Genomic DNA, 42,375 nt, shown 5'->3' with positions numbered 1-42,375 from the left:
ACCGACAGGCAGCCCGCCATCAGCGCGTTCAACGAACGGCTGATCGCCGAGGGCCACTGGGTCTTCGCGGGTGGACTCGCGGACACCGACGCGGCTCCCCGCGTCGCCCTCGGGCACCCCCGCGGTCGTCGCGGCCATGAGCGTGGGGAACGTCAGGCCGATCCCGACCGCGACGAGCAGCGTGGGCCCGAGCACCCCGGTGACGTAGCCGCTGCCGGCTCCGGCCTGCGAGAGCCAGCCGAACCCGGCGAGGAGGAAGCCGCAGCCCGCCGGCACCAGGAGGCGGGCGCCCGCTCGCGGCAGCAGCCCGGCGGCGAAGCGCGCGACCACCATGAACACCACGGCCGCGGGCGTCTGCCCGAGCCCGGCCCGGAGCGCGCCGTACCCCAGGACGTTCTGCAGGAACAGCGACGTGAAGTACCACATCGCGACGGTGATCCCTCCGAAGAGCAGCAGCATGCCGCCGCCCGCGGCCACCCCCCGGATCCCGAACAGCCGCGGCGGCATCAGCGGCCGGGCGGCGAAGCGCCCCTCCACCACGAGGAAGGCGGCGAGCAGGAGCAGGCCCGCCGCGGCCGGGCCCGCGACCCGCGCGGACGTCCAGCCGTGGCCGGTGCTCTGCATCACCCCGTAGATCAGCGCGGCCAGCCCCGCCGTCCCGGTGACGGCGCCGGGCAGGTCGAGCGGCTCCCGCCGGACGGTCCGCGCGCCGGGCAGCGACGCCAGGGCCACCACGATCAGCACCGCGCCGATCGGCACGTTGACCAGGAAGACCCACCGCCAGGACAGGCCGGTCGTGAGGGCCCCGCCCGCGACCGCGCCCGCCATCCCGCCCACGCCGCCCGCGGCGGACCACGCGCCGAACGCCCGCGCCCGCTCGCGGTCCCCGGTGAAGCCGGTGTTGATCACGGCCAGCGTCGCCGGGGCCAGCACGGCGGCTCCCACGCCCTGGACGGCGCGGGCCGCCACCAGGATCTGCGGTGCGGTCGCCAGGCCGCCGACCAGGCTGGCGGCGGAGAACAGCAGCAGTCCGGCGGCCAGCGTCCGGCGGTGGCCGAACAGGTCGGCGGCGCGTCCGCCCAGCAGCATGAACCCGGCGAACGTGAGCAGGTAGCCGTTCACCACCCAGGCCAGTCCCGCGGCGGTGAAGCCGAGGTCCCGGTCGACGGAGGGCAGGGCGACGTTGACGATGGACGCGTCCAGGATCACCATGAACTGGCACGCGCACACCAGCGCCAGCACCACCCGGCCGGGCCCGCTCCCCGCCCTCCCGGACCCGCGGTCCGCAACCTTCGCCGACAACTCGGACGACACAAGCGCCTCCTCGATCGAGTGGAATGCGGCGGGGCCCGGTGGGCGAAGCCGCCCGATGCCCGCACCGTCCCGGCGGTGCCGGGGTGAGATCGCCTCTGACACGGCTCGGCGGCCGTTCACGTCAGGACGCGGGCGTCCTCTTCGGCGGCGCGGGCGCCCGCCCGCAGTTGGATCGCGGTCCGGGCGAGGCGGCGGCCCTGGTAGCGGGCCGCGTCGAGGGAGGCGGCGTCGGGCCCGTCGCCGGACGGGCCGGTCACCGCCGAGGTCCCGTAGGGGTTGCCTCCGGCCGCGTAGACGGCCGGGTCGGTGTAGCCGGGCGGGACGATCAGCGCGCCCCAGTGGTAGAAGACGTTGGCCAGCGAGATGATCGTGGCCTCGGCGCCGCCGTGGCGGTTGAAGGCCGCGGTGAACGCCGTCACCGGCTTGTCGGCCAGCGCGCCCTCCCGCCACAGTCCGACGCTCTGGTCGAGGAACTGCTTGAGCTGCGCGGCGGGCGCGCCGAAGCGGGTCGGCGTGCCGAACGCGTACGCGTCGGCCCACGCGAGGTCCTCGACGGCGGCCTCCGGGACCGCGGCGACCGCGTCCAGGTGCCGCCGCCACCGCGGGTTCTCGTCGATCGCGGCGTCGGTCGCCAGCTCGGCGACCCGCCGCAGCCTGACCTCGGCGCCGGCGGTGGCGGCGCCCTCGGCGACGGCCTCGGCGAGCGCGTGCACGGCGCCCGTCGAGCTGTAGTGGATGACGGCGACCTTCACGGACATGTCGGCTCCTCGGCCTCGCGGTAGGATTAGTTATGCGCATAATGTTATGCGCATAACTAATCCGTCAAGGAGGGGCCGTGGACTTCGACCGAGCCGACGCGATCAACCAGGCCATCCGCCTGCTGAGCCTGCGCCACCGGGCCCGGGCCGCGGCGCTGCTGACCCCGCTCGGCCTCCATCCCGGGCAGGAGGCGCTGCTGCTCGAACTCGCGCGGACCGGCCCGCGGATCCAGGCCCAGCTCAGCGAGGCGCTCGGCTGCGAGCCGCCCAGCGTCACGCTCATGACCCGCAAGCTGGAGGCGTCCGGGCACGTCCGGCGCAGGCCCGCGCCCTCCGACAAGCGCGCCAGCATCGTGGAGCTCACCGACTCGGGCGCGGCCCTGGCGGAACGGGTCAGGGAGCTGTGGTGCGCCCTGGCGGAGGAGACCGTGGCCGGCCTGCCCGAGCAGACCGTGGCGGACCTGCCCGGCGTGCTCGGAACCCTGACCGCCAACGTCGACCCCCGGCGCGCACGCCCGAGACCGGGCAGGTGACGCCGGGCGCGGGTGTTCGGATCGCGGGCCGAGGGGTGAGCCCTGCGGCCGTCAGACCAGACCGCGGCGGGCGGCGTGGACGCCCGCCTGGAACCTGGTGCGGGCGTTGAGGGTGCGCAGGAGACGGGCGACGTGCCGGCTGACCGTGCGCGCGCCCATTCCGGTGTGGCGGGCCACCGCCTCGTCCTTGAGCCCGGCGGCGAGGAGGGTGAGCAGATGCCGGTCCGCCTCGGACAACCGGGGCCGGACGCCGGCCGAGCCCGACTCGCCGTCGAAACGCAGCGGCGTCGCCTGTTCCCAGCAGGTGTCGAAAACGTCGATGAGAATGTCGAGCAGGGTCGACGGGCGGATGAGGGCGGTGATGCTGGGATCGTCGCCCCGCAGCGGCATCAGCGCCATTTCGTCGTCCACGATGACGAGTTTGGCGGGCGGATTCTCCAGGATGCGGGATCGCTCGCCGAAGCCGGAATCCCGGCGGGCCAGTTCCATCCGCGCGGGGATGGCGAGGGCCTCGGGCGTGTAAATGGCGCGGTACTCCACGCCTTCCGCGAGGCGCTCGCGCTCGATCTCGTTCGGGCTGACCGGGTCGACCGCGTAGGGCGGCTTGTCGATGGCCTTCACCTGCCTGACCGCGGCGCGCTGCACCTGCTCGTAGCGCTGGATCACCGCGTCCAGCCCGTCGACGACCTCCACCAGCCTCTCCGGGTTCGACCGCTGCTCGGCGGCCAGCAGGTCGCCGCTGATCCGCTTGGCCTCGATCCGCGCGCGGATGAACTCCGCCTCCCGCCTGCGGATGAGCGTCTCGACCACGGCGTCCGGAGGATGGGCGGAGTACGCCCGGTCCGCCGCGGCGTCCGCCCCCGCGGCGCCCTCCGCGCTGATCATGCCGAGCGCCTCCATTTCCAGGAGGAGCGCCGCCAGGCGAGCCGGCGGCGCCTCCGACATCCCCGCCAACTCGCTCAGCGTGCTGCCGGGGTTGTACAGCAGGACGACGTAAAGGGTCTGCTGAGAGGCGGTGACACCGAGAGCCGCGAATGGATTCTCATCTTTTGCGGTCACGGGGAACATGACCCGGATTATGGCCGATGGAGCGTGACTTCCAGGCCGTGCGCGGCGAACGGATCGGTGGCGCATTCCGACACCGGCGATAACTCGCCAGAACGTGGGGGCGGAGAGCCTTTCTCGTCGCGCGCGAGGACATCTACGTTTGCCGCACCCCCCACCCCCGAGGAGAGACCATGTCTCACAGACGCGGCATGCGCGTCGCCGTGCTCGCGGCCGGCGCGCTGGGTCTGGCCGGCTCGCAGGGCGTCGCGGTCGCCCAGCCGGACCCCGCCGGGCCCGCCCGTCCGGCCCCCTACTCCGCGGCGACGGCGGCGAACGTGCCGCAGGCCATGCTGAAGGCGATGCAGCGCGACCTCGGCCTCACCGCGGCGCAGGCGAAGCAGGCGCTGGTCAACCAGTTCGACTCCGGCGTCACCGCCGGGAAGCTACGGCTGAGGCTCGGCGGCGCCTTCGCCGGCAGCTGGGTCAGCGGCAGGACCGCCGAGACGCTGCACGTCGCGACCACCGACCCCGCCCGGACGGCCGAGATCACCGCCCAGGGCGCGCGGGCCACCGTCGTCGGCCGCAGCCTGGCCGACCTCACCGCCGCGAAGGCGAGGCTCGACCGTGCCGCCGCGCGCAGGGCCCCGTCCCACTCTCCCGTCTGGTACGTGGACGTCCAGGCCAACCGCGTCGTGGTGCTGAGCTCCGCGCCCGCCGAGGCCCGCGCCTTCGCGAAGGCCGCCGGGGTCGACCTCGCCGAGGTCGCCGTCAGGCGCTCGAAGATCAAGCCGCGCACCTACTACGACCTGCGCGGCGGCGACGCCTACTCCATGAACGGCTCGGGACGCTGCTCGATCGGCTTCTCGGTCACCCGCGGCGGGACGCCCGGCTTCATCACCGCGGGCCACTGCGGGCAGCCGGGCACGTCCACCAGCGGGTACAACCAGGTCCAGCAGGGCAGTTTCCAGGGCTCCTCGTTCCCCGGCAACGACTACGCCTGGGTCGCGGCCAACGGCAACTGGTCGCCGGTCGCGCGCGTGAACGGCTACGGCTCCGTCCAGGACCCGGCCGTCTCCGGTTCGACGGTGGCGCAGACGGGCTCCCCGGTGTGCCGCTCCGGCTCCACCACCGGCTGGCACTGTGGGACCGTCCAGCAGCTCAACACCAGCGTCACCTACCCGCAGGGCACCGTCTCCGGGGTCACCCAGACGAACGTGTGCGCCGAGCCCGGCGACTCGGGCGGCTCGTTCATCTCGGGCACCCAGGCGCAGGGGACGACCTCCGGCGGCTCCGGCGACTGCCGCAGCGGCGGGACGACATTCTTCCAACCGGTCAACGAGGGGCTCCAGGCCTACGGTCTGACGCTCTACACCGGCACGTCCAACCCACCCGACGACCCGCCGAGCGGCAGCTGGGCGGCGGGGACCGTCTACCAGGTCGGCGACGTCGTGACCTACAACGGCTCCAGCTACAGGTGCATCCAGTCGCACCAGGCGCAGCCCGGCTGGACGCCGGAGAACGTCCCGGCGCTCTGGCAGCGCGTCTGACGCGCCCGGCCTTCCCCCAGCGTGATGCTGGGGGAAGGCCGGATTCATGCCGTCACAGGTCGCGAAGGGTCGGCCGAGCACGCCCGCGCCTTCGCGGGGGCGCAGGCGACCGGGCGGGTCAGTCGGCGATGAAGACGTCCTTGACGGCGCTCTTGCGGAGGTCTTCGAGGAGATCGATCTGCGCCTGGGCGCGGTCGTGGAGTTTCTCCAGCTCGGCCGCGTCCAGCTCCGGCGTCCGGTCGGCGAGGATGACCAGCGTGCGCCATCCGGCGGCCTTGCCCTCGACGGCCAGCCGCAGGAACTCGTACTCCACCAGGTCGGTCAGCGGGGAACGCTCCCTGAGGCGGCCGTTGAACTTGAGCCGTCCCGCCATCTCGGCCACGGACACCGCGATGCTCTTGTAGTGGCGGACGGGGACGCCGAGCGACGCCATGATGGACAGCAGCGCTCCCCGGTCGGCGGCGATCTCGTCCGCCAGCCGCCGCAGCCGCTCCTCCTCGGGCCTGCCCCGGTGCGCCTGGGCGAGCGCGCGAGAGCGTCCCACTCCGGCCGCCGCGCCCGCGAGATGGTCGTTCAGATAGATCGCCAGGAATGGTCCGGCCGTCTTCTCCATACGGGTCCTTCCGGCCGCCGGAGGGGCGGCCCTGCACGTCAGGTGAGGGGAGGTCGGTCGTCGACGCACCTCGCGGTACCCAGCGGGCGGGCGGGTACTCCCCCCGCCTCCTACGGTTCGGCCACCGGTCCGCGGCGACGGATACCCCCGCGTCCGGAGTGGGCAAAAACCGGTCAATGCGCGCTTGTGCCGGTGAACGCCCGGGTACGGCCCGACCGACCAAGGGGGGAAAATGATCAAGACACTGCACAAGCGGGGCCTGAAGTCGCACCACATGTACACGGCCGGACTCGGCTCGATCGCCCTGGCGTTCGCGTCGTGGGCGCTCTCCAACCAGCTGGAGGAGAGGGGCATGGACCGCGCCGACCGCTGGGGCATCTTCGTCGGCGAATGGGCCCCGACCTTCTTCGCCATCGGCGTCGCCATGCGCCTGGAGGAGATGCGCGAGGAGAGCACGGAGATCCCGATGCAGCGCGGCGAGATGGACGAGAGAGTCGGAGGCCGCGCGTCCCACGCGATGCGCTAGCGCCCGCGCGGTGACCGGCGGCCGCAGGCCGCCGGCGCGGCCGGGCGCGGTCCAGGGCTGTCTCGAAGTGGCCTCGGCCGCGCGCGCGAACGCGTGACCTGGCCGGTGAAGTGGGCCGGGACTATGCGGCGCAGCCTGGATCCCGAGCCCCGCGGGGGCGGGCTCTGGGACGATGGACCGCATGATCGAACGCACCGGCCCGCGGTTGGCCGAGGAGGAGGTGCTTCCTCCGGCGGAATGGGGGCGCGGGCGGGGCGCGGCGCCCGGCGCCCGTGCGGCCTGGGCGTTCGGCGCGCTGGCGGCGGCGCTCGTGCTCGGCCGGGCGTGGGCGGCGCCGCACATCGGCGCGCGGGCCCTGGACGCATGGGCGACGATCTTCGTGGCGGTGTGCGTGCAGGCGCTGCCGTTCCTGGTGTTCGGCGTCGCGCTGTCGGCCGCGATCACCGCGTTCGTCCCGGCCTCGGTGTGGCGGCGGGTGCTGCCGCGCCGGCCGGGCGCGGCGGTGCCGGTCGCGGGCGCGATGGGGGCGGTCCTGCCGGGGTGCGAGTGCGCGTCGGTGCCGGTCGCGGGCGGGCTGATGGCGCGCGGGGTGGCACCCGCCGCCGCGCTCACGTTCCTGCTCGCCGCCCCGGCCATCAACCCGGTCGTGCTGGTCGCCACCGCGGTCGCCTTCCCGGGACGGCCGGAGATGGTGGCGGGACGGTTCGCCGCCTCCCTGCTGGTCGCCGTGCTGGCCGGATGGGCGTGGCTGCTGCTGGGCAGGCGCGAATGGCTCAAGGTGCCGTCCCGTCCCCACGCGCACGGGGCGGCCGGACGCCTCGACGCGTTCCGGCAGGCCATGCGGCACGACATCATGCACGCCGGAGGGTTCCTGGTCGTGGGCGCCGCGGCGGCCGCGACCATCAACGCCGCGGTGCCCTCGTCCTGGGTCTCGTCGGCGGCGGGCGATGCCGTGGTGTCGGTCCTGCTCCTGGCGGTGCTGGCCGTCCTGATGTCCATCTGCTCGGAGGCCGACGCGTTCGTGGCGGCCAGCCTGTCGCAGTTCTCCACCACCGCGCGGCTGACGTTCCTGGTGGTCGGCCCGATGGTGGACCTGAAGCTGATCGCCCTCCAGGCGGGGTTCTTCGGCCGGAGCTTCGCGGTCCGGTTCGTCCCGCTGACGTTCTGCCTGGCGGTGGGCGTCAGCGCGCTGGTGGGAGGGCTGGTGTCATGAGCAGGCCCGCCCAGAACCTGCTGCTGGTCCTGCTCGGCGGCGCGATGCTGTGGATCACGCTGGGCAGCGGCGAGTACGTCAACTACGTGCGGCCCGGATTCCGCTATCCGCTGGTGGCCGCGGCCATCGCGCTGGTCGTGCTGGGCGCCGCCGGCCTGCGCCGGGAATGGCGGGACACCGGCGACGACGGGCACGGCGGCGAACACGGCGGCGAACACCACGGCGAGCACGGCGGCGGTCATGCGCACGGTCCGGGCGTGGCGTGGCTGCTCTGCGCGCCGGTGCTGGCGATCTTCGTGATCGCGCCGCCCGCGCTCGGCTCGTTCACCGCCGCGCGCGGCGCCGGTGGCGCCGCACCGCCCCCGCCGTCCCCCGCCGAGGGCTTCGCCCCGCTGCCGAGGACGGGGGCGCCCGCCCCGATGAGCATGGGCGAGTTCATCGGACGCGCCTACCTGGCGCAGACCGGCGACCCCGCCTCGTTCGAGGGGGTCCCGGTGCGGCTGACGGGCTTCGTGACCCCGCCGGCGAAGGGCGAGCGCGGCTGGCGCCTCACCCGGCTGAAGGTCGCGTGCTGCGCGGGCGACGCCATCCCGTTCCCCGTCATCGTGCGGGGCCTGCCGCGACCGCCCGCCGACACGTGGGTGCGGGTCGACGGGGTGTGGGTGCCGCCCGCGACCGGGCGGCGGGCGACCGTCGTCCAGACGCTGCGCGGGCGGTCCCTCCAGCGGATCGGCAGGCCCGGCGACCCCTACGAGTGACCGGGCCCGCCACGGCCGTCAACAACTCTTTCACCGCACGGCCCACCAGCCTTCGCGGATCCGGGCACGGCGGACGGCCCGCACCCGGGGTTCCGGGTGCGGGCCTCCGTCAGGGCCCCGGCCGACGGCGGGCTGGGTCTCACCGGCGGGCCGTGTCCTTGCGTGCGGGGTCGTTTCAGCAGGTCAGGTTGCTCCCCGCGGGGACGCCGAGGATCTGGGTGAAGCGCTGGTAGGCGTTCACCCGGCTCTGCACCTGGGCCGGATTCCGGCCGTCGCATTCCAGGGCGCCGTTGATGCTGCGGATCGTCTCGCCGAACCCGCGGCCGTTGACCATGGCGCTGTGGCCGGTCATGGTGCCCGGGCCGTTCTGGGTCATCCAGTACCAGAGCCCGGTCCGCCACGAGACCGACGCGTCCCGCTCCACGAGCCACGGGTTGTTCAGCAGGTCGATGCCGAGGGCGTCGCCCGCCGCCTTGTAGTTGAAGTTCCAGCTCAGCTGGATGGGACCGCGCCCGTAGTAGGCCGCCTGCCCCGCCGGGCACCCGTAAGGCTGGCTCGCGTCGCAGTAGTGCGGGTAGTTCCCGGTGTTCTGCTCGACGATGTAGACCAGCCCGCCGGTCTCGTGGTTGACGTTGGCCAGGAAGGCGGCGGCCTCCTGCTTCTTCACCGTGTCGCTTCCGGTGGCGGCGAACGCGGGGAACGCGGCCATGGCCGCGGTCAGACCGCTGTAGCTGTAGAACGAGTTGCGGCTCGGGAACATCTGGTTGAACTGCGACTCGCTCACCACGAACCCGCCCTGGCCGGGCGGATCGCCGGGGTCGGACGACCCGCAGGCTCCCTTGTCGGCCCACACGTCGGCGCGGCCCGGGGTCTCGTTCTGCGTCCACCACTTCGCCGACCAGTTGTGCCCGTTGTAGGACACCGCGGCGCCGCCGGTGTAGACGGCGGAGGAGCTCCACGCCGCCGCGCAGGCCGCGGCGGAGGCGGGCGCCGCCGGCAGGACGGCCGACAGCGTCCCCGCCGCGAGCAGGAGCGCACCGGTCAGCCGGGCGCCCGCCGGCAGGGGGACGCGCCGCGCCTTGCGTGCCGGCGTCACTGGACGTTCACGTCGACGCAGGCGTAGAAGGCGTTCGCCGTGTCGGCGATGTTCCAGATCGCCAGCACCTTCTGCCGCCCGGTGACGCCGCCGAGGTTGACCGAGTGCGAGACGGTGGACGGGGGCTGCTGGTTGTTGCCGTCGACCACGGCGACGCGCCTGCCGCCGACGTAGTACTCGTAGTTCGACGTGCGGTGCCGGGCGGTGAACGTCCAGGTGAAGGTCACCGTCTGGCCGACCGTCGTGGCCCTCCAGCCCTTGCCGTCGTCGTCGAGCTCGGCGAACCGCGCGTTGCCTCCGCTGCAGCTGCGCAGGCCCTTCGGGCCCTCGACGCTCTGCGGCTCCCACTGGATGGAGCCGCACTGGACGATGCGCTGCGCGCACTGGGCCTGCCGGCTCATCGGCGCCGACACGTACCCGTGGGCCCAGGCCGAGGTCGCCGGGATCACCACGGCGACGAGGGGGGCGATTCCGACGCCCGCCGTGACGGCGGCGATTCTGCGCGAGCGCTTCGTGCGGGGGGTCTTCTTCGTGCGGGGGGTGGTTTCCATGCGGGGGTCCTCGCGTGATGGGGGTGGTCATGGGACGTCGTCGCGGCAGGGCCTGCCGCGGGGGGAGCAGTCGACGAACGCGGTGGCGGGGCGCGGGGGCGGGGCATGAACACTCCATCGGATAGGAAACTTTCCTATCGGATTGAGCGAACGCTAACCCCGTGCCCGATCGCGGGCAAGAGCCCGCCGGAAACAGCCGGAACGGCGCCGCGGCGGCCCGGCCGGACCAGTGCAGGCAGGGAAGCGAACCACCCGATTCCGGTCGGGAGATTCGGCACCATTCCCCGCAACCGGACGCCTGGGGTCGGCGACTTCTGCCAACGGACCGCCGGAGGCCCGGGACAGGGCGTCGGCGACGGTGAGGTTCCGGTCACCGGGACACCACTTGGAGGCCCGTCCCCGCCCTTCTACGATCGGGCCACCCATTTCTGTCGCCCGACCGGCGGGAACTCCCGCGTCCGGCCGGGACGGCGGCGCCGACAAGGGCCAGGCGCGGGCCCTCGTTAGTGGTCGCCTCGCTGCACGGCGTCCGCTGAGAGGAACACATGGACCGGAGCGCTGATTACGTCGTGGTGGGGGCCGGCAGCGCCGGCTGCGTGCTGGCCAAGCGGCTGGCCGAGTCCGGGGCGAGCGTCGTCCTGGTGGAGGCGGGCGGTCCGGACCGCACGCCGCTGGTCCGCAAGCCGGGGCTGATCGCCGTCTTCCACAACGTCCCGCAGCTGAAGAAGCGGCTGGACTGGGGCTTCTACAGCGCCCCGCAGAAGAACGCGCTCGACCGGAAGATCCCGCAGGTCAGGGGGCGCGTCCTCGGGGGTTCGGGGTCGATCAACGGCATGCTGTTCGTGCGCGGCCACCGCAGGAACTACGACGACTGGGCCGCCGAGGGCTGCACCGGGTGGGGCTTCGACGACGTCCTCGACAGCTACCGGCGGTTGGAGAACTGGGAGGACGGGGCTTCCGACCTGCGTGGTTCAGGTGGCCCCATCCAGGTGACACGGCAGCGTGACCTCACTCCCGCCTCCGAAGCGTTCATCGAGGCGGTCGTCCAGACGGCGGGCGTCAAGCGCAACGACGACTACAACGGCGCCGAGCAGGAGGGCGTGGGGGTCTTCCAGCAGAGCGTCGCGGACGGCCTGCGCTACAGCTCGTCCGTCGGCTACCTGGACGACCACGGCCTGGCGAACCTGACGGTCCTGACGAACGTGACCGTGCGGCGGGTCGTGATCGAGAAGGGGCGGGCCACGGGCGTCGAGGTCGCCGGCAAGAAGGGCACCGCGACGATCCGGGCGTCCCGGGAGGTCGTCCTCTCGGCGGGGGCGTTCGGCTCCCCGCACCTGCTGATGCTGTCCGGCGTCGGCCCGGCCGCCCACCTGAAGGACCACGGCATCGAGGTGCGCGCCGACCTTCCCGTGGGCGACAACCTGCACGACCACATGTTCGTGCCGATGACGTTCGTCATGGACACGGCCCGCCACAAGGGCACCGCGCCCTACTTCGCCAGGGGCGTCGCCAAGGAGTGGACGCGGGGCGGGACGTGGGTGGCCCGCAGCGTGTTCGAGGCGGTCGGCTTCGTCCGCAGCGGGCAGGCGGGCGCCATCCCCGACATCCAGTTGCACGCGTTGCCGTGGTCGTACCCGTTCCCGAACCAGGACGCGCCGGTGCGGCACGCCGTCGACAAGCGCTCCGCGCTCACGATCATGCCGACGCTGATCTACCCGAAGAGCCGCGGCACGCTCCGGCTGGGCTCGGCGGACCCGTCCGCCGCGCCGGTCATCGACCCCGGATACCTCACCGAGCCCGACGACGCCCGGCTGCTGCTGGACGGCATGGAGCTCGTCCGCGAGGTCATGGCGAACCAGGCCATCGCCGGGGACGTCAAGGAGGAGCTCTCCCCCGGGCCGCGGTACGCCGACCGGAAGGCGCTGGCCAGGGAGCTGCCGAACCGCGCCACGACCGTCTACCACCCGGTGGGGTCGTGCCGGATGGGCGCCGACGAGCGGGCCGTCGTCGACCCCGGGCTGCGCGTGCGGGGCGTCGAGGGCCTCCGCGTGGCGGACGCGTCGATCATGCCGAGCATCATCGGCGGCAACACCAACGCCCCCAGCATGATGATCGGCGAGCACGCCGCGAAGCTGATCCTCGACGCGGGCTGACCCCCCGGCGAGCCGGAGGCGTTCCCGTCCTGGACCGGCGGTTCAGGACGGGAAGGCCATGACCCAGCGGCGCTGCCAGGGGGTTTCGACGGCGCGGGGATGATGGTGCTGACGCGTCCAGGCGACGGCCTCGGACGGGGCCGTCCCGGACAGGACGGCCAGGCACGCGATGACCGTTCCGGTGCGGCCGACGCCGCCTCCGCAGGCGACCTCGACGGCGGCGCCGGAGCGGGCCCGTTCGTGCAGGGCGCGGATCTGCCGCACGGCCTCGTCCCGGTCACGGGGCAGCAGGAAGTCCGGCCAGTCGATCCATGCGGACGGCCAGTCCAGCTCCGGCGCGTGCCTGCGGCGGAGGCGGCCGGAGCCCAGGTAGAGCCCGAAGTCGGGCACGGGCCCGTCGGGGAGCGGTCGCCGCAGGCCGCGCCCGCGGATCAGGGTCCCGTCGGGAAGCGGGATCGCACCGTCGAGCGTCATCGGGTCACCGCCCGGCGGCGCGCGCGGTGGTTGGCGACGTTGACCCTGTTCCCGCACACCTCGGGCATGCAGTAGCGGCGGCGCCCGGCGCGGCTGGCGTCGGCGAACACTCCGCCGCAGCCGGGGGCGGCGCACGCGCGGAAACGGCCGTGGCCGAGCGCCCTGACGAGGCCGAGCAGCGAGACGCCGACGACGGCGGCCAGTTCGGCGACGAGGGACGCGTCCCGCGCCGTCGGGACGTGCCACTGCCACCGGCCGGAGGGGTCGCGGCGCAGCACCGGCGCGAGCCCGACGTGCCCGGCCAGCATCGCCGCGCGCTCCACCGCCTCGTCCTCCGTCCCGGACTCCAGCACGGCCCGCACCTCGCGGCGCAGGAAGCGGACCTTCTCCACGTCCTCCGCGCTCGGCGCCCCGGCCCCGCCGGCGGCGGGCTCAAGGGGCACCACGTCATAGGCGGCGAAGTCGTATCCGGAGAGCAGCGCGGCCAGGTCGCCGGGTCCGGAGAGCGCCTCGGCCCCCCGCACGTCCGGCGACGTGGCGACGAGGTCGTTCGCGACCTCGACGCCCGCCGCGTAGTCGGCCATCGGAATGAGCACACGTCCTCCCGCACCCGCGTCAGTAAGGGTTATAGGAGGACTGTAGACCTTACCGAGTCGCGACGTCGAACTGGAGGCCGCCGTTCACCACGGACACGTCGACGTGTCCGCCGGGGCCCAGGTCGCCGGACAGGAGCAGGTCGGAGAGCCGGTCGTCCACCTCCCGCTGGATCGTGCGGCGCAGCGGACGGGCGCCGAACTCGGGCTGGTAGCCGCGCTCGGCGAGCCAGTCCACGGCCTCGGTGCTGAAGGAGACGGAGACGTCCTGGGCGCGCAGGCGGCGGCGCGTCTCGTCCAGCAGCAGGTCGGTGATCTGGCGGAGCTGGCCCTGCTCCAGCCGCCGGAAGACGATGATCTCGTCGATCCGGTTGAGGAACTCGGGCCGGAACGACTCGCGCAGCCGCCGCATGATCCGGTCGCGCAGCGCGCCGCCGCCGTCGCCGGACGCGCCGAAGCCGATCTCGGTCGTGCCGGTGATCAGTTCCGAGCCAAGGTTGCTCGTCATGATCACGACGGTGTTGCGGAAGTCGACCGTGCGGCCCTGCGCGTCGGTGAGGCGGCCGTCGTCGAGGAGCTGGAGCAGGACGTTGAACACGTCCTGGTGCGCCTTCTCGATCTCGTCCAGCAGGATCACCGAGTACGGCTGGCGGCGGACGGCGTCGGTGAGCTGCCCCGCCTCCTCGTAGCCGACGTATCCGGGCGGAGCGCCCATCAGGCGGCTGACGGTGTGCCGCTCCTGGAACTCGCTCATGTCGAACCGGATCATCCGGTCCTGGCTGCCGAACAGGGCCTCCGCCAGCGCCTTCGCCAGTTCGGTCTTGCCGACGCCGGTCGGGCCGAGGAACAGGAACCCGCCGATCGGCCGGTTCGGATCGCCCATCCCGGCGCGGGACCGCCGCACGGCCCGCGCCACCGCCGCGACCGCCTCCTCCTGCCCGACCACGCGCTGGTGCAGGTGGCCCTCCAGGTCCGCCAGGCGCTCCCGCTCGGCCTGGGTGAGCTGGGTGACGGGGACGCCGGAGATCCGGGAGACCACCTCGGCGATGTCCTCCGTGGTCACCTCCGGGACCGTGGCCGGCGCGCCGTTCCCGCGCGTCTCGGTGAGGTCCTTCTCCAGCCGGGAGACCTCGTCGCGCAGCTCGCAGGCGCGCTCGTAGTCCTCGTCGGCGACGGCCTGGTCCTTCTCCCGGCGCCGCTGGTCGAGGCGCTGCTCCAGCTCGCGGCGCCCGCCGTTGCGCGTGCTGCGCAGGCGGACGCGGGCGCCCGCCTGGTCGATGAGGTCGATCGCCTTGTCCGGAAGGAACCGGTCGGTCAGGTAGCGGCTGGACAGGTCGACGGCCGCGACGAGCGCCTCGTCGGTGAAGCGCACCTGGTGGTGCGCCTCGTACCGGTCGCGGAGGCCCCGCAGGATCTCGATGCTGTCGTCCGCGCTCGGCTCCGGCACGAGGATCGGCTGGAAGCGCCGCTCCAGCGCCGCGTCCTTCTCGATGTTGCGGCGGTACTCGTCGATCGTCGTCGCGCCGACCACGTGCAGCTCGCCGCGGGCGAGCGGGGGCTTCAGCATGTTCCCCGCAGACATCGCGCCCTCCGCGCTGCCCGCGCCCACGATCGTGTGGATCTCGTCGATGAACACGACCAGGCCCTCGGCGTGCTCGCGGATCTCGTCCACGAGCTTCTTCAGCCGCTCCTCGAAGTCGCCCCGGTAGCGGGTGCCCGCGACGACGCCGCCCAGGTCGATCTGGACGATGCGCTTGCCGCGCAGCGTCTCGGGGACCTCGTCGTCCACGATCCGCTGGGCCAGCCCCTCGGCGATCGCGGTCTTGCCGACCCCCGGGTCTCCGATCAGCACCGGGTTGTTCTTGGTGCGCCGCGAGAGGACCTCGACCGTCTCCTCGATCTGGTCCTCGCGCCCGATCACCGGGTCGATGCGCCCCTCGCGGGCGAGGGCGGTGAGGTCGCGTCCGAACTCGTCCAGCGTGGGTGTCCCGCTCGGCTGCCCGCCGCCGGCCGGCGGCTGCCCGGAGCCTCCGCCGGACGCCGCCTGCTGCAGCGAGTCGGGCGTGACGTGCTCGTGGTCGAGGATCCGTCCCGCGCTCGACCCGCGGTCCAGCGCCAGCGCGAACAGAAGGTGCTCGGGCCCGATGTAGGACGATCCGAGCGCCCGCGACACCTGGTGCGAGTCGAGCAGCGCCCGCTTGGCGGACGGGGTCAGCTCGGGCGGGACCTCCCGGGGCTCTCCGCGCCGCGCGTGGTCCTCGATCTCGTCCCGGATCTTGTCCGGGTCGGCGCCGGCCCGCACCATCCACTGCCGGGTCCCCTGCTGGCGCGTCGCCGCCCACAGCAGGTGATCGGTGTCCAGATCGTCGCTGCCCCACTGCGCCGCCTGCGCGGCCGCGTCCCGCACGAGTTCCCGCGCGGGCTCGCTCATCAGCCGCGCGATGCTGATCCGCTCCATGGGCCGCCGTTGCGCGCGCGACCCGAAGAAGCGGGCGAGCATCTCCTCGAACGGATCCGATCCCCCCGGCCCGTACCATCCCGCGGTCATCTCCGAAAACCCCCCGGTAGTCGAAGGACACGTCATAACAACGGACATCCCCCTGCCCATGGCATGCCCCAGGAAACCCTCACGCCAACCGTCCCGCGGCAAGCGGTCAGGAATCGAGAAGCGCCCTTGACCGGGCCGCGCCTAGCGTGAAGTCAACGGATACCAGCACCGCCGACCGGAGGCAGGCGATGGCACAGAATCAGCAGGTGAAAGCCCGCAGGAGCGGGAAGCCCGGGGCCGTGTCACGGTGGTTGCAGCAGACGATGAACGCCCGCATCACGCGCAAGATCCGGCGCGGCCGCGGGAAGTTCATGGGCATGGACGTCCTGGTCCTGAACACGGTGGGCCGCCGGAGCGGGCGGGCGCGCGAGACGCCCGTGTCGTGGTTCCCCGACGGCGACGACGCCTGGCTGGTCGTCGCGTCCGGCGGCGGCGGCCAGGACCCGGACTGGTACGCCAACCTCATGGCGCATCCCGAGCGGGCGACGATCGAGCCCGCCGGCGGCGGCGCGGTGCCGGTGACGCCGCACCGCCTCGACGGCGCCGACCGCGACGAGGCGTGGGAGCGCATCACCGCCGCCCAGCCCCGCTACGCGAAGTACCAGAGCAAGTCGGACCGCCAGTACCCCATCGTCCGCCTCACCCGCCGCTGACCCGCCGGACGGGGCGGGTCAGCGGCCCGGCCACCGGCCTTCGGCGGGCGTCACCTCAGTTGTTCGGCCAGGGCGACGATGATGCCCGCCGGGCCGCGGAGATAGCAGAGCAGGAAGAGGTCCTCGAACCGGCCGATCTCGCCGATGAGTTCGCCGCCGTGGGCGCGCAGGCGGTCGACGGTGTCCCTGATGTCGTCCACGGCGAACATGACGCGGCGCAGGCCGAGCGTGTTCGGGGGCGCCGCCTCCTCCCGTCCGATCGGCTCCGGCGCGTGGAACTTCGTCAGCTCGACGGCGCCGTGGCCGTCCGGGGTCCGCATCATCACGATCTCGACCTCGACGCCGTCGAGCCCGACGACATGGTCCACCCACTGCCCCTGGACCGGCATTCTTCCTCCCGCCTCCATGCCGAGTTCGGTGAAGAACGCGACGGCGGCGTCGAGGTCGTCGACGACGATGCCGATGTGGTCCATCCGTTGAAGCGTCATGCGCCGTTCTCCTCGAAGGGTTCGCGGCCGGCGGCTCCGGCCGTTCCGGGTTTCCCCGGCATTGCTTCGTTGGCACCACCAACGAGATTCCGTATAAGGCGCGGCACGAGGACGCGGACACCGTCTTCACCGACGACGTCGCGCGCACGCCGGAGGGCTGGCGCTTCAGCGAGGTGGAGATCATGCTCGCCCGGCTGCGGAGGGACTGACCGCCGCGCCGCCCCGGCGACCCCGGACGCGGACGTCACGGCCCGTGGCCTGGGGTCGCGCCGACCCAGCGGCGATGGGCGTCCGGGTCGACGTTGCCGCCGCACACGATGGTGACGACGTGCCGGCCGGCGAAGCGGTCGCGGTCTTCGAGGATCGCCGCGACGCCGAGCGCGGCCGACGGCTCGACCACGAGACCGGCATGCTCGAAGAGCCCCCGCATTCCGGCGACGATCGACGCCTCCTCGACCAGGACGGCGTCGTCGGCGACCAGGAGGAGGTCGTCCAGGACGTCCGGGATGGGGCGTCGTCCGGCGACGCCGTCGGCGATGGTGTCGGTCGACTCGGTCGTGACGACGCGCCGCCGGTGCCAGGAACGCGTCATCGCCGGCGCGCCCGCCGGCTGGACGCAGATCACCTCGACCCCGGGCGCGAGCGTCCTGAGCACGTGTCCGACGCCGGTGGCCATCGCCCCGCCGCCGAGAGCGATCAGAACGGCGTCGAACGGCGGCGCGGCCTCCACCAGTTCCAGGCCGATGGTCGCCGCGCCCTCGCAGGTCTCGATGTCCAGGCTGTCCTCGACCAGCCGGACGCCGTCGTGCCGCGCGATGGCCGCCGCCCGCTCGCGCGCCGTGTCGAAGTCGCCGTCCACCAGCTCCAGCCGCGCGTCCAGCGCGCGGATGCGGTCGAGCTTGGCCGCGGGCGCGAAGCGGGAGGCCACGACGGTCACGTCGAGGCCTCGGGCGCGCCCGGACCAGGCGAGGGCCTGGCCGAGGTTGCCCGCGCTGGCGCACACCGCCGCGCGCGGACCGTTCTCGTCGAGCAGGGCGGCGACGAGCTCGGTGCCGCGGCCCTTGAAGCTGCGGACCGGGTTCGCCGTCTCCAGCTTGACGGTCACCGCGCACCCGAGGTCGGGCTCCAGCGCCTCGCAGCGGTACTGGGGGCTGTCGAGGAAGACCGGGTCGATCACCCGGCGGGCCGCCCGGATCCGGGCGGTGTCGAGCCGCGTCTCCGGCGGAGGGCTCACAGGCAGGACCCGCCCGTCGCGTCGATCACCCGTCCGGTCACCCAGCGCGCGTCGTCGGAGGCGAGGAAGGCCACGACGTCGGCCACGTCCTCGGGCCGTCCGACCCGGCCGAGCGCGGCCAGCGACGCCGCGCGGGCCTCGGCCTGCGGATCGCCGCGCAGCCAGCCCGCGTTGACGTCGGTGTCGATGATGCCGGGCGCGACCGAGTTCGCCGTGATGCCCCGGGGGCCCAGTTCCTTGGCGAGGTTGAGCGTGAAGTTGTCGAGCGCGCCCTTGGTGGCGCCGTAAGCCATGATCTCCGGCATGGCGATGCGGGACACGCCGCTGGAGATGTTGATGATCCGGCCGCCGTCGCGCAGCCGCGGCAGCCCCTGCTGGACGATGAAGAACGGTGCGCGGACGTTCACGGCGAAGACCTCGTCGAACTCGCGCTCGGTCAGCGAGGCCAGGTCGGAGCTGCGGCCGATGCCGGCGTTGTTGACGATGATGTCGACGCCCCCGCCCGGCGCGTGCTCGGCCGCCTGGGCGTCGAAGGCCTCCCACAGCCGGGCCGCGTCGCCGTGGTGCCCCAGTTCCTCCCGCAGGGCGAAGGCTCGGCCGCCGTCCTTGCGGATGCGCTCGACCACCTCGTTCGCGGCCGCCTCGTCGCGGGCATAGGCGACGGCGACGGCCGCTCCGTCCCGGCCGAGGCGTTGCGCGATGGCCCGTCCGATGCCGCGGCTCCCACCGGTGACCAGCGCGACCTTGCCCTCAAGAGCGCGTGCGTCCATGGTCGCGAACCCCTCTCCACATTCTTGAGCGATGACTCAAAAAAGAAGGTAGCACGACTTCTTGAGTGTTCGCTCTAGAATGTGGGGGTGAGCGACACACGGGTGAAGCGAGGGCGGCCGAGGGCGTTCGACCGCGACGCGGCGCTGACCGCGGCCACACGGCTGTTCTGGGAGCGCGGCTACGAGGCCACCTCCGTCGGCGAGCTGACCGAGGCGATGGGCATCAGGCCCGGCAGCCTCTACGCGGCCTTCGGCGACAAGAAGTCGCTGTTCGAGGAGGTGGTGCACAGCTACGGGCGATCCCCCGCGGGCGCCTTCATGGGCGCGGCCCTCGACGAGGAGCCCACCGCCTACGGCGCCTTCGCCCGGATCCTGCGCGAGGCGGCCGCCAACTACGCCGACCCGTCCCACCCGGCCGGCTGCCTGACGATCAGCGCGGCCACCAACGTCACCCCGCAGGACGCCGAGGTGGCGGCCTTCCTGCGCGATCTGCGGAACAGGAACCTGGAGGTCTTCCGGTCCCGCCTCCAGGCGGCCCGGCAGGCCGGCGAGCTGCCCGCCGCGACGGATCCCGGCGCCCTGGCCTCGTACTTCGCCGCCGTCATCCAGGGCATGTCGCAGCGCGCCTGCGACGGAGCCTCAGCGGCCGAGCTGACCGAGATCGCCGAACTGGCCCTCGCCGCCTGGCCCACGCCACAGGGCCGCTGACCCCCGCCCGGCCGAAGCGGCGGTCGCTCAGGCGGAGTCGGGCGGACGCCGCACGACGGCGGTTCCGGCGTCGAGATCGACGCGGCTTCGCGGGGGCGCGCCGTCGTTCTCCTCGTCCCGCAGCATCAGGGAGGAACGGCGCTGCTCCTGCTGGTGGCGGTGCGTGCCGTGGAAGAAGGCGTCGAGTTCCCCGACGGCGATCGCCGAGATCGGCCGCCCCACCTCGTCCCTTCTCCAGGGCAGGCGGAACCTGCGGTTCGCCCACAGGCCCGCGCGATCGAGGGCGGCGAAGGCGACCAGTCCGAGAACGAGTCCGGGGATCGTCATGAAGCCGATGAGTGCCACGTTCCTCCAACGATCCCGCCTCCACGGCGGTTGCGATCTCCGGCCCCCGCGATGGCGGTGCGGTGATGTAGGTGACATACGGACCTTGACTACCTACCTTGCCGATCCCCATAGTAGGCGGCATGAACCTGAACACCACCTACATTGACGGCGCCGCGAGCGCCGCGCGGTCGTTGACGCGTGCCGGGCTCTGGGATCTGGCGCTGGAATCACCGGCGGCCGAGACGGTGGCGCTCCGGGCGGAGGTTCTGACGGACAGGTTCTTCTGGCGGCTCGACAAGGCGGCCGAGGCCGAGGACGCCGTCGCCGCGCTGTCCCAGGACGATCCTGCGCTCGGGGGTTTCTACGACGCGCAGCTCGCCTACACCCGCCTGCTCTTCGAGCTCGACCCCCGCCCCGACGACGAGGCGCGGGCGCGTGCCGGGTTCTCCGCCTCGCTGGAGGACGAACGCGTCGCGAGCTGGGCGACGTTCTGGACGGGCATCGTCATCGAGAAGTTCGACGACGACTCGGATCGGGCGAAGGCGCGCTACACCGAGGCCCTCGATTCCGCGCTGAAGGACGCGGATCTCCTGCTGGAGTCCTACGCGATCCGGCACCTGGGGGCCCTGGCACTGGTGGAGGGCGACGGCACCGGGCTCGACCAGCTGCGCAGGTCGTACCACCTGCGCGCCGCGCTCGGCGCACGTCCCCAGACCGCGGCAGCGGCGGCCGCGTACGCCTCCGAGCTTCCCCCGGGCGCCGAGGCCGACCAGCTGAACGAGCTGGCAGCGCGGACGGCCCGCGAGCTCCGGCTCACGTGGCTGGCCCCGAGCCAGTGAAGGCGTCCGGCGGCGGGCTCACGGAGCCTTCGCCGCGGCTCTCAGAGGTCTTCGCCGCCCTCGGGGGATTCGTCCGTCTTGCGTTCGACGCCTCGTTGCATCGCCTCAAGGAAGACCTTGGCGACGATGCCCAGGAAGGCCAGGTCGCCGAGCATCTGGACGGCCGTCAGGGCGCGGGCCGTCTGCGAGACGGGGACGATGTCGCTGAAACCGACCGAAGTGAAGATCGTGATGGTGAAGAACAGGGCGTCGATGTGCGTCAGGGGCTCGGAGAATCCGGGCGGCGTGTCGTGGCTCATCAGGCGGTAGCTGGAGGCGAACACCAGAAGGAACAGCGCGACGGTCGTCCCGAGGGCCTCGACGGCGCGGAGCCTCGGGGAGCGCGAGCGCGCGATCGACCTCGCCTGCCACGCGACGAGCACTCCCAGGGAGAGCAGCGCCGTGGTCAGCACCACGCCCGTCACCACCGTGAACGACCTGTTCAACGGGGCCGTGAAGTAGACGGCGATCAGAGCCACCGTGATCAGCGTCATGCGCACCGCCACCCGGGCCAGGGGCCGGAAGCGGGCTCTTCGCGATCGCGCGGTCACTCTCCGTCCATGCCCAGGACCGGCGCCCCTGAGCCCTCCGGCGGGCCGGGAGACGACCGCCCCGGAGGCGGCGGGCGCCTCCGGGCGGCCGTGGCTCCCTAGATGAGGCCCTGGGCGAGCATCGCGTCGGCCACGCGCTCGAAGCCGGCGATGTTGGCGCCGACCACGTAGTCGCCGGGGGCGCCGTACCGGTCGGCGGTCTCGTAGCAGGTGTCGTGGATGCTCGTCATGATGGCCAGCAGCTCCTCCTCCACCTGGGAGAAGCGCCAGGAGGAGCGGCTCGCGTTCTGCCGCATCTCCAGTGCGCTCACCGCGACGCCGCCCGCGTTGGCGGCCTTGCCGGGACCGAAGGCGACGCCCGCCTCCTGGAGGACGCGCACGGCGTCGGGGGTGGTCGGCATGTTGGCGCCCTCCGACACGGCCTTCACGCCGTTGCGGACGAGGATCGCGGCGGCGTCGGCGTCGAGCTCGTTCTGCGTCGCCGACGGCAGCGCGATGTCGGCGGGGACGTCCCACACCCGGCCGCCCGGGACGAACCGGGCGGAGGAGCCGCGCAGGTCGGCGTAGTCGGAGACGCGGCCCCGGTCGACCTCCTTCACCTGCTTGATCAGGTCGAGGTCGATGCCCTTCTCGTCCACGACGTAGCCGCCGGAGTCGGAGACGGTGATGACGTTGGCGCCGAGCTGCTGCGCCTTCTCGATCGTGTAGATCGCGACGTTTCCGGAGCCGGAGACGACGATCTGCTGGCCGTCCAGGTCCTCGCCGCGGCGGCGCAGCATCTCGGCCGTGAACATCACGTTGCCGTAGCCGGTCGCCTCGGTCCGGACCGCGGAGCCGCCCCACAGCATGCCCTTGCCGGTCAGCATCCCGGCCTCCCACCGGTTCGTGACGCGGCGGTACTGGCCGAACAGGTAGCCGATCTCGCGGGCGCCGACGCCGATGTCACCGGCCGGGACGTCGGTGTGCTCGCCGACGTGGCGGTGCAGCTCGGTCATGAACGACTGGCAGAAGCGCATGACCTCCGCGTCGGAGCGTCCGTGCGGGTCGAAGTCGCTGCCGCCCTTGCCGCCGCCGATGCCGAGCCCGGTGAGCGCGTTCTTGAAGATCTGCTCGAAGCCGAGGAACTTGACGATGCCGAGGTTCACCGTGGGGTGGAAGCGGAGCCCGCCCTTGTACGGCCCGAGCGCGCCGTTGTACTCGACGCGGAAGCCGCGGTTGACGTGGATCTCGCCGTTGTCGTCCTGCCACGGGACGCGGAACATGATCTGGCGCTCCGGCTCGATCACCCGCTCGACCAGCTTGGCGGTGGCGAGGCCCGGCCGGGCGGCCAGCACCGGGCCGAGCGACTCCAGCACCTCGTGCACGGCCTGGTGGAACTCGGCCTCGCCGGGATCGCGGCGCAGCACCCCCGCGTAGGTCTCCTCCAGGACCGCCATGGTCTCGGGCGGGGCCGGCAGGCGTGAGGCGAGGGGCATGGTGAGGATCCTTCCTTGAGACCCCCTCACTCTAGAACCCGTCCCGGACTCCACCAGGACGCCCCGCCGCAGCACCCCCTCCCGGACGGCGGCCGGGCCGCGTCCCGCCTGGCAGGGGACGCGGCCCGGCGCGACGGGCGAGGCCCGATCAGCCCGGGCACTTCTTCCACGCGAAGTGGTACGTCGTCTTGACGCTCCCGTCGGTGGAGTCGAAGGCCATGAAGCTGGTCCTCGCGGCGTCCGAGCTGCCCTTGTACACGCGCAGCTCGGTGTTGATGTTGAAGTTGCGGTCCTCGCCGCACGGCTTGAAGACGAGCTCGGAGACGTCCGTGCGGTCCGAGAACTGCCAGTTGTCGGAGTATCCGCCGCGGATCGTGTGGCTGACGGGCGTCGTCTGCGCCATGCCCTGGTGGTAGTAGTTCGCCTTCTCCATCCCGGACGCCCCGTCCTCCAGGTGCGCGAAGCCGCGGTAGTCGGCGCCCGCGATCGCGTACGTGAAGCCCTGCGGGACGTGCACGTTCAGGTTGATCTGGCAGTTCTTGCGGAAGTCGGTCGGGTTGGAGCCGCCGCCGGCCTGGGCCAGGTAGTCGCTGTAGGTGACGGTGAACGCGGTGTTGTCGCTCGCCGCCGCCACCGCGGTCGTCCCCGCGCGGCAGCCCGACCCGTTGACGGTGTTGACGTCGATGACGATCCGGTCGGGCGGGGGCGGGTCCGCCGCCGCGGCGGACGCGGGGACGGCGGCCAGGGGGAGCGCCAGGGCGGCCAGGCAGGCCGCCGGGACGGACAGTCCTGTGCGCATCGGTTGTTCTCCTCTACTCGGGGCTGGATCGACGCCGGCACGCTCGGCGCCGGTGGTCGCGGCCGGGGACGGCCGTCACCGCGGGGGGCACTGCTTCCAGGCGAAGTGGTAGGTGGTCTTGATGCTTCCGTCGGTGGAGTCCATCGAGATGAAGCTGGTCTTCGCGGGATCCGAGGAGCCCTTGAGCACCCGCAGTTCCGTGTTGACGTTGAAATTGCGCTCCTCGCCGCACGGCTTGTAGACGAGCTGCGCCACGTCATTGGTGTCGGTGAACTGCCAGTTGTCGGCGTACTGGCCTTTCAGGGTGTGCGAGACGGCGGAGGTCTGCGACATTCCCTGGAAGTAGTAGCTCGCCTTCTCGACGGCGGAGGCGCCCGGTTCCAGGGACGCGAAGCCGCGGTAGTCGGTGGACGAGATCGCGTAGGTGAAGCCCTGGGGGACGTGCACCTTCATGCCGATCTGGCAGTTCTTCCGGAAGTCGGTCGGGCCGGAGGCACCGCCCGCCTGCGCCAGGTAGTCGCTGTAGGTGACGGTGAAAGCCTCCTTGTCGTCCGACACGGCGACCGCGGCCGTGCCGGTCGGGCAGCCCGAGCCGTTGACGGTCGCGATCTCGATGGTCACCCCGTTCGGCCCGTGCACCCGGCGCGGGGCCGCGGACGCCGGAACGGCGGTGAAGGCGCCCACGGCAATTGCGGCGGCAGCGGAAACGACAATCCCTTTACGCATGCGATTCCTCCTCGGTGGGACCTGCGCAAAGGGAGCGTAAACTCGCCCGTTCAGAGGGGTCAATCGCCGCTTTTTCACTTCTTTTCAGTGAGACTCGGAACGTGAGATACCTTTATACGGAGCCTTTGATCAGGAAGGATGGAACGTCCAATGACAGGCCCTTCGAGAGCGTCATGGAAAGGGAGCGCTCCATCCAGATGAACGGAGAATCAACGCGCGGTGTCCAGAAGCGTCAGAAGCGGAGCGCGATCAAGGACGCGCGAGGAGCGCGTCAGGAGGAGTCGCGGAGGCGGGCGGCGATGACGGCCGCCTGGCTGCGGTCGATCTCCTTGGTCGCCGTGAGCAGGGTGACCGTGCCCTTCCGGGCGAGTTCCCGCAGGTGGTCGAGGGCCGCGGCGCGTTCCGGCTCGGCCAGTTCGGCGTCGTAGCGGCGGGTGAACTCCTCGAACCTGGCGGCGTCGTGGCCGTACCACTTGCGGAGTTCGGTGGAGGGGGCGACGTCCTTCTCCCACTCGTCCAGGCGGGCCTTGTCCTTCGACAGGCCCCGGGGCCACACCCTGTCGACCAGGATCCGCGCGCCGTCGTCGGCCGACGGCTCCTCGTACACCCTGCGCAGCCGTACGTCCATGGCGCTTCCATACCCGGAGTCACGGAAGTGACGCTCGCCACACGGCCCCGTGCGTGCGCGGGCCCCCTTCCGGGCGTTCCGGCTCACTGCGAGGTTCGCGGGCGTCCCGGCGGCGACGTCAGGGGCGGGCGGCGCGGCCCGTCGAGATCCGGCGAGGCGGGCCGGGGCCCTCCGGCGGCCGGTCCGCGGCCGGCGGCGGCGCGGCGGGCGAACTCGGCGGCGGCCGTCCGGCTGGCGAACTCGCCGGCGAGGGCCCGGCCGAGGACGTCGTCGTCGGGGCGGTGCCTTTCCAGGTATTCGAGGGCCTCGGCGAGTTCCGCGGCGGTCAGCCCCCGAACCGGCTTCCCGGTCCAGCGCGGAGGGCCGGCGGACGGGGCGGCGCGGGGTTCGGTGGTCACGGCGGGGTCCTTTCAATTCCGGTGCCGGCAAAGCCTTTTCCGTGCCGGCGGCGGGGCGGCGCGGCGCAATGGGCCGCATTCGTGACACCGAATAGAATCGGCACGTGCATTGGTGGAACCAGCAGGCCTGCGAGGCGGCCGCGGAGGCCCAGGCCGCCGATCCCTCGCCGGGGAATCTCATGGCCGCCGCGCAGGTGCAGGCGCTCGTCTCCGTGGCGGAGGCGCTGCACCGCATCGCGGCGGCGCTGGAGGCGCGCGACGATTCCGAGGCGGCCCTTTCCGTCCGGCCGAGATAGCGGCGCGCCGGAGAAAATACCGGTGCGCCCGGCCAGGGGGCGCACCGGTACCTCACGGGGCGTCAGGCGTCGCTGAAGGATTTGCGTTCCGTCCTGCCGTTCGCGCTCGGCGCGAGGCGGGAGGTCTTGGCGACCGAGGGTCGCGGCGCGGTCTCGGCCAGGTAGTCGTGCTCGGGCGCCGGGGCGGCGGGGCGCTGGTCGGGTTCGGCCGCCGGGCGGGCCTCTGCGCGGGGCCGGTCCCGCAGCCGCCGGGCCGCCTGCCGGAGGGCGCGCTCGCCGACGAGCCGCGCCAGCTCCAGCCCCCAGCAGTCGAGCTTGTCGGCGTCGGTGAGGTCCTCGCGGCCGCTCAGCTCGGCCGCCAGGCCGCCGAGCCGTTGCGCCTCGGCGAGGTCGAACTCCCGCATGAGGTGGCAGCACAGCTCCGCGAGGGCCGCGTGGTCGCGTTCGAACGACAGCCCCGCCAGGTCGTCGTGCGACAGCCGGCTGAGCGCGCGTTTGCGTTCGAGCTCGCTGTCGGCGATCCGCAGGATGCCGTTGAGGAGGGCGACGGGGCCGGTGCCGGCGCCGCGGCCCTGCGCGGGGGCGAACGACATGCGCAGCACCGCCGCGGAGCCGAGTCCGGCGGCGATGACCCGGACGACCACGAGGCTCGCCGGGGGCGTGGTGGGAGGCAGCCCGAACGTCCAGCCGGAGGCGGTCACCGCGATCAGCGCGACGGTCGACGCGCTGGCGTTGACGAAGACGAACAGCAGCCCGCCCGGGGAGAGCAGGGCCGCGGCGGGCCGGTCGCGGTAGCGCGCGACGAGCTCGGCGAAGCCGATCGCGCCGCCGATGAGGGCGGCGAGGAGCATCTCGATGGTCATGATCTTCCTTTACGCGCTGCGGGCGGACAGCCGGCCGAACGGTGGCTCCTCGGTCCTGCCGCGCCGGGACGGCAGGGCGGCGGGGCGCCGCCGGGCCGCGAGCCCGGCGCGTTCGACCTCCAGGAAGACCAGCAGCCACTCGGCCGGGCCGGAGGCGTTCCCGGAGTGCGTGCGCAGGGCCTTCTCGCGGGCGCCGAGAAAGGCCAGCAGCCACTTGACGGGGCCCGACGCCCTGCCGGCGGCTCGAATTCTTGAATCCATGCGGGAGACCATTCCGCAGCCGTGCCCGGAAGTCGAACCCCTGGGAGTCAATTTTTCCGTCCGAGCCCTCAGAGCCACCGTTCTCCGTCAAATCGGAAACGTCCGCCGGACCCAACGATCTAAGTTCCCTTGAAGCGTTGAGCGGGATGGCTGGGACGGAAGTGAAGATTCCTTTACCTGAATTGGCGACAAGACGCTGCGAGACCCGCGAGGGGAGATCCCCATTTATTCGGCGGCCGCCCGCCCCGCGCCGCCGGACCTCGCGGCTCCCGACACGCCGGGGGGTGCGCCCGCCTGCTGCCGGTTCAGAGCCTGAAAACGGACGGAGGGGCCACTCCCCCCGAGTGACCCCTCTCCCCCCGTTCCGCCGTCGCGGTCCCGGCACGGACGCAGAACCGGCCGCTCCCCCCGAAGCGGCTCGCGCCGGCCGTTCGGCGGATGTGAAGAACGTAGCGAGAGGGTCGTCGGCACATCGGGGCTTTGCCCGGCCTTGTCGACGAGTGGGCCACCGTGTGCGATGAGCGGAACACGCTGAGCGTTCGGCGCGCTGGGCGGCGGTCAGGCGGTCCCGGCCCCTCACCCGGCTCAGGGTCTCCAGAGAGGGAGGTGGACGGCGGAGGGGTGGGCGGCGTCGCGGAGGATCTCGAAGCGGGTGCGGCGGGACGCGACGGCCTGCCCGGCGGGCTCCCGAGTCCCGTGGTTGCGGGCGAATCGGGGGAACGCGCCGCCCGCGAGCATGACGCGCAGGCGGTGGCCGCGCCGGAAGCGGTACGCGGTCGGATGCATCTCGATCTCGGCGCGCACGGTCCCGGTGGACGTGATGCGCAGGATGCCGTCGGTGACGTTGCGGGAGACGCCGCTCCGGTCGACGTCGCAGAGCCGGACGAACAGGTCGCCTCGCCCGGTGCTGGTGCGCACGTGGATCGTCGCCGAGACGGGTCCGATCACGTCGAGGTCCTCCGGCAGCGGCGCGCCGGTGAGGACGACCGTGTCGTCGCGGCGTTCGAGTGGGGCGTTGTCGCGCTGCCGTCCCTTGCCCGGTGACAGGAGCGGGCCGCCGACGTTCGGGGTCGGGTCGAAGGGGTCGTAGGTGAACGTGGCAGGGGCCGCGTCAGGCTCGTCCCAAACGAGGCCGTGGGAGAGGTAGAGCGGCGTGGGCTTGGTTTCGGGCGGGGGCCATTGGTCGAAGTCCAGCCAGGTGTTGGCCTGTTGCAGGTGCAGCCTTACCGGCGCCCTGCGGAGTTGGGCCTTGTCACCGTTCAGGTGGGCGTTCAGCCAGGAGACCTGGTCGTGGAGCGTCGCGCGAAGGGCTTTGGCATCGTGCCCCCAGGGCCCGATGGTGATGCGGACCTGCCGTCCCTTCGCGTGCAGGGCGGCGAAGTCCCTGAGCTGGCCGCGCAGGAAGAGGTCCCACCAGCCCGTGACCATCGTGGTGGGCGTGGTGGTCGCGGGAACGGCGGCGCTGTGGTCGGTGGCCTTCCAGAAGTCGTCGCCCGCCTCGGCATGGGCCGCGACCTCGCGCAGGAACGATTCGGGACGGCCGATGGCCGCCAGGTCGGCCTCCCCTACCGGCAGGTGCCGCATCGCGTGCTTCACGCGCCTGTTGTGGAAGGGCCGCCTTCTCTCCTCCTGCGTCCCCATCAACGATGACCAGACGAGCGTGTTGTGCAGGGCGAGCGCACCACCGGGGTAGAACGAACTGGCGAACTCGGACGCGGTGATGCCCGCCCCCATCGCGGTGAGCGGCGGGTCCGCGTAGGGCGCGACGGCCCACTCGGTGAACCCGAGGTAGCTGGCGCCGACCATCGCCACCCTGCCGTCGCACCAGGGCTGCGCGCGGAGCCACGTGAGCGTCGCCAGGCCGTCGTCCCTCTCGTTGTGGAAGGCTTGGAACTCGCCGCCGGAGCCGAAGACGCCGCGCACGTCCTGCACGACGACCTGGAACCCGCGCCGGACCAGGACCCCGGTGAACAGCCGTACCACGGCCTGCCGCTTGCCGTACGGGGTGCGCATCAGCACGACGGGCAGCGGTCCCGCGCCGCGCGGCCGGTGCAGGTCGGCGACGAGCACGACGCCGTCCGGCATGGGCACCCGCAGGTTCCGCGCCGACTCGACGCGGGGGGACGGCGACTCCGGGAGACCGAGGAGGCGGTCGACGAGTCGTCCCGATGCGGTCATCGAACACCTTCCCGTTGTTCCGGCCGTTCACCGATGTTCCGGCTTTTCCCGATGTTCCGGCTGCCCGGCGATGTGCCGGGGTGTTCCGGTGTTCTAGATTGCAAGAATGATCGCAGTGCTCGACGCACCGTCCAACCTGGGGCTCCGTCCGCCGCGCGAGGGGCACGAGCCCGGCGTGCGGCGGCTGGCCCGCGCGCTGCGCGCCCACGGCGTCGTCGGCCGCCTGCGGGCCGAGGACGCGGGCCGGGTGGACCCGCCGCCCTACGTGTTCGGCCCGGACCACGAGACCGGCTACCTGAACGGCCCCGGCCTCGTCGACTACACCGAGCGGCTCGCGGCCTGCGTCGGCGAGGTGCTGGACCGCGGCGACTTCCCGGTCGTGCTCGGCGGCGACTGCGGCATCCTGCTCGGCCCGATGCTCGCGCTGCGCCGCCGCGGCGTGTACGGGCTGGCGCACCTGGACGGGCACGACGACTACTCGCCGCGGCGCGACCCCGCGGCCGCCGCGGGCCGGCTGGTCGCCGGCGGGACGGCGCTCGGCCTCGTCACCGGGCACGGCCCCGCCGCCCTCACCGACGCCGGGGGGCTGCGCCCCTACGTGGAGGAGGAGCACGTCGCGCACATCGGCGTCCAGCGGGAACCGGAGGACTTCGAGCTGTTCGACCTGGACGCCTTCGAGGCCTCGCGCGTGCGGCGCTTCCCGATCGAGTACATCCGCGAGCACGGCGCGGACGCGGCCGCCGAGGGGGCCCGGGCGCATCTGGAGGCCGCCCCGATCGAGGGGTACTGGATCCACCTGGACGCCGACATCCTCGACAAGAGCGTCATGCCGGCCGTCGACTCCCCCAACCCGGACGGCCTGTCGTTCGAGGAGCTGACCTCCGTCCTGCGGACGCTGGCGGCGAGCCCGCGCGCGGTCGGCCTGCACGTGGCCATCTACGACCCGGAACGGGACCCGGACGGCATGGCCGGCGCGGCCCTCACCGACACGCTCGTCGCCGCGCTCTCCTAGGCCGGGTCGCCGCCGGGCTCAAGGGGCCGTCAGGCGTTCGTATTCGTAGAGGACGCTCGCGAACTCGCCTGTCGGCAGCTCGCAGGTGTGTCCTGGCAGCCAGAGATGCTCCAGGCGGACGGTCTGGACGTCCATGCGGATGTGGCAGGCGTTCCCCGTGTGCTCCCAGCCGGGACGTGCCGCGCGGACGACCTCCAGATGGTGGCGGTGGCTCTGCACGTCGTGGAGCAGGAACGCCGTGAGGACGTGCCGTGGTCCGTGCACCGAGGGCGTGAACGCGCTCGCACTGGACGCGGCGGCCGCCAGGTCGACACCGGAATCGGCGAGTTCGGGGAAGAACACCCGGACGCGCCGGACGACGCCGCCGATCTCGATGGGCTGGCAGGGCAGCCGCAGGACGGCATCCGGATCGACATAGCCGTGCACCGGCACCCCCGCCACCGTGCCCGCCCACGCCCCGGGGATCCCGTCGAGGAAGCGGGCCCGGGTCAGGGCGTTTCCCAGTTCGCCCATGACGCGTTCCACCTCGACGCCCTTCGGCATGAAGGTCTTGGTGCCGCCGCGGAGGCGCTTGCCCGCCTCGTCCAGGACGGCGAGGTCGGCCCAGCAGGCGCCGGAGCCGGTCTCCATGACGCCGTGCGGGAGGCAGGCGTCGGGGTGCGGGGTCAGCCCGGCCAGATCCTCCAGCACGGCGCGCGGGGTCTGGACGAGGCCCCATCCCTGCGTCCGCCGGGACACCGACCCGAGGGCGAGGGACGCCGCCATCGGCTCGCCGTTGCCCTGCCCGCCGAGTTCGCGCTCCAGGCTGCGGCGGCTCTTGAGGGCGCCGACCTGGTGGAGGTACTCGTCCAGGCACCGTCGCAGGACGGCCGGGTCGAGGTCGCAGGACGCCCATCCGGCGACGTCGCGCACGTGCACGGTCGTGCCGTCGAAGTCGAGGCGGTGGTAGCGGTACTGCTCCTGCCAGGGCCGGACCGCGCCGTCGCTCAGCCGTCCCTGGGCGCGCGCTATCGCGGAGACGTCCTCGCCCAGGTCGTTGATGAGAAAGTCGCGCAGCGGGGCGTGCAGGGGGTCGGTTTCTACCGCCACCCGCACCCCATCGCTGCGGAACCGCACCGGAAGCGACATCGCCATTCGGGTGATTATGCCGATAAGCGAAGATCATCACCGGTATGGCTGAATGTTCGTTCCGATCGGGTCGTCCCGGCCCTCTACTCGTCCGCCAGGTACGGGGGCGCGGGCTCGTACTGGATGTAGCGGCGAACCTCGCGCGCGTGGTCCCGGCCGTGGATGCGTCCGACCAGCCAGAGGGCCATGTCGATCCCGGCCGACACGCCTTGGCTCGTGACGAGGTCGCCGTCGACGACGTAGCGCGCGTCCCGGACGACGGTCACGTCCCCGCGGGCCTCCAGAGCGTCCTCGGAAGCCCAGTGGGTCGCGACCCTGCGTCCCTTGGCCGGACCTGCGGCGTGCAGCAGGAAAGCCCCGGTGCACACGCTCGTCACCCAATCGGCCCGTTCGGCGACCTTCGCTATCCAGCCGGTGACGGACGGGTTGTTCACCTGCGTCTCCCTGGCGCCGCGCCCGCCGGGAACCAGGAGGACGTCCAGCGCGGGGTGGTCGTCCAAGGTGTGGTCTGGCACGACCCTCATGCCCTTGTTGCAGCGGACGGGCTCCGTCCGTTCGGCGACCAGCACCGCTTTGTCACCCTGGTCGCGCACCATGGCCGATGCCGTGAACACCTCCCACGGGCCCACGAAGTCCAGTTCCTCGGCGTCCTCGAACACCAGCAGCCCATACGTGGTCATGCGTACTCCCTCGTTCCTCTGAACCGAACCCGGTAGTCCGACGGCGCGACGCCGACATGCCGGTGGAACGCCCGGCGCAGCGTCTCGACCGGCTCGTCCCCCTCCGCCAGCGCCCGCCGGGCCGCCTCGATCCGCACGCGCTCCACATACGCGGCGGGCGGGACGCCCAGCTCGGCGGTGAACCGGCGTTGTAGGTGCCGCGTGCTGAGACCGGAACGTTCGGCCAGGCCGGCGATGGTGTCAGGTCCAGGATCTGGAAGCCGTCATAGATCACGAAGGCGACGCGCATGGCTCCAGGCTGGCACCGGGGTCCCCATGGCGTCCACGACGGGCACCCCACACATCACGCCACCCGCTCGCACCCTTCGTCGCTCGCCCGGCTCTCGCCGCGCTGGACCGGGACGCCGCCGGAAGTCCGGACGCGGGTGAACCCCGTCCCGATGACGAGGTCGACGACGCCGGGGGCCGTCCCGGCGCGCGGCGCGACCCGGGCGCCGGGCAGGAGGGCCGCGAGCGCCCTCGCCTGCGCCTCCGCGCCCGTCCCGTAGCGGACGCCGGTGGCCCGCGGACGGGAAGGGAGGTCGCCGACCCCGGCGACCTGCCAGCCGGCGTCCCCGAGCTGCGCCGCCACCTGCGCGGCGCGGCCCTCGACCCCGGACGCGTTGAACACCCGCACCTTCCCGGGCCGGACGGCCGGGGCCTTCGCCGGAGCCGGCGCCACCACGTCCTTGCGGAGCGCGTCGAAGAACTCGTCCGCGGCGGGCCGGGTGAGCGCCACGCGGTTGCGATCCAGCGGGTACGGCGCGGACGGCACGGTGACGAAGCGCAGCTTCCCCGCGTCGAGGTCGCGCATGCCCTGGGCGATCTTCAGCATCTCCGCGACGGACAGCCCCCTGTCGGTCGTCAGCGACTCGGCCGTCGACCTGAGCAGCGCGTTCAGGCGGCCCGGATCGGTGAGGACGCCCGCGCTCATCGCCTCCTTGGCGAGCGCGCCGAAGAAGTGCTGCTGCCGCCGGATGCGCTCGGTGTCGCTGCCGTCTCCGAAGCCCTTGCGGCTGCGGACGTAGGCCAGGGCGTCCTCGCCCTTCAACCGGTGACTGCCCTTGGCGAGGGTGAGCCCGGAGTCCTTGTCGTGGACGTCGGCCGTCACGCACACGGGCACCCCGCCGACCGCCGTCGCGATCCGCTTGAAGCCCGTGAAGTCCACCTGGACGAAATGGTCGATGCGGATTTTCGTGAGCCGCTCGACGGTGTGGACCGTGCAGGTGGGGCCCGCGCGGCCGATCGCCTCGTTCAGCAGGGCGACCGCGCTGCCCGGCGCCTTCGTCCCGTCCCGGCGGGTGCACGCCGGGATGGACACCATCAGGTCGCGGGGGAAACTGACGGCGATCGCCTGGCCGCCGCCCGGCGACAGGTGCAGCAGCACCATCGTGTCGGACGCGGGCGGCTTGCCCCGCAGGCCCCGCCCGTACTGGGCGTTGGCGCCCTCGCGCGTGTCCGACCCCAGCACGAAGATGTTGATCGCGCCGTTGAGTTTCCTGGGCCGGTCTCCCCCGATCAACCGGTCCGCGTCCTCATGCTGGACGGCGTTCTGCAGCCGCCAGTAGTACCCGTACGCGGACAGGCCGCCCGTCACCATCACCGCGGCCGCAGCGACGGCGATCCAAGCAAGCAGCTTCATGAAGCCCTCCCGCCATGTATCGCCGCTCCCCCGCCTTCGAGTTCACGCTCGCGGGAATTAATGGTTGACATACCGCTCGGGGTTATGGCTAAATGTTCCGCATGAAGCTTTGATACTTCTCCGGTTGAGCCGCCCCCGGCGTTGCCGCGGGCCCGCTCCCGTCTCTCTCCATCGCGCCCCTCTTCCGCATGGCACGCGTGTGTCCTGCGGTGACGCGGCGCGCCCTGCCACACCTTCTCGCGGCCTTTCACGGCCGAATTCAGACGTGCCCGGAGGTGATTCCTTCATGCGTGCCATGAACCAGGAAATGAACAGCGACCCCTTCGCCAGATCCCGGAAGAAGGGCAGGCGGAAGAACTCCGACTTCAGGTCGGCGAATTTCGCGAACAACCGCCGCAACGCCCGGCAGATGCCGACCCGGCAGCTCAACCGGGGCCGCTGACCGGCGTCCCCCGGCCCCGGCCCCGCTGCACCGCGGCGGCCGGGGCCTGCGGCGCCCCCGGGGCGGGCAGGGCCTCCCCGGCCGGGAACTCCGCCCACACCACCGTCCGGACGCCGTCCGCGCGGAATCCCCACCGCGACGCGAGCGCCTCGACGATCCGCATCCCGCGTCCCGACTCGGCGCCCTCCCCCGCCTGCTCGTCGCAGGCGTCCCCGCCTTTCACGTGGGGGCGCCCGCCGGCCGCGCCCTCGTCGGCGACCTCAAGCCTGTACGCGCCGTGCCCGGCCAGGACGGCGACCCTCACCAGCCCGCCCTCCAGCCCGGACGCCGTGTGCGCGATCGCGTTCGCGACCGTCTCGCTCACCACCAGCACCATGTCGTCCAGGGCGGGATGACCGGCCGCCGCGTTCCGGACGAAGCCCCGCGCGCACCCGACCGACCGCCGCACGCCCGGCAACGTGATCTCGCCGATCACCACACGGTCCCGCGTCCCGACCACAGCACCGCCCCCCGTCCCGGCCGCCCTCACGTCCGGAAGGCTGCCCGTCACCCTCGAAGTACGGATCGCGGCCCTTGTCCTGTTCACGGCGCCTCTACCGGTGCCGCACGCGGTGCGAGCATCTCACGTCACGTCACTTAGAGTGACGGTGTGGACGGTTCCGGGAATCCACTGTGACGATGGGGAAGCGGCGTCAAGCCCGACTCTGGGGCACGCCGCTGCTCTTCTCGGTGCGGGGACGCGCGACGCTCATCACCGTCGCGGTGTCCGCGCTGATCCTGGTGCTGGCGCTGGTCCTGATGCTGCTGCTGGCGCGGGACTGGGCGGAGAACAGGGTCGGCCGCCAGACGGAGCGGACCGCCGAACGGATCGCGTTCGACCTCTCCAGGGGCCGGAACCCCGGCGTCATCGACGTCCGCCCGAACGAGGCGCAGTTGGTGCAGGTGGTCACCCCACGGGGAAGGGTCGTGGCCGCCAGCGACGCGATCCGCGGACGTCGCGCGCTCGCGACCGCCGACCTGGCGAGGGGCGAACTGCTAATCGACCAGCGGGTCTGCCCCCGTTTCCCCAGGGGGTGCGTGTGGGCGTTCGGCCTCCGCATCCGCACGTCCCCGTGGGGCCCGGACGTCATGGTCATCGCCGCGGCGCCGCTGCCCGGCCTGCTGAACGTGTGGCTGCTGCCCGTCGCCCTCTTCGGCCTGCTGGTCGCCCTGCTCAGCCTGATCGCGTGGTGGACGTGGCACACGATCGGGCAGGCGTTCGTCCCGGTCGACATCATCCGCTCCGAGATGGCCGACCTGGACGCCCGGGGCCTGGACCACCGGGTGCCCGTCCCGCGGGCCGCCGGGGGGATCCAGAGCCTCGCCGAGACGGTCAACGCCACCCTGGACCGGCTGGAGGAGGCGGTGAACCGGGAGCGCCGCTTCGTCTCCGACGCCTCCCACGACCTGCGCAACCCGATCGCGGGCCTCCAGACGCGGCTGGAGGTCGCCCTCGGCGAGCCGGACGACGCCGACTGGAAGCCGGCGGTCCGCGCCGCGCTCCGCGACACGCGGCGCCTGAACGACATCGTCGCCGACCTGCTGGAGCTGTCCCGGCTCGACGCCCGCACCCCGAAGCCCGTGGAGCCGGTCGACCTCGCCGGCCTCGTCCGCCGGGAGGTCGGCCTGCGGGCCGGCGACGTGCCGATCAGGACGCGGCTGGAGCCCGGCGTGGTCGTGCGCGCCAACCCGGTGCGGCTGAGCCGGGTGCTCGGCAACCTGCTGGGCAACGCCGAGCGGCACGCCGAGTCGCGCATCGAGGTGACCGTGGCGCGCGAGGGCGGCGACGCGGTCGTGGAGGTCCTCGACGACGGCTCCGGGATTCCCGAGGAGGCCCGCGAACGCGTCTTCGAGCGCTTCGCCCGCCTCAGCGAGTCGCGCGCCCGGGACCCCCAGGGCACCGGTCTCGGGCTGCCCATCGCCCGCGAGATCGCCGAGATCTACGGCGGTTCCCTGCGCATCGCCGACTCCCGCAGGGGCGCCCGGTTCGTCCTGCGCCTCCCGCTGGTCACGGGCGGCGAACCGCCTCGATGACGCTGGACAGCCCGTCCTCGCCGTGACCGGCGTCGACGGCACGCCAGAACAGGTTCCGCAAGGCGGTCGGGCCCGCGACGTCGATCCCGGCTTCGCGGGCGGCCTCCACGACGTGGTCGGTGCCGACGGCCTGCATCCGCAGGGTGTTGTCCTCGCCCGGGTAGACGCCGGCCTCGATTTCTCCCGTGAGGTGCTTCACGAAGCCCATCGGCCCGTCGCCGGCCAGGTCGAGCAGCAGGGACGTGGCGAACGGGCGGAATTCCCGGGCGGAGGCTCCCGCGGAGCCCAGCAAGGCCACGGCGTGCATGTAGGCGGTGAGGGTGGACCAGAAGAGGTAGAGCTGCGACTGGTAGTAGAGCATCGACAAGCCCGGGTCCTCACCGACGAAGGTGACGTCCCCCAGCTCGCCCAGGGCCTCGCGGTGGCGGTCCAGTACCTGCTCCGGACCGCTGTAGAAGACGTACGCCCCCGGCTGGCCGATCCCTGGCGGAGGCACCATGATGCCGCCGGTGACCAGGACGCCGCCCCGCTCGGACGCCCATTCGCTCGCACGGCGCAGTTCGCCGGGGCTGCCGGAGCTGAGGTTGACGATGACGCGTCCCTGGAGGTCCGCGCCGTCGAGCGAGTCGTACATCGCCTTGTAGTCGGTCTGGCTCACGACGACCAGCTCGGCGTCCGCGAGGGCGTCGGCGGCGGTGGGGGCGAGGGTCGCGCCGTCCTTCACCAAAGGGGCCGCCTTGGACGCCGTCCGGTTCCAGACCGTGGTCGGGCGGCCCTTCGCAAGGAACGTCTTGGCCATCGTCGCGCCCATGGGTCCGAGACCGATGACGGTCACTGGAGACTTCACGTGTCCTCCTGGGTGTGTGTTTCCTCCACCCTCGCCTTGGGCGCTACGGACGTGCTGCGGGTCTGTCCGTAGCGGCGACTACCCTGACGTCGTGCGTTTCGGGGTGCTGGGGCCGCTCGCGGTGTGGACGGACGGCGGGGCGCCCGTGCGCGTGCCCGAGGCGAAGGTCCGGACGCTGCTCGCCGTCCTGCTCACCCGGCCCGGAGAGCCCGTGTCCGTCGACCGGCTGATCGACGCGCTGTGGGGCGACCGGCCGCCCCGCAACCCGCTCGGAACGCTCCAGGCCCGGGTCTCGCAGCTCCGGAAGGCGCTGGAGGTGGGCGAGCCGGGGGGCCGGAGCCTCGTCGCCGCCCGCCCGCCCGGTTACGCCCTCGACGCCGCCCCGGAGGCGGTCGACGCCGCGCGGTTCGCGGCGGCGCTCGGCCGCGAGGCCGCCGACCCCCTCGCCCGCAGGCGGCTGCTCGGCGACGCGCTCGCGCTGTGGCGGGGCCCCGCCTTCGCCGACTTCGCCGACGCCGAGTTCGCCCGCGCCGCGATCATCGAGCTGGAGGAGGGGCGGCTCGTCGCGCTGGAGCGGCACGCGCGCGCCCGGCTGGACCTCGGCGAGCACGCGGCGGTGGCGGCCGAGCTGGCCGCGCCGGCGGCCCGCCATCCGCTCCGCGAGCCGCTCCACGCCCTCCACCTGCGCGCCCTCCACCTGGCCGGGCGGCAGGACGAGGCGTTCGCGGGCTACCACGCGCTGCGCGAGCGGCTCGCCGAGGAGCTCGGCGCCGACCCGGGCCCCGAGCTCGCGGAGCTCCACCGGTCGATGCTCGCGGAGGGCCCCGCCCCGCCGCCGCGGGCGGCTCCCCGGCTGCCCGCCGCGCTCGACGAGCTGATCGGCCGCGAGGACGCGGTCGAGCGGGGCCGGGCCCTGCTGGCCGGGCACCGGCTGGTGACGCTCACCGGGCCGGGCGGCGTCGGCAAGACCCGGCTGGCCGTGGAGATCGCGTCCCGGTCGATCGCCGACCACCCCGACGGGGTGTGGATGGTCGAGCTGACCGGGCCCGACGACGTGGCCGGGCAGGTCGCCCGCACGCTGGGGCTGCGTGAGGAGTCCGGCGGGGCCCCGTTCGCGGAGGCGCTGCGGGGGCGGCGGGCGCTGCTCGTCCTCGACAACTGCGAGCACGTGCTCGAACCCGTCGCCGAGCTGGCCGGGCGGCTGCTCGCCGACGCGCCGGGGCTGCGCGTCCTCGCGACGTCGGGGGAGCCCCTGGGGATCGCCGGTGAACGGCTGGAGGCCGTCCCGCCGCTCGACCTGCCCGGTCACGAGACCGCGCCGGACGCGCTGCGGGAGTCGAGCGCGGTCCGGCTGTTCGTCGCGCGGGCAGCCGCGGCCTCCCCCGGCTTCGCTCTCGACGACGGCACGGCACCGTGGGTCGCGGCGATCTGCCGGCGCCTGGACGGGGTGCCGCTCGCGCTGGAGCTGGCGGCGACCCGCGTCCGCGCGCTCGGAGCGCGGGAGCTGGCGGCGCGGCTGGACGACCGCTTCCGCGTGCTGGCGGGCGGCCGGCGCGGCGGCCCGACCCGGCAGCGGACGCTCCGCGCGGTGATCGACTGGAGCTGGGAGCTGCTCACCGGGCCCGAGCGGGTCGCGCTGCGGCGCCTCGCCGTCCACGCGGGCGGCTGCACGCTGGACGCGGCGGAGGCGGTCGGCGACACCGGCGTCGACGTGCTCGCCCGGCTGGTCGACCGCTCCCTCGTCGTCCGGACGGAGGAGGGCCGGTACCGGCTGCTGGAGTCGGTCGCCGCCTACGCGCTGGAACGCCTGCGGGAGGCGGGCGAGGAGGACGAGCTCCGCCGCCGCCACGTCCTCCACTACACCGGCCTGGCCGAACAGGCCGCGCAGCGGCTGCGCGGGCCCGAGCAGGGGCGCTGGCTGAAGCTGCTCGACGAGGAGGCCGCGAACCTGCGCGCCGCGCTGGGCGACGGGACGGGATTCCGGCTCGTGAACGCGCTCGCCTGGTACTGGTACCTGCGGGGCCGCTTCGGGGAGGCCCGCCGCGCGTTCGCCGGGGCCCTGTCCGCCGACCGGCAGGCGTCACCGGCCAGAACCGAGGCCGCGACGTGGCTGACCGCCTTCACCATGCTGGTCGGCGAAGGCGCCGATTCGGAAGAGCTTCGGCAGGCCGCGCTGGCCGAACACGACGACCCGTTCGCCAAGGCCAGGGCCGAGTGGCTTCTGAGCCACGTCCATTGGGCGTACGGAGATCTGACCGAGAACGAGCGACGCGTCGACCGCGCTCTGGCGGTGTTCCGGGAGCGGGACGACCGCTGGTTCACGGCCGCCGCGCTCGCGACACGGGCCAAGCTGGCCGTCGGGCATGGCGATCTGGGCTCCATGGAGAGGGACGCCGTGCGGAGCGCCGCGCTGTTCGCCGAGATCGGCGACCCGTGGGGGCGGCTGGAGGCGTCCGACGCGCTCGTCCGGCGCGCCGAGATCACCGGTGACTACGCCGAGGCCGCCCGGCTGCTCCGCGACGGGCTCCGGCTGGCCGAGGAGTCGCGGATGTGGCCGGAGGCCTCGTTCCGGCTGGCCGGCCTCGGCCGCGTCGCGCTCCTCACCGGCGCCCTCGACGAGGCCCGCGACCTGCACGAGCGCGCCCTGGACCTGGCGCGGCGGCACATGGCGCGGTCGGCCGAGGAGTTCGCCGAGGTCGGGCTCGGGCTCGTCGCGCGGGCCCGCGGCGACCTCGACGCCGCCGAGAGGCACCTGCGCGCCCGGCTCGACTGGCTGCGCGGCATCGGCGGGACGGCGGGCCTGGCGTTCGCGCACGTCCAGCTCGGCTTCGTCGCCGAGGAGCGCGGCGACGCCGACCGGGCGCTGGCCCTGCACACCGAGGGGCTCGCCGCCGCCCGCGCCGTCGGCGACCCGCGCGCGATCGCGCTCGCGCTGGAGGGGCTGGCCGGTGCCCGGTCCCTGGCGGGCGACCACGCGGCCGCGGCCGGGCTGCTCGCCGAGGCGGGCGGGCTCCGCGCGGCGGCGGGAGCCGCGCTGCCGCCCGGCGAGCGGCGCGACGTCGACCGGATCGCCGGGAGGATCCGGGACGCCTCCGGTGTTGTCGCCAAGACCGGTGGTCCGGCGTCACCGGGACGATCGGCACCGGCGGGCTGATCGGTTCGGGCCCGGGGGAAAGGGAGACATGAGCGAGGATCTCGGCTACGGATGGCAGGGCGAGCTGCTCGACCTGCCCGGCTACCTGAAGCGGGTCGGCCACGACGGCGGCCTGGCCCCCACGGCCGCGACGCTGCGGGCCCTGCACCGCGCGCACGTCACGTCCATCCCGTTCGAGAACCTGGAGATCATGCTCGGGCGGCCGGTCGACCTGTCGCTGGACGCCGTCCAGGCGAAGCTCGTCGAGAGTCCGCGCGGCGGCTACTGCTTCGAGCACAACCGGCTGTTCGCGGCGGTGCTGGAGAGGCTCGGGTACGAGGTCGCGGCGGTGGCGGGGCGGGTCACGATGGGGGCGGCGAAGGTCCTTCCGGCCACGCACGCGCTCCTGCACGTCCGCCCGCCGGACGCGTCGCGGGACGAGCCGGCATGGCTGTGCGACGTGGGGTTCGGCGCCGGTCCGCTGGAGCCGCTGCGGCTCGTGGACGGCGAGGAGGCCGTCCAGGACGGCTGGGGCTTCCGGCTCCGCCGAGGCCGCACCGTCACCGCCTGGACGCCGGAGACGGCGGAATGGGAGCTGCACCAGCGCGGCCTGGACGGCTGGGTCCGGCGCCACACGTTCGTGCTGAACGAGGTGTTCCGCATCGACTTCGAGGTGGGCAGCCACTACGTCTCGACGAGCCCGCGCTCCCCGTTCACGACCCGCCCCTTCGTGCAGAGGTTCTCGTCCGACTCCCTCCGCGTGCTGGACGGCACGAAGCTGACCACCACCCGTCCGGGCGGGAGCGTCGAGGCCCGCGCGCTCGCCCCCGAGGAGCTGCCGGCGACGCTGGCCGAGGACTTCGGGATCGTCCTGGAGAAGGAGGACGCGGATCGCCTCGTCGGTTTCGTCCGCGCCAGGAGCTAGCCCAGGTCGAGACGGGCCAGGGCCGCTCTCGTGGTGACGCCGAGCTTGGGATAGGCCTTGTAGAGGTGGTAGCCGACGGTCCGGGGGCTCAGGAACAGCTGCGCGCCGATCTCCCGGTTGCTGAGGCCCGTCGCCGCCAGCCGGGCGACCTGGAGTTCCTGCGGGGTGAGCCGGGCGGCGTGGTCGTCCGGGGAGGCCTGGTCGTCCCGACCGCCCGTGAGGCTCTCCCCGGCGGCGCGCAGTTCGGCCCGGGCGCGGTCGGCCCACGGCGCCGCGCCGAGCCGCGCGAACGCCTCCAGCGCCGCGTGCAGCCGGGCCCGGGCGTCGTTCCGGCGGCGTGACCTGCGGAGCCACTCTCCGTACAGCAGCTCGGTGCGCGCCTGCTCGAAGGGGGTGCCGCCCTCGCGGTGCAGGGCGAGGGCCTTGGAGTACAGCGGGTCTGGGTCGTCCGGGGTCAGGAGGGCCGCGCAGCGTGCCGCGATGGCCTGCACCCAGGGCTGCTGGGTCTGCGCGGCCCAATCGCCGTACCAGTCGGCGGCGTCCCGCGCGCGCTCAGGGGCACCGGCGCGGACGGCCGCCTCGACAAGGTCGGGCAGGGCGGCGATGGCGCCCTGCCGGGAGGGCCCGGCGACGACGTCGGCAAGACGTTCCAGAGCCGCGTCGTACCGGCCGAGCCCGAGGTCGAGCAGGCTGCGCGCGGCGGCGGCGTGCACGTTGCTCGGCGGGAGTCCGCGTGACAGCGCCTCTTCTGTCAGCTCCAGGCAGCGTTCCTCGTCCCCCTGGATCGCGGCGAGCTGCCCCAGGCCGGTGTCGAGGTAGACGCGGATGCGGTGCTGGCCCGTGTCGGCGGCGATCCGCACGCCCTCCGTCGCGCCGGTCAGCGCGTCGCGGTACCTGCCGAGCAGCAGGTCGGTCCGGGTCCGGAGCATCAGCACGGGCGCTAGCAGCCCGATCGCGCCCCGGTCGCGGAAGCGCCGCTCCAGCTCCGCCGCGACCTCGGCCGCGCCCCGCACGTCACCGACCATGAGATGCCACATGCCCGCGCGGATCCGCTCGCGCGGCGCGTAGCAGGCGCTCATCGCGTCCATCAGCTCGCGCAGCGCCGCCACGCCGTCGGCCGGATCCGCGTCCGCGAGCGGGTTCTGCCCGGCGAACACCCGGCTCAGCGCCCGCAGGTGCGGCGCGTTCGGGACGCCGAGGCGCGCGCCCTCGGCGGCGAAGCCGTCCATCGCGGCGAAGTCGCCCGCGTTGGCGGCCGCCACCGCGGCCTGGAAGTACAGGTAGCCGGACGTGCGGGGATCGACCCGCGCGACCGTCGCCGCCGTCTCGGCGAACAGGCGGTGGGCGTCCGCCGCCCGGTCCTGCTCGTCGGCGAGGGACGCCCGGATCAGCGTCAGCTCCGCCCGCGCCAGCGGGTCCGGCAGGTCGGGCTCCGCCCGCGCCGCCAGCTCGACGGCGCGCTCGGGCAGCCCCGCGTCGGCCGACGCCCGCGCCGCC

At 73.3% G+C, this 42,375-nt stretch carries 44 protein-coding genes; 15 read left to right on the top strand and 29 right to left on the bottom strand.

Going from position 1 to position 42,375, the window contains the following annotated elements; genetic code table 11:
- On the bottom strand, window positions 1–1,314 hold a 1,314-nt coding region (locus tag ABWI04_RS21175; RefSeq protein WP_353833503.1), incomplete at its 3' end, for an MFS transporter.
- A 116-nt stretch (window positions 1,315–1,430) separates the two neighbouring features.
- Window positions 1,431–2,072, bottom strand: a complete 642-nt coding sequence (gene wrbA, locus ABWI04_RS21170) for an NAD(P)H:quinone oxidoreductase (RefSeq protein ID WP_345185379.1) — start codon at window positions 2,070–2,072, stop codon at window positions 1,431–1,433.
- Between the two features lie 77 nt (window positions 2,073–2,149).
- Between wrbA and ABWI04_RS21165 the strand changes: the two genes are divergently transcribed.
- A complete protein-coding gene (locus ABWI04_RS21165; RefSeq protein WP_345185391.1) occupies window positions 2,150–2,605 on the top strand; it encodes a MarR family winged helix-turn-helix transcriptional regulator in 456 nt (151 codons plus the stop codon).
- A gap of 51 nt (window positions 2,606–2,656) precedes the next feature.
- On the opposite strand, the gene ABWI04_RS21160 is transcribed toward ABWI04_RS21165, so the two are convergent.
- On the bottom strand, window positions 2,657–3,664 hold the full coding sequence (locus ABWI04_RS21160) for a helix-turn-helix transcriptional regulator (protein WP_353833502.1): 1,008 nt from the start codon (window positions 3,662–3,664) through the stop codon (window positions 2,657–2,659).
- Between the two features lie 179 nt (window positions 3,665–3,843).
- Between ABWI04_RS21160 and ABWI04_RS21155 the strand changes: the two genes are divergently transcribed.
- The gene (locus ABWI04_RS21155) at window positions 3,844–5,199 is read left to right on the top strand and encodes a carbohydrate-binding protein (RefSeq protein ID WP_353833501.1); all 1,356 of its coding nucleotides are present in this window, start codon (window positions 3,844–3,846) and stop codon (window positions 5,197–5,199) included.
- Between the two features lie 118 nt (window positions 5,200–5,317).
- Here ABWI04_RS21155 and ABWI04_RS21150 read toward each other — a convergent pair whose 3' ends face one another.
- Complete coding sequence (locus ABWI04_RS21150; RefSeq protein WP_345185401.1) at window positions 5,318–5,812, bottom strand: Rossmann-fold NAD(P)-binding domain-containing protein; 495 nt, start codon at window positions 5,810–5,812, stop codon at window positions 5,318–5,320.
- Window positions 5,813–6,044: 232 nt separating this feature from the next.
- Between ABWI04_RS21150 and ABWI04_RS21145 the strand changes: the two genes are divergently transcribed.
- The 3 genes from ABWI04_RS21145 to ABWI04_RS21135 all read left to right on the top strand — a co-directional run bounded on the left by ABWI04_RS21145 (window position 6,045) and on the right by ABWI04_RS21135 (window position 8,309).
- Window positions 6,045–6,338 (top strand): hypothetical protein, encoded by a 294-nt coding sequence (locus ABWI04_RS21145; RefSeq protein WP_345185404.1) that lies wholly within the window; start codon window positions 6,045–6,047, stop codon window positions 6,336–6,338.
- 181 nt (window positions 6,339–6,519) lie between these two features.
- Entirely contained in the window at window positions 6,520–7,551 is a 1,032-nt protein-coding gene (locus tag ABWI04_RS21140) for a permease (protein ID WP_378189704.1), read from the top strand.
- On the top strand, window positions 7,548–8,309 hold the full coding sequence (locus ABWI04_RS21135) for a TIGR03943 family putative permease subunit (protein WP_345185411.1): 762 nt from the start codon (window positions 7,548–7,550) through the stop codon (window positions 8,307–8,309). Before ABWI04_RS21140 ends, ABWI04_RS21135 begins: the two co-directional genes overlap by 4 nt.
- Before the next feature lie 175 nt (window positions 8,310–8,484).
- Here ABWI04_RS21135 and ABWI04_RS21130 read toward each other — a convergent pair whose 3' ends face one another.
- A complete protein-coding gene (locus ABWI04_RS21130) occupies window positions 8,485–9,405 on the bottom strand; it encodes a glycoside hydrolase family 19 protein (protein WP_353833500.1) in 921 nt (306 codons plus the stop codon).
- Complete coding sequence (locus ABWI04_RS21125; protein ID WP_345185418.1) at window positions 9,402–9,956, bottom strand: lytic polysaccharide monooxygenase auxiliary activity family 9 protein; 555 nt, start codon at window positions 9,954–9,956, stop codon at window positions 9,402–9,404. The genes ABWI04_RS21130 and ABWI04_RS21125 overlap by 4 nt, the downstream gene beginning before the upstream one ends.
- Window positions 9,957–10,501: 545 nt before the next feature.
- Here ABWI04_RS21125 and ABWI04_RS21120 point away from each other — a divergent pair.
- A complete protein-coding gene (locus tag ABWI04_RS21120) occupies window positions 10,502–12,109 on the top strand; it encodes a GMC family oxidoreductase (protein ID WP_353833499.1) in 1,608 nt (535 codons plus the stop codon).
- Between the two features lie 42 nt (window positions 12,110–12,151).
- Here the strand turns inward: ABWI04_RS21120 and ABWI04_RS21115 are convergent, their stop codons facing one another.
- The 3 genes from ABWI04_RS21115 to ABWI04_RS21105 are packed head-to-tail and all read right to left on the bottom strand — an operon-like array spanning window position 12,152 to window position 15,724.
- Entirely contained in the window at window positions 12,152–12,583 is a 432-nt protein-coding gene (locus ABWI04_RS21115; protein ID WP_345185423.1) for a phosphatase domain-containing protein, read from the bottom strand.
- Window positions 12,580–13,179 (bottom strand): CGNR zinc finger domain-containing protein, encoded by a 600-nt coding sequence (locus tag ABWI04_RS21110; protein ID WP_345185426.1) that lies wholly within the window; start codon window positions 13,177–13,179, stop codon window positions 12,580–12,582. Before ABWI04_RS21110 ends, ABWI04_RS21115 begins: the two co-directional genes overlap by 4 nt.
- Before the next feature lie 49 nt (window positions 13,180–13,228).
- Window positions 13,229–15,724, bottom strand: coding sequence for an ATP-dependent Clp protease ATP-binding subunit (locus ABWI04_RS21105; RefSeq protein WP_353833498.1), 2,496 nt, complete (start codon window positions 15,722–15,724; stop codon window positions 13,229–13,231).
- 239 nt (window positions 15,725–15,963) lie between these two features.
- On the opposite strand from ABWI04_RS21105, the gene ABWI04_RS21100 reads away from it, so the two are divergent.
- On the top strand, window positions 15,964–16,377 hold the full coding sequence (locus ABWI04_RS21100; protein WP_353833497.1) for a nitroreductase family deazaflavin-dependent oxidoreductase: 414 nt from the start codon (window positions 15,964–15,966) through the stop codon (window positions 16,375–16,377).
- 50 nt (window positions 16,378–16,427) lie between these two features.
- On the opposite strand, the gene ABWI04_RS21095 is transcribed toward ABWI04_RS21100, so the two are convergent.
- From ABWI04_RS21095 to ABWI04_RS21085, 3 genes are all read right to left on the bottom strand, one after another.
- Window positions 16,428–16,850, bottom strand: a complete 423-nt coding sequence (locus tag ABWI04_RS21095) for a VOC family protein (protein WP_353833505.1) — start codon at window positions 16,848–16,850, stop codon at window positions 16,428–16,430.
- A 259-nt stretch (window positions 16,851–17,109) separates the two neighbouring features.
- Window positions 17,110–18,099, bottom strand: a complete 990-nt coding sequence (locus tag ABWI04_RS21090; protein WP_353833496.1) for a threonine ammonia-lyase — start codon at window positions 18,097–18,099, stop codon at window positions 17,110–17,112.
- A complete protein-coding gene (locus ABWI04_RS21085) occupies window positions 18,096–18,869 on the bottom strand; it encodes an SDR family oxidoreductase (protein WP_353833495.1) in 774 nt (257 codons plus the stop codon). Before ABWI04_RS21085 ends, ABWI04_RS21090 begins: the two co-directional genes overlap by 4 nt.
- Before the next feature lie 87 nt (window positions 18,870–18,956).
- Between ABWI04_RS21085 and ABWI04_RS21080 the strand changes: the two genes are divergently transcribed.
- On the top strand, window positions 18,957–19,577 hold the full coding sequence (locus ABWI04_RS21080) for a TetR/AcrR family transcriptional regulator (RefSeq protein ID WP_353833494.1): 621 nt from the start codon (window positions 18,957–18,959) through the stop codon (window positions 19,575–19,577).
- A gap of 27 nt (window positions 19,578–19,604) precedes the next feature.
- On the opposite strand, the gene ABWI04_RS21075 is transcribed toward ABWI04_RS21080, so the two are convergent.
- The gene (locus tag ABWI04_RS21075; protein WP_345185461.1) at window positions 19,605–19,922 is read right to left on the bottom strand and encodes a DUF6191 domain-containing protein; all 318 of its coding nucleotides are present in this window, start codon (window positions 19,920–19,922) and stop codon (window positions 19,605–19,607) included.
- 122 nt (window positions 19,923–20,044) lie between these two features.
- Here ABWI04_RS21075 and ABWI04_RS21070 point away from each other — a divergent pair, with 122 nt between their 5' ends.
- The gene (locus ABWI04_RS21070) at window positions 20,045–20,743 is read left to right on the top strand and encodes a hypothetical protein (RefSeq protein WP_345185463.1); all 699 of its coding nucleotides are present in this window, start codon (window positions 20,045–20,047) and stop codon (window positions 20,741–20,743) included.
- Between the two features lie 41 nt (window positions 20,744–20,784).
- Here ABWI04_RS21070 and ABWI04_RS21065 read toward each other — a convergent pair whose 3' ends face one another.
- From ABWI04_RS21065 to ABWI04_RS21040, 6 genes are all read right to left on the bottom strand, one after another.
- Window positions 20,785–21,276 (bottom strand): potassium channel family protein, encoded by a 492-nt coding sequence (locus tag ABWI04_RS21065; RefSeq protein WP_345185466.1) that lies wholly within the window; start codon window positions 21,274–21,276, stop codon window positions 20,785–20,787.
- Window positions 21,277–21,431: 155 nt separating this feature from the next.
- Window positions 21,432–22,769, bottom strand: a complete 1,338-nt coding sequence (gene gdhA / locus ABWI04_RS21060) for an NADP-specific glutamate dehydrogenase (RefSeq protein ID WP_345185531.1) — start codon at window positions 22,767–22,769, stop codon at window positions 21,432–21,434.
- A gap of 187 nt (window positions 22,770–22,956) precedes the next feature.
- The gene (locus tag ABWI04_RS21055; protein WP_353833493.1) at window positions 22,957–23,607 is read right to left on the bottom strand and encodes a DUF4360 domain-containing protein; all 651 of its coding nucleotides are present in this window, start codon (window positions 23,605–23,607) and stop codon (window positions 22,957–22,959) included.
- A gap of 75 nt (window positions 23,608–23,682) precedes the next feature.
- Window positions 23,683–24,333 (bottom strand): DUF4360 domain-containing protein, encoded by a 651-nt coding sequence (locus tag ABWI04_RS21050; protein ID WP_353833492.1) that lies wholly within the window; start codon window positions 24,331–24,333, stop codon window positions 23,683–23,685.
- Between the two features lie 271 nt (window positions 24,334–24,604).
- Window positions 24,605–24,961 (bottom strand): DUF488 domain-containing protein, encoded by a 357-nt coding sequence (locus tag ABWI04_RS21045; RefSeq protein WP_353833491.1) that lies wholly within the window; start codon window positions 24,959–24,961, stop codon window positions 24,605–24,607.
- Between the two features lie 83 nt (window positions 24,962–25,044).
- Window positions 25,045–25,359: a hypothetical protein gene (locus ABWI04_RS21040; protein WP_345185473.1), complete on the bottom strand. Its 315-nt coding sequence runs from the start codon at window positions 25,357–25,359 to the stop codon at window positions 25,045–25,047.
- A 104-nt stretch (window positions 25,360–25,463) separates the two neighbouring features.
- Here ABWI04_RS21040 and ABWI04_RS21035 point away from each other — a divergent pair, with 104 nt between their 5' ends.
- Entirely contained in the window at window positions 25,464–25,655 is a 192-nt protein-coding gene (locus ABWI04_RS21035; protein WP_345185478.1) for a hypothetical protein, read from the top strand.
- A 62-nt stretch (window positions 25,656–25,717) separates the two neighbouring features.
- On the opposite strand, the gene ABWI04_RS21030 is transcribed toward ABWI04_RS21035, so the two are convergent.
- From ABWI04_RS21030 to ABWI04_RS21020, 3 genes are all read right to left on the bottom strand, one after another.
- Window positions 25,718–26,518, bottom strand: coding sequence for a hypothetical protein (locus ABWI04_RS21030; RefSeq protein ID WP_345185481.1), 801 nt, complete (start codon window positions 26,516–26,518; stop codon window positions 25,718–25,720).
- 9 nt (window positions 26,519–26,527) lie between these two features.
- Window positions 26,528–26,779, bottom strand: coding sequence for a hypothetical protein (locus ABWI04_RS21025; RefSeq protein ID WP_345185484.1), 252 nt, complete (start codon window positions 26,777–26,779; stop codon window positions 26,528–26,530).
- A 585-nt stretch (window positions 26,780–27,364) separates the two neighbouring features.
- Window positions 27,365–28,957, bottom strand: coding sequence for a CocE/NonD family hydrolase (locus ABWI04_RS21020; protein ID WP_353833490.1), 1,593 nt, complete (start codon window positions 28,955–28,957; stop codon window positions 27,365–27,367).
- Between the two features lie 106 nt (window positions 28,958–29,063).
- On the opposite strand from ABWI04_RS21020, the gene ABWI04_RS21015 reads away from it, so the two are divergent.
- Window positions 29,064–29,969 (top strand): arginase family protein, encoded by a 906-nt coding sequence (locus tag ABWI04_RS21015; protein WP_353833489.1) that lies wholly within the window; start codon window positions 29,064–29,066, stop codon window positions 29,967–29,969.
- Window positions 29,970–29,987: 18 nt separating this feature from the next.
- Here the strand turns inward: ABWI04_RS21015 and ABWI04_RS21010 are convergent, their stop codons facing one another.
- The 4 genes from ABWI04_RS21010 to ABWI04_RS20995 form a co-directional block, all read right to left on the bottom strand.
- A complete protein-coding gene (locus tag ABWI04_RS21010; RefSeq protein WP_353833488.1) occupies window positions 29,988–31,103 on the bottom strand; it encodes a hypothetical protein in 1,116 nt (371 codons plus the stop codon).
- Between the two features lie 77 nt (window positions 31,104–31,180).
- On the bottom strand, window positions 31,181–31,777 hold the full coding sequence (locus ABWI04_RS21005; RefSeq protein ID WP_353833487.1) for a DJ-1/PfpI family protein: 597 nt from the start codon (window positions 31,775–31,777) through the stop codon (window positions 31,181–31,183).
- Entirely contained in the window at window positions 31,774–32,004 is a 231-nt protein-coding gene (locus tag ABWI04_RS21000) for a helix-turn-helix domain-containing protein (protein WP_353833504.1), read from the bottom strand. The genes ABWI04_RS21005 and ABWI04_RS21000 overlap by 4 nt, the downstream gene beginning before the upstream one ends.
- 116 nt (window positions 32,005–32,120) lie before the next feature.
- Window positions 32,121–33,458 (bottom strand): LCP family protein, encoded by a 1,338-nt coding sequence (locus ABWI04_RS20995; protein ID WP_353833486.1) that lies wholly within the window; start codon window positions 33,456–33,458, stop codon window positions 32,121–32,123.
- Window positions 33,459–33,753: 295 nt separating this feature from the next.
- On the opposite strand from ABWI04_RS20995, the gene ABWI04_RS20990 reads away from it, so the two are divergent.
- Window positions 33,754–33,900 (top strand): hypothetical protein, encoded by a 147-nt coding sequence (locus ABWI04_RS20990; RefSeq protein WP_353833485.1) that lies wholly within the window; start codon window positions 33,754–33,756, stop codon window positions 33,898–33,900.
- Here the strand turns inward: ABWI04_RS20990 and ABWI04_RS20985 are convergent.
- Window positions 33,884–34,375 (bottom strand): ATP-binding protein, encoded by a 492-nt coding sequence (locus tag ABWI04_RS20985; protein ID WP_353833484.1) that lies wholly within the window; start codon window positions 34,373–34,375, stop codon window positions 33,884–33,886. The two genes, ABWI04_RS20990 and ABWI04_RS20985, sit on opposite strands and share 17 nt — an antisense overlap.
- A 203-nt stretch (window positions 34,376–34,578) precedes the next feature.
- On the opposite strand from ABWI04_RS20985, the gene ABWI04_RS20980 reads away from it, so the two are divergent.
- Window positions 34,579–35,973, top strand: a complete 1,395-nt coding sequence (locus ABWI04_RS20980; RefSeq protein ID WP_353833483.1) for a sensor histidine kinase — start codon at window positions 34,579–34,581, stop codon at window positions 35,971–35,973.
- Here ABWI04_RS20980 and ABWI04_RS20975 read toward each other — a convergent pair.
- Window positions 35,948–36,820 (bottom strand): NAD(P)-dependent oxidoreductase, encoded by an 873-nt coding sequence (locus ABWI04_RS20975; protein WP_353833482.1) that lies wholly within the window; start codon window positions 36,818–36,820, stop codon window positions 35,948–35,950. The genes ABWI04_RS20980 and ABWI04_RS20975 overlap by 26 nt on opposite strands.
- Window positions 36,821–36,911: 91 nt before the next feature.
- Between ABWI04_RS20975 and ABWI04_RS20970 the strand changes: the two genes are divergently transcribed.
- Complete coding sequence (locus ABWI04_RS20970) at window positions 36,912–39,974, top strand: AfsR/SARP family transcriptional regulator (RefSeq protein WP_353833481.1); 3,063 nt, start codon at window positions 36,912–36,914, stop codon at window positions 39,972–39,974.
- A 28-nt stretch (window positions 39,975–40,002) separates the two neighbouring features.
- On the top strand, window positions 40,003–40,878 hold the full coding sequence (locus ABWI04_RS20965) for an arylamine N-acetyltransferase family protein (protein WP_353833480.1): 876 nt from the start codon (window positions 40,003–40,005) through the stop codon (window positions 40,876–40,878).
- Here the strand turns inward: ABWI04_RS20965 and ABWI04_RS20960 are convergent.
- Window positions 40,875–42,375, bottom strand: a 1,501-nt coding sequence (locus ABWI04_RS20960; RefSeq protein WP_353833479.1) for a LuxR C-terminal-related transcriptional regulator, incomplete at its 5' end; no start/stop codon positions are given. The two genes, ABWI04_RS20965 and ABWI04_RS20960, sit on opposite strands and share 4 nt — an antisense overlap.

Source organism: Actinomadura sp. NPDC000929 (genome assembly GCF_040492065.1).
Lineage (GTDB): Bacteria > Actinomycetota > Actinomycetes > Streptosporangiales > Streptosporangiaceae > Spirillospora > Spirillospora verrucosospora.
This window is presented reverse-complemented; position numbering and strand designations above follow the sequence as displayed.

Bases quoted from the DNA above. Each gene is read 5' to 3' on its own strand.
- wrbA (WP_345185379.1), bottom strand. From the start codon at position 2,072: ATGTCCGTGAAGGTCGCCGTCATCCACTACAGCTCGACGGGCGCCGTG.
- ABWI04_RS21155 (WP_353833501.1), top strand. From the start codon at position 3,844: ATGTCTCACAGACGCGGCATGCGCGTCGCCGTGCTCGCGGCCGGCGCG.
- ABWI04_RS21150 (WP_345185401.1), bottom strand. From the start codon at position 5,812: ATGGAGAAGACGGCCGGACCATTCCTGGCGATCTATCTGAACGACCAT.
- ABWI04_RS21145 (WP_345185404.1), top strand. From the start codon at position 6,045: ATGATCAAGACACTGCACAAGCGGGGCCTGAAGTCGCACCACATGTAC.
- ABWI04_RS21140 (WP_378189704.1), top strand. From the start codon at position 6,520: ATGATCGAACGCACCGGCCCGCGGTTGGCCGAGGAGGAGGTGCTTCCT.
- ABWI04_RS21135 (WP_345185411.1), top strand. From the start codon at position 7,548: ATGAGCAGGCCCGCCCAGAACCTGCTGCTGGTCCTGCTCGGCGGCGCG.
- ABWI04_RS21125 (WP_345185418.1), bottom strand. From the start codon at position 9,956: ATGGAAACCACCCCCCGCACGAAGAAGACCCCCCGCACGAAGCGCTCG.
- ABWI04_RS21120 (WP_353833499.1), top strand. From the start codon at position 10,502: ATGGACCGGAGCGCTGATTACGTCGTGGTGGGGGCCGGCAGCGCCGGC.
- ABWI04_RS21115 (WP_345185423.1), bottom strand. From the start codon at position 12,583: ATGACGCTCGACGGTGCGATCCCGCTTCCCGACGGGACCCTGATCCGC.
- ABWI04_RS21105 (WP_353833498.1), bottom strand. From the start codon at position 15,724: ATGACCGCGGGATGGTACGGGCCGGGGGGATCGGATCCGTTCGAGGAG.
- ABWI04_RS21095 (WP_353833505.1), bottom strand. From the start codon at position 16,850: ATGGACCACATCGGCATCGTCGTCGACGACCTCGACGCCGCCGTCGCG.
- ABWI04_RS21085 (WP_353833495.1), bottom strand. From the start codon at position 18,869: ATGGACGCACGCGCTCTTGAGGGCAAGGTCGCGCTGGTCACCGGTGGG.
- ABWI04_RS21070 (WP_345185463.1), top strand. From the start codon at position 20,045: ATGAACCTGAACACCACCTACATTGACGGCGCCGCGAGCGCCGCGCGG.
- ABWI04_RS21065 (WP_345185466.1), bottom strand. From the start codon at position 21,276: ATGACGCTGATCACGGTGGCTCTGATCGCCGTCTACTTCACGGCCCCG.
- gdhA (WP_345185531.1), bottom strand. From the start codon at position 22,769: ATGGCGGTCCTGGAGGAGACCTACGCGGGGGTGCTGCGCCGCGATCCC.
- ABWI04_RS21055 (WP_353833493.1), bottom strand. From the start codon at position 23,607: ATGCGCACAGGACTGTCCGTCCCGGCGGCCTGCCTGGCCGCCCTGGCG.
- ABWI04_RS21050 (WP_353833492.1), bottom strand. From the start codon at position 24,333: ATGCGTAAAGGGATTGTCGTTTCCGCTGCCGCCGCAATTGCCGTGGGC.
- ABWI04_RS21045 (WP_353833491.1), bottom strand. From the start codon at position 24,961: ATGGACGTACGGCTGCGCAGGGTGTACGAGGAGCCGTCGGCCGACGAC.
- ABWI04_RS21030 (WP_345185481.1), bottom strand. From the start codon at position 26,518: ATGACCATCGAGATGCTCCTCGCCGCCCTCATCGGCGGCGCGATCGGC.
- ABWI04_RS21025 (WP_345185484.1), bottom strand. From the start codon at position 26,779: ATGGATTCAAGAATTCGAGCCGCCGGCAGGGCGTCGGGCCCCGTCAAG.
- ABWI04_RS21020 (WP_353833490.1), bottom strand. From the start codon at position 28,957: ATGACCGCATCGGGACGACTCGTCGACCGCCTCCTCGGTCTCCCGGAG.
- ABWI04_RS21015 (WP_353833489.1), top strand. From the start codon at position 29,064: ATGATCGCAGTGCTCGACGCACCGTCCAACCTGGGGCTCCGTCCGCCG.
- ABWI04_RS21010 (WP_353833488.1), bottom strand. From the start codon at position 31,103: ATGGCGATGTCGCTTCCGGTGCGGTTCCGCAGCGATGGGGTGCGGGTG.
- ABWI04_RS21005 (WP_353833487.1), bottom strand. From the start codon at position 31,777: ATGACCACGTATGGGCTGCTGGTGTTCGAGGACGCCGAGGAACTGGAC.
- ABWI04_RS20995 (WP_353833486.1), bottom strand. From the start codon at position 33,458: ATGAAGCTGCTTGCTTGGATCGCCGTCGCTGCGGCCGCGGTGATGGTG.
- ABWI04_RS20990 (WP_353833485.1), top strand. From the start codon at position 33,754: ATGAACCAGGAAATGAACAGCGACCCCTTCGCCAGATCCCGGAAGAAG.
- ABWI04_RS20980 (WP_353833483.1), top strand. From the start codon at position 34,579: ATGGGGAAGCGGCGTCAAGCCCGACTCTGGGGCACGCCGCTGCTCTTC.
- ABWI04_RS20965 (WP_353833480.1), top strand. From the start codon at position 40,003: ATGAGCGAGGATCTCGGCTACGGATGGCAGGGCGAGCTGCTCGACCTG.